Origin of the sequence: Pseudomonas sp. Z4-7, assembly GCF_051131965.1 — a bacterium.
GTDB lineage: Bacteria > Pseudomonadota > Gammaproteobacteria > Pseudomonadales > Pseudomonadaceae > Aquipseudomonas.
In genome coordinates, this window is record NZ_CP071642.1 from 1775912 (window position 1) to 1830508 (window position 54597).

Here is a 54597-nt window from a genome sequence, read left to right on the forward strand (position 1 = left end):
TTGGTCAAGCTGCCAAGCGCCGCGAAAAACCTGATCATCGGCGGCATGAACGACAATACTGTGCTGGGCGGCGTGCGCGCTACCGAAGCCGCCGGGTTCAATGCCAAGAACGTGATCGGTATCGGCATCAACGGCACCGACGCCATCGGCGAGCTGAAGAAACCAAATAGTGGCTTCTTCGGTTCGATGCTGCCAAGCCCGCACATCGAAGGCTACAAGACCGCGGAAATGATGTACGAGTGGATCACCACCGGCAAGGAGCCGCCGAAGTACACCGCCATGGACGAGGTGACGCTGATCACCCGGGAGAACTTCAAGCAGGAACTGGAAAAGATCGGCCTGTGGAATTGACGGCTGGTTGATTCAAAAGCGGCCCTGGTCACAGGCGTGACCGGGCCGCTTGATCTCTGTGAGTTCGAGGTGGTTATGCAAGCGCAAACAGCGACACGGCAACACAACACTGGCGGCAGCTTGCGATTCAACGGGATCGGCAAGACCTTTCCCGGCGTGCAGGCCCTGGCCAATATCAGTTTCGTCGCCCATCCAGGACAGGTTCATGCCTTGATGGGTGAAAACGGCGCGGGCAAGTCCACGTTGCTCAAGATCCTTGGCGGCGCCTATATCCCGAGCAGCGGCGACTTGCAGATCGGTGAACAGACGATGGCGTTCAAAGGTACCGCCGACAGTATCGCCAGCGGTGTGGCGGTGATTCACCAGGAGCTGCACCTGGTGCCGGAAATGACCGTCGCCGAAAACCTGTTCCTTGGCCATTTGCCGGCGCGTTTCGGCCTGGTCAATCGCGGTGTGCTGCGCCAGCAGGCGTTGGCGCTGCTCAAAGGCCTGGCGGACGAAATCGACCCGCAGGAAAAAGTCGGTCGCCTGTCCCTCGGCCAGCGCCAGTTGGTGGAAATCGCCAAGGCCTTGTCCCGTGGCGCCCACGTCATTGCTTTCGACGAACCGACCAGCAGCCTCTCGGCGCGGGAAATCGACCGTTTGATGGCGATCATCGCCCGCCTGCGGGACGAGGGCAAAGTGGTGTTGTACGTCAGCCACCGGATGGAAGAAGTCTTTCGAATCTGTAACGCGGTGACGGTGTTCAAGGACGGTCGTTATGTCCGGACCTTCGAAAACATGAGCGAGTTGACCCATGATCAACTCGTCACCTGCATGGTCGGTCGTGATATCCAGGACATCTATGACTACCGTCCGCGTGAGCGTGGCGATGTGGCGCTGCAGGTGAAGGGGCTGCTGGGGCCGGGCCTGCGCGAGCCGGTGAGTTTCGAGGTGCACAAGGGTGAAATTCTTGGCCTCTTCGGGCTGGTCGGCGCCGGTCGTACCGAGCTGTTTCGTTTGCTCAGTGGCCTGGAGCGCCAGAGCGAGGGCAGTCTCGTGCTGCACGGCAAGGAACTGAAACTGCGTTCGCCACGGGATGCCATCGGCGCTGGCGTGCTGCTCTGCCCGGAGGACCGGAAGAAGGAAGGCATCATTCCGTTGGGCAGTGTCGGCGAGAATATCAACATCAGCGCGCGTCCGTCCCATTCGACCCTCGGCTGCCTGCTGCGCGGCGAATGGGAGCGGGGCAATGCCGACAAGCAGATCAAGTCGCTGAAAGTGAAGACCCCGGCGGCGAGCCAGAAAATCATGTACCTGTCCGGTGGCAACCAGCAGAAGGCGATCCTCGGGCGTTGGCTGTCGATGCCGATGAAGGTCCTGCTGCTGGACGAGCCGACACGGGGCATCGACATCGGTGCCAAGGCCGAGATCTACCAGATCATCCACAACCTGGCGGCCGATGGCATCGCTGTGATCGTGGTGTCCAGCGACCTGATGGAAGTGATGGGTATTTCTGACCGGATCCTGGTGCTGTGCGAAGGGGCCATGCGCGGCGAGCTGCCGCGTGACCAGGCCAACGAATCCAACCTGCTGCAACTGGCGCTGCCGCGCCAACGCGTTGCCGACGCGGCGAACTGAGAGGTAATCATGACCATTCAAAACAATGCACTGCCAACGGCACGCAAGCCCCTCGACCTGCGCCGCTTCCTCGACGACTGGGTCATGCTGCTGGCGGCTATCGGCATCTTTGTGCTCTGCACCCTGATGATCGACAACTTCCTGTCGCCGCTGAACATGCGGGGCCTGGGCCTGGCGATTTCCACCACCGGCATTGCCGCCTGCACCATGCTTTATTGCCTGGCTTCCGGGCACTTCGACCTGTCGGTGGGCTCGGTGATTGCCTGTGCCGGCGTGGTCGCTGCCGTGGTAATGCGCGACACCAACAGCGTGTTCCTCGGTGTCAGCGCTGCGCTGGTGATGGGCCTGATCGTCGGTCTTATCAACGGCATCGTCATTGCAAAACTACGGGTCAACGCGTTGATCACGACGCTGGCGACGATGCAGATCGTTCGCGGCCTGGCGTATATCTTCGCCAACGGTAAAGCGGTCGGCGTGTCCCAGGAATCGTTCTTCGTGTTCGGCAACGGCCAGCTGTTTGGCGTGCCGGTGCCGATCCTGATCACGATTGTCTGCTTCCTGTTCTTCGGCTGGTTGTTGAACTACACCACCTACGGGCGCAACACCATGGCCATCGGCGGCAACCAGGAAGCGGCGTTGCTGGCGGGGGTGAACGTTGATCGCACCAAGATCATCATCTTCGCCGTGCATGGCGTGATTGGCGCGCTGGCGGGTGTGATCCTGGCGTCGCGCATGACCTCGGGCCAACCGATGATCGGCCAGGGCTTCGAGCTGACGGTGATCTCGGCTTGTGTATTGGGCGGGGTTTCGCTGAGTGGCGGGATCGGCATGATTCGCCATGTCATTGCCGGTGTACTGATCCTCGCGATCATCGAGAACGCGATGAACCTGAAGAATATCGACACCTTCTACCAGTACGTCATCCGTGGTTCGATCCTGTTGCTGGCGGTGGTGATCGACCGGTTGAAGCAGCGCTGAAGGTCAGTGGCGACTGATCTTCCGCTATCGCGAGCAAGCTCGCTCCCACAGGGTTTGTGCCCGGCGCAGAAACACAGCGCAACGCAGATCCTATGTGGGAGCGAGCCTGCTCGCGAAGGCATCAGCACATCCAACACTTCCTTAGCTGACCCACCGCTTTCGCGAGCAGGCTCGCTCCCACAGGTTTTTGTGCCCGGCATATAAACAACGGCACGCCGCAGATCCCTGTGGGAGCGGGCTTGCTCGCGAAGGCGTCAGCACATCCAACACTTCCTTGGCGGACCCACCGCTTTCGCGAGCAGGCTCGCTCCCACAGGTTCTCGTGTTCGGCACAGAAATCTCGGATGCCGCAGAACCAGTGTGGGAGCGAGCCTGCTCGCGAAGGCGTTCTTGCAGACGCCAACAATTACCCAGCCTTGCGCAACGCCTCGACCAACTCCTGCTTGCGCATCTTCGAACGTCCTGGGATGTTTTTTGCCCGGGCTTCCTTCATCAGGCTGTCCACCGTCTGAGCCTCATGGGAGGCGTTGCTGGTGCGCGGGTGGCCTTCACGCGACTTGACGGCGCGCCGGGCCGATTCCTTGCGGTCGGATTGCTTGGCCTCGGCGGTTTTTTTCTTGCCGGACCCACCGGAGCGTTCGCCACCCCCGGACTGCTTGTTGACCGTCGCCCAGGCCCGAGCTTCGGCCTTGCCCTCCGGCACGCCTTTTTGCTCATAACTCTCTTCGATGTGCTCGGCCTTGCGCTTTTGCTTGTCGGTGTATTTGTCTTTGCTTCCACGAGGCATGAACTGTTCCTCCTCCGGTGTGTGAGCAGAGTCACCTGCGAGCCAGGCTATTGGTTGGCACCACCTTCCGAACCGGAGCCGCCGGTCGTGGTTTTCGAACCTACGCCGGTGTCGGCGTTATCCGGAGCGGTAGAGTCCGGGGTGTTCATGCCACCCTGGCGACCGGTGTCATTACCCTGGACCCGTGGATCGGTGCCCGTGGCGGGCGGCTGGCCATTGTTCAAGGTGCCGCCGGTGCCGTCGGTATTCAGCTTGGGCAAGCCTTGGGTGGCGGGCGAGTTCGGTGCCTGTACGGGATCGGTCGGGCCGGTCCCTGAAGTCGTGGCCGCGAAAGCCGCCGAGGACAACAAAGTGGCAAATGTGAACGCAGTCAGCCTGGAACTGATCATGGTGTAGCCTCCGTTTTAGGAATGCTTGCCTGATTTTTGGCCGCGCGGGAGCGGGGATGGTGCCTTGAGGGCGACGAACGGTACTGTGAAAGTTGTCTTCAGAAGATATGACGAGCGCCGCGCAGCGGCTTAGTATGGTGCTTTCAATTGGCTACAAGGCCCGTTCATGTCGATCGAGATCCGTCCTGCGCAACCCAGCGATGCGCCGCAAATCCTTGCCTTCATCACTGAGCTTGCCGATTACGAAAAAGCCCGCCACGAAGTCATCGCCAGCGTTACCGATATCGAGCGCAGCCTGTTCAGCGAAGGCGCAACCGCCCATGGGTTGATGTGCCTGCGTGATGGCGTGCCGATCGGTTTCGCGGTGTTTTTCTTCAGTTACTCCACCTGGCTGGGCAGCAATTGCCTGTACCTCGAAGACCTCTATATCACTCCCCAACAACGCGGCGGCGGGGCGGGCAAGACGTTGTTGCGGCATCTGGCGAAGATCGCCTGCGACAACGACTGCGGTCGCTTCGAGTGGAGCGTCCTGGATTGGAACACCCCGGCCATCGAGTTCTACAAATCCCTTGGCGCGCAACCCCAGGAAGAATGGGTGCGCTACCGCATGGATGGCAAGGTACTGCGGGATTTCGCCAACGGCAATTGAGGCTTACGGGTAGGCGCTGGACGCGTACTCGGCAAATCCGGGACGCTGTTCGAGCCGCTTGCAATAAGCGGCCACGGCTGGATAGTCCGGACGCTCCATGGGCGTCTGGCGCCAGCGGTGCGCGGACAGGCCGATAAGCACGTCCGCCAGGGAAAATTTCGCGCCGGCCACATAGGCGCCGGTGTGATTCAACTGCTGCTCGAGCAACCCCATCTTCTCGTTCCAGCCTTTAACCCCGGCAGCGATGAGCTGTGGGTCCTGGAAATCCGGATGTTTGCGCACCAACCCATAAAACGCATCCCCCCACGACGGATTGAGCTCCGTGGCTTGCCAGTCCATCCACTGCTCGACGCGCGCGCGGGCGGCAGGTTCGATGGGCAACAGGTCGTCGCGCCCATGCTTGCCTACCAGATAGCGGCAGATAGTGTTCGACTCCCAGAGCACGCCGTTCTCATCAATGATCACCGGCACCTGGGCGTTGGGGTTGAGGGCCAGGAATGCCGGATCATGGGTCGACGCAAAGCCGATACCCCAATCTTCGCGTTCGTAAGGGATGTCCAGTTCCTGACAGGTCCAGAGTACTTTTCTGACGTTGATCGAAGAGGTACGGCCGAGGATCTTCAGTGAGTGTTCCATTTTTTGTCCCTGATGTTTGGCGTCCGGTCAAAAAACGTAGCAGGGTCTCATGCAGATAGCGATGGTTTTGCGGGACGCTTCTATATCCCAATATATGGGAGTGATATTTATATATTGAGATTTTCCAGCGCTCGGGTTTATAGTCCGCTTCACTCACTGCCAATAAACAAAACAGGTGAAGCGGATGCAGGCGCAATTGATAGCGCTCGATTGGGGTACCACCTCATTACGAGCTTACAAACTTGCCGCTGGAGGCGAGGTGCTCGAACAGCGTTCGCTGTCGTCGGGGATCATGCAGCTGCCGTCCGGGCCGCGCACGGTCGCCGGCCAGGAGTGCAACAACGGTTTCGAACTGGCCTTCGATGAAGCCTGCGGCGACTGGCTCGATGCGCAGCCAGGTTTGCCCGTCATCGCTTGTGGCATGGTCGGCAGCGCCCAGGGCTGGCGTGAAGCGCCTTACTGCGACACGCCGGCAAACGTCGCCAACCTCGGACATTCCCTACAGGTCATCCGCAGTCTTCGCGGAGTCGATGTGCACATTGTGCCGGGAGTGATCCAACGTTCCCGGCTGCCCAATGTCATGCGCGGCGAAGAAACCCAGGTGCTCGGTGCGTTGGCCAGCCTGCCGAACGAAGCGGTGCTGATCGGCCTGCCGGGCAGCCATTCGAAATGGGTGGAAGTGGCCGATGGCTGCATCGTGCATTTCGACACCTTCATGACCGGCGAGATCTTCGCCGTGCTCAGCGATCACAGCATTCTCGGCCGCACCCAGCAACGCGGTGTGGCGTTCGACGGCGCGGCGTTTGATCGTGGCGTGCAGGTAGCGCTGTCGGTAGACGGCCAGATCGGCCCGCTGTCCACGGTATTCAGCGCCCGCAGCCTGGGCTTGACCGGCGAACTCGGTGCCAGCGCCCAGGCCGATTATCTTTCCGGCCTGCTCATCGGCCATGAACTGACCGCCCTGGCCGCCGTGCAGCGGCAGCGACGCAACAGCGTGCATCTGCCAACGGTGGTGCTGATCGGCAACTCTCAACTATGTGCCCGCTATCAACGGGCTCTCGACGCCTGCGGGTTCGCCCGCGTGACCCTGGCCGAACAGGCCACCGAACGCGGGCTGTGGCAACTGGCCGTGGCGGCCGGGCTGCTCGATTCCACCGCATCGCGCTAAACCTCACTGGAGACTTGAAATGCTCACCCAAGCACTGGCGCAAAACGGGCTGATCGCGATCTTGCGCGGCCTACGTCCCGAAGAGGCGGCCGCTATCGGCGAAGTCCTTTATGACGCCGGATTTCGCGTCATCGAAGTACCGCTCAATTCTCCTGAGCCGTACGAAAGTATCCGCATCCTGCGCAGCACGTTGCCCGCCGATTGCCTGATCGGTGCCGGCACCGTGCTCACACCGGAGCAGGTCGAGCAGGTGAAAGCGGCTGGCGGCCAGGTGATCGTCATGCCCCACAGCGATCCAAAGGTGCTGCGCGCGGCGAAAGCGGCGGGCCTGTACCTGTCGCCCGGCGTCGCCACGCCCACCGAAGCCTTCGCCGCGCTGGCCGAGGGTGCTCATGTGTTGAAGATGTTTCCGGCCGAGCAGATGGGCCCGGCAGTGGTGAAGGCCTGGCTTGCGGTATTGCCGACCGGGACCGTGCTGGTGCCGGTGGGCGGGATCACGCCGGACAACATGGCGGTGTTCATCGAGGCTGGCGTCAAGGGTTTCGGCCTCGGTTCCGGGCTGTTCAAGCCGGGCCTGACAGTGGACGAAGTGGCGGTGCGCGCCAAGGCCTACGTGGCCGCATGGAACGCTTTGAGCTGAAGACTTTCCCAGCGCCCCGCGCGCTGCATCCGACAAGAGAGACAAGAAGATGAAAATCACCAAGTTGACCACCTTTATCGTTCCGCCGCGCTGGTGCTTCCTCAAGGTCGAGACCGACGAGGGCGTGACGGGTTGGGGCGAGCCGGTGGTCGAAGGCCGTGCCCACACGGTGGCAGCCGCCGTCGAGGAACTGTCCGACTACCTGATCGGCAAAGACCCACGCAACATCGAGGACATCTGGACCGTGCTCTATCGCGGCGGTTTCTACCGCGGTGGTGCCATTCACATGAGCGCGCTGGCCGGTATCGATCAGGCGTTATGGGACATCAAGGGCAAGGCCTTGGGCGTGTCGGTCAGCGATCTGCTGGGCGGCCAGGTGCGCGACAAGATCCGCGTCTATTCGTGGATCGGCGGCGACCGCCCGGCGGACACCGCCCGAGCGGCGAAAGAAGCCGTTGCACGGGGCTTCACGGCGGTGAAGATGAACGGCACCGAGGAGCTGCAATTTCTCGACACGTTTGAAAAAGTCGACCTGGCCCTGGCCAACGTGGCGGCGGTGCGCGATGCGGTCGGGCCGAACGTCGGCATTGGCGTGGACTTCCATGGCCGCGTGCACAAGCCGATGGCCAAGGTGCTGATGAAGGAGCTCGACCCTTACAAACTGATGTTCATCGAGGAGCCGGTGCTCAGCGAAAACTACGAAGCGCTCAAGGAACTGGCACCGCTGACCAGCACGCCGATCGCCTTGGGCGAACGGTTGTTCTCGCGCTGGGACTTCAAGCGGGTGCTCAGCGAAGGCTACGTGGACATCATCCAGCCGGATGCCTCCCACGCCGGCGGCATCACCGAAACCCGCAAGATCGCCAACATGGCCGAGGCCTATGACGTGGCGCTGGCGTTGCACTGCCCGCTGGGCCCGATCGCGCTGGCGGCGTGCCTGCAGCTGGACGCGGTTTGCTACAACGCGTTCATCCAGGAGCAGAGCCTGGGTATCCATTACAACGAGAGCAACGACTTGCTGGATTACATCAAGGATCCGCAGGTGTTCGACTATGACAAAGGCTTCGTGAAGATCCCCAACGGCCCGGGCTTGGGCATCGAGATCAACGAGGAATACGTCATCGAGCGCGCGGCCATCGGCCACCGCTGGCGCAACCCGATCTGGCGCCATGCCGATGGCAGTTTTGCCGAGTGGTGAATGCCTGGCCGCCCACTTTCCCCGTGGCGAGGGAGCTTGCTCCCGCTCGGCTGCGCAGCAGTCGCACAAGCATCAACTCATAAACCCAGGGGCTGCTACGCAGCCCAGCGGGAGCAAGCTCCCTCGCCACGGTAGTGACGTGACCGCTCAAGAGTTTCACCCTCAATAAACATAAAAAGAGGCACCTCACATGCAAGCGCACACCCTTAGCGCGCAGGCGTCGTTGGTGACGCCCAGCCGCAAGCGTTTTTTCATCATGGTCCTGCTGTTCATCACCGTGGTGATCAATTACCTGGACCGCAGCAACCTCTCGATTGCCGCCCCCGCACTGACCAGCGAACTGGGGATCGATCCGATCCATGTCGGGCTGATTTTCTCGGCGTTCGGCTGGACCTACGCCGCCATGCAGATTCCCGGTGGCTGGCTGGTGGACCGCGTGCCGCCACGCATTCTCTACAGCGTGGCGCTGCTGCTCTGGTCGGTGGCCACGGTGATGCTCGGTTTCGCTGCCAGCTTCATCGCGCTGTTTGTCCTGCGCATGGCCGTCGGCGCCCTGGAAGCGCCGGCTTATCCGATCAACAGCCGCGTGGTCACCACTTGGTTTCCCGAGCGTGAACGGGCCACGGCAATCGGTTTTTATACGTCCGGGCAATTTGTCGGCCTGGCATTCCTGACGCCGGTCCTGGCCTGGCTGCAGCATGCCTTCGGCTGGCACATGGTGTTCGTCGTGACCGGTGCCGTCGGCATTCTCTGGGCGGTGATCTGGTACGCGGTGTATCGCGAGCCGCGGGATTTCAAAGGCGCCAACGCCGCTGAAATCGAACTGATCCGCGAAGGCGGCGGGCTGGTGGATATCCAGGCCGAGACGGCCAAGGCCAAGGCGAAATTCAGCTGGACCGATCTCGGCATCGTCCTGACCCAGCGCAAGCTCTGGGGGATTTACCTGGGCCAGTTCTGCCTCAACTCCACGCTGTGGTTCTTCCTGACGTGGTTTCCGACCTACCTGGTGAAATATCGCGGCATGGATTTCATCAAATCCGGCTTGCTGGCGTCGCTGCCGTTCCTCGCGGCGTTTGTCGGCGTGTTGTGTTCCGGGTTCTTCTCCGACTGGCTGATCCGTCGCGGCGCCACAGTGGGGTTCGCGCGCAAGCTGCCGATTATCGGTGGTCTGCTGATTTCCACGGCAATCATCGGCGCCAATTTCGTCGAGTCGACGCCGCTGGTGATTGCATTCCTGGCCCTGGCCTTTTTCGGCAACGGCCTGGCGTCGATCACCTGGTCGCTGGTATCGACTTTGGCGCCGGCACGGCTGTTGGGATTGACCGGTGGGGTGTTCAATTTCATCGGCAACCTGGCGGCCATCGCCACGCCGATCGTCATTGGTTTTCTCGCCAGCGGCGATTCGTTTGCCCCGGCCATCACCTACATCGCCGTTCTGGCGTTGATTGGCGCGCTGTCCTACATCCTGCTGGTCGGGAAAGTGGAGCGCATCGAGTTGTAGTCCCGAGGGGCGGGCGACCATAATGCCGCCCGTTCCCCCGCTCATTGTGAAAGGCCGGATATGCAGCAAGACGATCCAAAAATCACCAAGGACGCCGCGCCTACAGGCACCCAGACATTGCTGCGTGGGCTGGGCGTGGTCCAGGCGGTCGCCAGCGGCGCCCGTGACTTGAAGGAAATCGCCCGGCTGATCGGTACCACCCGCAGCACCACCCATCGCCTCGCCAGTTGCCTGGTGGACGAGCGTTACCTGCGTGTGGTGCCGCAAGTGGGCTATCTGCTGGGGCCGAAGCTGATCGAGCTGGGTTTCCAGGCGCGGGAAGAACTGCCGTTGGTGAGCCTGGCGGGGCCGTACCTGGACGAGCTGTCGGCGCTCACCGGAGACACCGTCCACCTGGCGATTCGCGAGGGCGACGAGGTCCTGTACCTGTTGAAAAATCCGGGCCGCAACGGACCGGAAATGCGCTCACGGGTGGGCCACCGCATGCCGCTCGCGCGCACCGGGATCGGCAAGGCACTGATGCTCGATGACTCCCAGGAGCAATGGAAAAGGCTGTACGAGATCAGCCTTCCGGCGGGTGGGAAGAATCAGTTTTGGCCCCAGCATCAGGAGCAATCCTGGGAGCAGTTCCAGCAACGAATGGTGGAATACGTAGCAGGCGGCTATGCCTTCGACCTCGAAGACAACGAACCGTCGATTCGTTGCGTGGCGGCACCGATCCGCGACGCCGGCAAGCGTATCGTCGCCGGTATCAGCATCGCCAGCACCGTGCCGTACATGCCGCTGGAAAAGATGGCCGAGCTGATTCCCCTGGTCAAGGGCGTCACCGCGCGGCTGTCGGCGGAGCTGGGCGCCAAGGTCTGACGGCCGTCACGCATGGTGCTGGGGTGTTTTTTTGATGGCGGGTAACAAAAAGGCCCCCATTCGGGAGCCTTGATGTTCAGCGGATCGGCTTACATGTTCGGGTAGGTCGGTCCGCCGGCGCCTTCCGGCGTGACCCAGGTGATGTTCTGTGCAGGGTCCTTGATGTCGCAGGTCTTGCAGTGAACGCAATTCTGGGCGTTGATCTGGAAGCGCTTCTCACCGTCTTCCTTGGTGATCACTTCGTACACGCCGGCCGGGCAGTAGCGCTGGGCCGGTTCGTCATACAGTGGCAGGTTCTTGCCGATCGGGATGCTCGGGTCGGTCAGCTTCAGGTGGCAAGGCTGTTCTTCTTCATGGTTGGTACCGGAGATGAACACCGAACTGAGCTTGTCGAAGCTGATCTTGCCGTCCGGTTTCGGGTAGTCGATCTTCTTGCAATCGGCCGCCAGTTTCAGGCACGCATAGTCCGGCTTGGTATCGCGCAGGTTGAACGGAATCTTGCCGCCGAAGATGTTCTGGTCGAGCCAGTTGAAGCCGCCGCCGACGATCGCGCCGTATTTGTGGATCGCTGCGCCGAAGTTGCGACTGGCGAACAGTTCTTCGTACAGCCAGCTGCTCTTGAAGCCATCGACATAGGCGGTCAGTTCGTCACCGCCTTCGGACTCGGCGAACAGGCGATCAGCCACTGCTTCGGCGGCGAGCATGCCCGACTTCATTGCGGTGTGGCTGCCCTTGATCTTGGCGAAGTTCAACGTACCGAGGTCGCAACCGATCAGCGCGCCGCCCTTGAAGATCATTTTCGGCAACGAATTCAGGCCGCCCTTGGCGATGGCGCGAGCACCGTAACTGACGCGCTTGCCACCTTCCAGATACTGCTTGAGCACCGGGTGATGCTTGAGGCGCTGGAACTCGTCGAACGGCGACAGAAAGGTGTTGCTGTAGGAAAGATCGACGATCAGACCGACCACCACCTGATTGTTTTCCAGGTGATAAAGGAACGAGCCGCCGGTGTTTTCGGTGCCCATGATGTCCAGCGGCCAACCGGCGGTGTGCACCACCAGGCCAGGCTGATGCTTGGCCGGGTCGATTTCCCAGATCTCTTTCAGACCGATGCCGTAGTGCTGGGTGTCGGCCTCGCTGTCCAGGTTGAAGCGCTTGATCAGTTGCTTGCCGATGTGACCACGGCAGCCTTCGGCGAACAGCGTGTACTTGCCACGCAGTTCCATGCCTGGGGTGTAGAGACCTTCCTTCGGGTTGCCTTCACGGTCGACACCCAGGTCGCCGGTGATGATGCCGCGAACCACGCCGTTTTCATCGAACAGCGCTTCCTGGGCGGCGAAGCCAGGGTAGATTTCCACGCCCAGGTTCTCGGCCTGCTGGGCCAGCCAGCGGCACAGGTTGCCCAGGGAAATAATATAGTTGCCTTCGTTGTGCATGGTCTTGGGCACAAAGAAGTCGGGGATTTTGCTCGCCGCCTCGGCGTTTCGCAGGACATAAATGTCATCGCGCACGACCGGCGTGTTCAACGGCGCGCCGAGTTCTTTCCAGTCCGGGAACAGTTCGTTCAGGGCACGCGGTTCGAACACCGCGCCGGAGAGAATGTGCGCGCCGACCTCGGAGCCTTTTTCGACCACGCAGACGCTGATTTCCTTACCGGCTTCGGCGGCCTTCTGTTTCAGTCGGCAAGCGGCAGACAGGCCAGCGGGGCCGGCACCGACGATGACCACGTCGAATTCCATGTATTCGCGTTCCACAGGCTATCTCCTACTCAAGGCTCAACAGTTTTTTCTAATTGGAGGTTTGGCGTTGCATCCGTTATTTCCTTCGCCGAGCGACGAAAGCGACAATGGATGACCCGCGCTTCTCTCTCTGAGCGGCGCATTATATCTACACCACTCTTGGGGTCCAATACAAACGTTCGTTTGAAATTGCCGCAGCCCAGATAAATCACTGACGTACGGCTTATGACCGACCATTTTGCCGTATTGACCGGAATAGGCGTTCCGGTCAAGATACGGGCGGTTTTGCGCTCGCCGTAGGCTGACTGTTGGTTTCAAGAGCACCTCTAAAGACAGGGCGAAGGCAGCACAAAGTGACGAGGTGCGCGGTTCGGACGCGCAGTTTACACGCCGCGATAATGAATGACTCATCGGTCATCACTGACGAATGGTCTTCACTCCCGTGAGCAAGGTCATGTGTGGTTCATGCCGGCGTTTTTAGAGGTGCCCTTGCGCCCATGATCATCAACCGCCAGGTTCGCCCAGGCGACTTTCTTTTCACCGGAGAGTAACGAGGAATCCATGAAGGTTCTTGTAGCTGTCAAACGAGTGGTCGACTATAACGTCAAGGTTCGCGTCAAGGCGGACAACTCCGGCGTCGACCTCGCCAACGTCAAGATGTCGATGAACCCCTTCTGCGAAATCGCCGTGGAAGAAGCCGTACGCCTGAAAGAGAAAGGCGTGGCAACCGAGATCGTTGTCGTCTCCATCGGCCCGACCACCGCTCAGGAGCAACTGCGTACTGCGCTGGCGCTGGGTGCCGATCGCGCCATCCTCGTCGAATCCGCCGAAGAGCTGACTTCCCTGGCCGTTGCCAAACTGTTGAAAGCCGTTGTCGACAAGGAACAGCCTCAGCTGGTGATCCTCGGCAAACAGGCCATCGACAGCGACAACAACCAGACCGGCCAGATGCTTGCTGCGTTGAGCGGCTACGGCCAGGGCACCTTCGCTTCGAAAGTCGAAGTGTCCGGCGACAGCGTTGCCGTGACCCGCGAGATCGATGGCGGCGCGCAGACGGTTTCCCTGAAACTGCCGGCCATTGTCACCACCGACCTGCGTTTGAACGAGCCGCGTTATGCGTCCCTGCCAAACATCATGAAAGCCAAGAAGAAGCCGCTTGAAGTGCTGACTCCGGATGCTTTGGGCGTTTCCACCGCCTCCACCAACAAGACCCTGAAGGTCGAAGCGCCGGCTGCACGCAGCGCGGGCATCAAGGTCAAGTCGGTGGCTGAACTGGTCGAGAAACTGAAAAACGAAGCGAAGGTAATCTGACTATGACTATCTTGGTAATCGCCGAACACGATAACAAGGCGCTGGCTCCGGCCACGCTGAACACCGTTGCTGCCGCGGCCAAAATCGGTGGCGATGTGCACGTGCTGGTGGCCGGGCAGGGCGCAAGTGCCGTTGCCGAAGCTGCTGCTAAAATTGCCGGCGTGGCAAAAGTACTGTCGGCCGACAACGCCGCCTACGCACATCAGCTGCCGGAAAACGTTGCTCCGCTGGTTGCCGAGCTGGGCAAGGGCTACAGCCACATCCTGGCTGCCGCTACCTCCAACGGCAAGAACATCCTGCCGCGCGTGGCTGCCGCACTGGACGTCGACCAGATCTCCGAAATCATCTCGGTGGAAAGCGCCGATACTTTCAAGCGCCCGATCTACGCCGGCAACGCCATCGCCACCGTACAATCGACCGCTGCGATCAAGGTCATCACCGTGCGCGCCACCGGTTTCGACCCGGTTGCCGCCGAAGGTGGCTCGGCTGCCGTTGAAGCGGTAGGCGCTGCTCATGACGCCGGCATCTCCAGCTTCGTCAACGAAGAACTGGCGAAATCCGATCGCCCTGAGCTGACCGCTGCCAAGATCGTCGTTTCCGGCGGTCGCGGCATGCAGAACGGTGACAACTTCAAGCACCTGTACGCCCTGGCCGACAAGCTGGGCGCTGCCGTCGGCGCTTCCCGCGCCGCGGTCGACGCAGGTTTTGTGCCCAACGACATGCAGGTCGGCCAGACCGGCAAGATCGTTGCGCCACAGCTGTACATCGCCGTCGGTATCTCCGGCGCGATCCAGCACCTGGCCGGCATGAAAGACTCCAAGGTGATCGTTGCGATCAACAAGGACGAAGAAGCGCCGATCTTCCAGGTGGCCGATTATGGCCTGGTGGCTGACCTGTTCGAAGCCATCCCCGAGCTGGAGAAGCTGGTCTAATCCGGCGTCTTCACTTATAAAGAGCCCGGCCTTTGGCCGGGTTTTTTATTTCTGCTTCCGGGGAGCGTAGCGCCATGGATCTTCGCCGTTTGGCCGGTTGGTCGTTGTTGTGGACATTGGCTTGCATGCCAGGCCTGTCTGTCGCCGCTGGCAAATGTGAGCGTCTGGTCGCCACTGGCAGCCCCGATGCGCCGCCTTATCTTTGGCAAGACCCCCAGGACCCCAAGCACCTGATCGGCGCTGGCGCCGAACTGCTGGAGCAGGTGGCGCAGGCGCTGGGGATCAAGATCGAGCTGCTCTACGCCGGCAAGCGTGCCCAGGCATTGGACGAGGTGCGCAGCGGGCGCATGGACCTGCTCACCGATGCTCCGCTGACCACGAACGGGCTGGAAAGCCTCGATTACGTGCATCCGGCCTTGCTGGAAAATGATTACCTGGTCTGGACCCGCAAGGATTCGACGTTGCTCATCACCCGGCCCGAGGACCTTCACGGACATCCCGGAGCCTTGTCGGAGAAGGCCCGAATGACCCAGGGATTCAGCGTCTTTGCCGAGCAGAACCTAACCCTGACCCGGACGCCCAACCTGACCCAGGCCTTTCAGAAATTGCTGCTGGGTGAAGTGGAATATGTCTTGGCAGGACGCTACTCGGGCATGGCGATGGCGCAGACATTGGGGATGGCCAACGATCTGCAGGCGGTACCGCAACCGGTGGATAAACCGGGATTGTTCCTCGCGGTTTCCCATAACTCCGCCTGCAACGACCCATGGTTGCGCGGACAGCTGGCGCAAAAGATGACAGAATTGGCCGCGTCCGGCCTGACGGAGGCTGTGTTGCAGCGCAATCTGGAGCGTTGGAGAACACAGTTGCAGCCACCTGTCAGTGCCCCAAAACAGTAGGGAACATTAGTGACTATTCGACCTCTTTTCGCTGCCCTGGCCGTTCTGGCTCTGGCGGGTTGTGCAGCCGATCCGGCGCCGAATGAACAGCTGCGCCTGACTGAACAGGCCATCGAGCAGGCCCATGCGGTGGGCGCCACCGCCGATGACGTGCCTGAACTTAAACTCGCCGAAGAAAAATTCGCCCGCGCCAAGAGCAACATGGCCGACGAATCCTACAAGAAGGCACGCATGCGCGCCGAGCAGGCCGAGCTGGACGCGCGCCTGGCCGAAGCGAAGGTGCTCAGTCTCAAGCGCCAGGAGCAGTTGAACGTGCTCGATACTCGAATCAAGCGCTTGCGCAAACAGTTGAGGGATGATGCCCAATGAAGCCGTCCCATGTATGTGGCAGCCTGGTCCTCGCGGGCCTCGCCAGTTTGTATGGCTGCGCCGGCCAGCGTAGCGAAGCGGCGCTGGAACAGGCCAGCGCCAGCTTCCAGAAGGTCAAGGAAGACGCCAATGTCCTGCGCGCCGCGCCCAAGGATGTCATCCGCGCCGGCGAATCCCTGGCCCGGGCCGATCGCCTGTCCAGCTATTGGGGCAGCGGCGAGGATGTCCAGCATTACGCTTACCTGAGCCAGCGCTACAGCGAGATCGCGCGGGAACACAGCAATCAGTTACTCAACGAAGAGCGCGCGGCGAAGCTTGAGCTGGAACGCCAGCGCCTGCAATTGGCCTTGCGCGAATCCAAGTTGCTGAGCGTCCAGCAGCAAGGCAAGTGGCTGGAAGAACAGATCATGGCGATGGCCACCACCCAGACTGATCGCGGCTTGGTGATGACCCTGGGTGACGTGCTGTTCGACACCGGCGAAGCGGAACTGAAGAACTCGGCCAACCGCGTGGTACTCAAGATCGTGCAGTTCCTGCAGCTCAATCCCAAGCGCGTGGTGCGTATCGAGGGCTATACCGACAGCACCGGCGGCAAGCAGGAGAACCTCAAGCTGTCCCGTGATCGCGCGCAGGCGGTGGCGGACGTGCTGGTGGACCTGGGAATCGATGAAAAACGCATTCAGGTCGAAGGCTACGGCGATCAATACCCGGTGGACGTCAACGCTTCCGAGCGTGGCCGGGCCCAGAACCGTCGTGTGGAAATCGTCTTTTCCGACGAGAAAGGTCAGCTCGGCGCCGCCCGCTGAGGGTTGCGTCACTGGAAAACCCGGCCCCTGCCAAGGCGCCGGGTTTTTTTGCGCCTGGAGACCGTAGAGAAAAGGGTACAGTTTGGGGGTGTCACTGCACTGTGCTGTCAAGTAATCTGGCAACTGTCCCAGTACACTTCTAAACTGTTCCGGTAATATTTCCCACAAGAATAAAATGCCCGTGAAATCGAGTGCTGCGTCATGACCAACCTCCTGCTTTACCAACGTATTGCTCAACAACTGGCTGAAGATATCCGGCGCGGTGTATATCAGCCCGGCGAACGCGTCCCGTCGGTGCGCAAGATGAGTTCGCAGCTCAACGTCAGCCATGCCACTGTGTTGCAGGCCTATGCCAACCTGGAAGACCAAGGGTTGATCCGGGCGCGGCCGCAGTCGGGTTACTACGTGCACCAGACGCCGGCCCTGACCGCGCCGACGCCGGACATCGCCCGGGTCGAGCGCCCCGGCCTGGTGACGCGCAGTAGCATTATCCAGCAGGTGTTAGTCGAGTCGCGCCGTGAAGGGGTCTTCCCGCTGGGCGCGGCGGTGCCGAGCGTCGATTATCTGCCAGTGCGGGCGTTGCACCAGCAGTTGGCCAAGGTCACACGGTTTCACAGTCCGCGGGCCTTCAGCTACATGTTCAGCCCCGGCTTCGAGCCGTTGCGGCGCCAGGTGGCGATTCGCATGCGTGATGCCGGAGTCGTGGTCGACCCCTCCGAAGTAGTGATCACCCATGGCTGCGTCGATGCGTTGCAAATGTCGCTGCGCGTGCTGACCCGGCCGGGGGATTTGATCGCCGCCGAGTCGCCGACCTATTACGGTTTGCTGCAGTTGGCGGATCTGTTGGGACTCAAGGTGATCGAGATCCCCAGCGATCCGGTCACCGGCATGAGCCTTGAAGCCTTGCAGCTGGCGGCCAACCAGTGGTCGATCAAGGCGTTGGTCCTGACCACGCGCCTGAGCAATCCCCTCGGCGGCACGATGCCTGAGGAGCGGCAAAAGCAGCTGCTGCGCCTGGCGTCGGATTTCGACATTCAGATTGTCGAGGACGACATTTACGGCGAACTGATGTTCGAGCAGGGGCGTACCAAGGCACTCAAGGCGTACGACCGCCTGGATCGGGTGATCTACTGCTCGAGTTTTTCCAAGACCTTGTCGCCGGGTGTGCGCATCGGCTGGATGATCGCCGGCAAGTTCCAGCAAGAGATCCAGCGCCTGCAAACGTTCAGTACTCATTCGGCGTGCAGCGTCACGCAGATGGGCATCGCGGCGTACCTGGAAAACGGCGGCTACGACCGGCACCTGCGCTACATTCGCCAGGAGTACCGCAAGAACCTCAGCGCCTTTCAACTGGCTGTGCAGCAGTATTTTCCCGAAGGCACGCAAATGAGCCGTCCTACCGGGGGCTTCATCCTTTGGGTCAGCCTGCCGGGACGGGTCAATACCCAGGAGTTGCACGTGCGGGCGCTGCAGCAGGGCATCAGCATCGCCCCCGGGCTGATCTTCAGTAACACCGAGCAGTTCAACCACTGCATTCGCCTGAACTGCGGCACGCCCTGGAACCGCGAGGCAGAGCGGGCCCTGATGACGCTGGGGCTGTTGGCCACCCAGCTGTGCCAGGAGACCGCGAGCGGGCTCCTTTAAATTCAAGCGCTTGGATGGACATGCTTGTCAGCGCTCGATTAACAGGCGAGCATGGGGCTTGTGTCGTAACTGCCATCGAGTCCAATGAAAGCCATTGTCCCTGCCGTCTGGGTTTTGCTTGGCCTGTTGACTGCCTTCCATTCAGGAGGCGTCGTGGCGGCTGCGGCACAGGAAAAACCCGCGGCCAGCGCTACGAAGAATCCTGGCAAGGCACCCGCAGCGGTGAAAAAAGCCCCCGCGAAGAAAGCCGCGAATACCAGAAAAAAACGTGCGCCTGTCGCCTCCAAAAGCAAATCCGCCCGCGAAATTGCCAAGACCCGACTGCCACCGGCGAAGCTCGACTTGAGCTTGCCCAATGAAATGGTCGAGGAGCTGAAGCCCCCGGGAACGGTGCCGCTGCCCAAGCGTGAGCCGTTGTTGCCGCCCATGTTCGGCGATAAGCCTGGGCCGTTCCAACTCAACGGACGTTTGCTGAGCAACGAAATGCAGCTGCCGTTGCGCAACCAGGAGCGCAACGAAGTGGAAGGCGCAGCGCTGGAGTTCGAATTCAAGCAGTAGGCATTCATTGCGCCTGCAACTTGTCACTGACTGCTCGGTCATCGCGTCATGAACGAAAAAACACCCATCCAGTAATTTGAAACGTTCGTTTTAGCCGTTACTCTCTGTCCTGTTATCAACCATTACCTGCCGCGAGGACGTTTTCGTCATGAAATGCCGCGAGGGCTGTGGCGCCTGCTGCATCGCCCCCTCCATCAGCTCACCCATCCCAGGGATGCCTCAAGGCAAGCCGGCGGGCGAGCGTTGCGTGCAGTTGTCGGTCGACAATCTGTGCCAGATATTCGGCCGGGCCGATCGCCCTGCGGTGTGCTCCGCGTTTGAGGCTGACATCGAGGTCTGTGGCGACAGCAGCGAAGAAGCCATTCGCTTGATCGGTTGGTGGGAGCAAGTCACGGCAGCGTAATGCGTCAAGATCGGAACTTCGAAAACAAGGAAAACAATTATGGGTTCGCTGCATCGTATGGCTGTGTTGTGTGGTTTGACCGTGTTGCTGGCAACGGCTACCGCCCAGGCTGAGGATTGGCAGGTTGCCAAGGAAAAGGAAGGCATCAAGGTTTCACTCAGTGAAGTCAGCGGTTCCAAGTACAAGGCCTACCAAGGCGTGACCGTCATGAAGACCACCATGGCGAAGTTGCGAGCCTTGCAGGAAGACGTATCGGGTGCCTGTGCCTGGATTCATGAATGCAAGAGCCAGAAGCTGCTCAAGCACGAGGGCGGCAAGAGCTGGACCTACACTCAATTCAACACGCCATGGCCGGTCACGCCCCGTGACTCAGTGCTGGAAGTCACTACCGTCGAAGGCGCGGATGGCAGCCTGACCCGCAACCTCAAGGGCGTACCCGCTTACGCACCTGAAGAAAAAGGTTTCGTGCGAGTGGCACAAGTCGAAGGTTTCTGGAAATTCACTCCCAAGGGCGCGGATCAGGTCGAAGTGATTTACCAGGTCCATACCGAGCCGGGGGGCGATGTTCCGTCCTGGCTGGCTAACAAGTTCGTGGTGGATGCGCCGTTCAATACCCTGAAAGCGTTGAAAGAACGCGCCGAAAAATAGTCCTGGTCACTCCGAGAAAAACCGCCCTTGAGGCGGTTTTTTCGTATGTGCCGTCAACGAACTCAGCGGAACGATTGTTTCGCCGCCAATGTCGAGATAGAGGTAAGCCCGGCCATTCCATCGATCAAGGAGACATTGATGCAAAAGTGGGAAATCACCTTCGTTGACGATCACGGCGAAACGATCGCCGAGCAGTTTGATTACGCCCAGGAGCCCACGATGGAACAAGCGGCACAACTGATTCGGGAAAAGCTGGTACCTCTCTCGAAAGAGCTGGACCTCAACGACCTGGAGGGCCGCACCGACGACCCCACGGTCAAGAGCCTGAAAACCCAGAACAGCATTGAAATCATCAGCATTAAACCGGTTCCATGAAATTCATTGTCTGGTCCCGCTTGGCAGTCGCACTGACTTGACGCTACTCTGCAATCGAGATCAGCGAAAGGATCGCGAAGGTCCGGTCTTGTCAGCTACATGCTTGTGTCCCGACGGTCATTTGATGCCGTATCGCTTGTAACCGCTGGTTGCATGCACGGGAAGACGGAAAGTCTATCCATCGGTTCTGAGGAGGACGTTTCATGAGCACAGCCTATCAAGAAGATATCAGCACCAGCGTGTTGCGCCGCATGAAAGAAGGCGGTTTCGATTTCTCCCAATTCCATCCCATCGAGTTCTACGCCATTTTTCCCGACGAGGAACGGGCGCGCAGGGCGGCAGGTCATTTTCGGGGAGAATCGTTGAATGCGCAGATCAGCGCTCGGGAAGATGGTGCCTGGTCACTGGAACTGAGCCGGGTGATGTACGCCACCTATGATGATATTGGCGACTTCGAACTGAACTTCGAGGCGGTGGTGGAGCCACTGGGTGGCATCATTGAAGGGTGGGGCGTCAAGCAGGAGATCCGTCGCCTGCAGGCCTGATACTTACTCTTTGCAGCACAGCAACGGCTGACCTTTGTGTCGGCCGTTTTCATGTAGCGCTCTTGCGGCAATCAAGCATCTACGGCTGCTTGCGTCCCGCCATATGCTTCAAATATCCCACCAGCAGATCAAGCTCCGCATCCGGCAGCACCGCCGCCGAGAACCCCGGCATCTTCCCTTGAGGCCAGCGCCGCAGGCTCTGCGGATCCCGTATGTAACGCTTGAGAAAATCCCCCGAGAAGTACTCGGTTGGATTGAAGGGAATGTTCAGGTCCGGGCCGAACTGGGCATCGCCTGCACCGTTGAGGCGGTGGCAGGCCAGGCAGTTTTTCTGGAACAGCGCAAAACCCTGATTGATCGGATCGTCCTTGGCCAGGCCTGGGGAGGGCAGCAGGGCAGGGAAACGCTCGGCCACCGCGGACAGGCGCTTGATGCTCGCCAGCGCGTAGGGCCACTGTTCGGGGCTGATATGTCCCGCCTGGGGATCGGTCCAGACCAAGTAAAAGGGCCCGGCACTGCGCTTGCCCTCGCCCAGTGAGGGCCAGGGGGCTGCTGGGTCTTCGATCGCCAGCCACGCACGGGCGCCACTCTGGTTGAGCAACGGTGCAGCGGACATTTCGGCGGCAAAGCCATCCAGCGCCACGGCCTGCAAATGGTCATTCGGCTGGACGCCGGTCAACAACGCCGTGAGGGGGACGGCGCGATAGCTCATGGATTTCTTGTAGGAAACATCGTCATTGATCCGGACCGTCCGAGCTTCAGGATGCTTGAGCAGTTCCTCGGTTTGCCAGGTGCGTGCCTGCGTGCCCAGTTCAAGTACGAGTTGCGCGGCAAATAGAGGCGTGCTGAGCAGCAGCGCCCCGATCGCAATGAGAGCTTTCAATGAATCGCCTTCCATGTCGAGAGGGAAGCGCAAAGGGTGGCACAGCCACCCTCGCTTGAACAACGACCCTCGTGCATTTGCTGGCGATGGCACCACGCGCCGGATTCAGCCGATGACCTTGGTAATGTTCGGCAAAATCAACAGCAGCGTAGTGGCAAAGAGGATGAGTCCGGCTTGACGAACTTTCGAGTGTTTGAACATGGCTGACCCGCCTTTTTTGTTATTTCCTGAGGCCAGCCTGCGTAGCTCCGTGGCGGCTGGCGTTGCACTTCCTGTTTGAAACTGGCTGACAAGCGCCTCGGCAAAACCCGACGACTCTCTTGTACAGGGTTTACATTAGGGGCCGCAGCCGCGTTGGCTTAGATCCAATTCATATGAGTTTCAAGCTAATAGCTATTAAACAGGCATGAGGCCTATTGCCAGCTACTTGCCGGCCCTCTTGCTAGACAGCTTGCTCACCTGAAACGGTTAACCCGATAGCACGCTACCGTTCGTCTGAGCGTGGCTGTCAATGCCGTTGAGCGCTGGGGTCATTGAATCCGGCGCCGCTGGGCTTAAGGTTAGAGGTGTTCGCATTTCGTCGATGATGGTTCGAGGATGTCATGACCCAAGCTTTGATTTTCGATGCATTACGCACGCCCCGCGGCAAGGGCAAGGCCGATGGCGCCCTGTACACCGTCAAGCCGGTGAACCTGGTCGCCGGCCTGCTCGACGCGTTGCGTCAGCGCATGGACCTGGACACCCGTCACGTCGATGACATCGTGCTCGGCTGCGTGACTCCGGTAGGCGACCAAGGCGCCGACATTGCCAAGACGGCGGCCCTGGTGGCAGGCTGGGACGTCAGCGTGGCGGGCGTGCAACTCAACCGTTTCTGCGCCTCGGGCCTTGAGGCGGTGAACCTGGCGGCGATGAAAGTGCGCTCCGGCTTCGAGGACCTGGTGGTGGCCGGCGGCGTGGAGTCGATGTCACGGGTACCGATGGGCAGCGATGGAGGCGCGTGGGCGCTGGACCCACAATCGAACCTGCAGGGGCATTTTGTCCCCCAGGGCATTGGCGCGGACCTGATCGCTACCCTGGAAGGTTTCAATCGCGAAGATGTCGATACCTTCGCGCTGCAATCCCAGCGCAAGGCCGCTCGGGCTCGGGACGACGGATCGTTCGCGAAATCACTGGTGGCGGTGCGGGACCAGAATGGCATCGTGCTGCTGGACCACGACGAATTCATCCGTGGCGACTCGACCCTTGAAGGGCTGGGCAAGCTTCGGCCGAGTTTCGAGGCGATGGGCCAGATGGGCTTCGACGCGACGGCGTTGCGTGTCTACAGCCATGTCGAACGAATCAACCATGTGCACACCCCGGGCAACAGCTCGGGCATCGTCGACGGCGCGGCGCTGATGCTTGTCGGCACCGAGGCAAAGGGCCGCGAGTTGGGCCTGGAGCCCCGGGCGCGAATCGTCGCCACTGCGGTCACCAGCACCGAGCCGACCATCATGCTCACTGGCCCGGCCCCGGCCACCCGCAAGGCCTTGGCGAAAGCCGGGTTGCGGGTGGAAGACATCGATCTGTTCGAGGTCAACGAAGCCTTCGCCTCGGTGGTGCTCAAATTCATCAAAGACATGGCCATCGATCCCGCAAAGGTGAATGTCAACGGCGGTTCTATCGCCATGGGGCACCCACTCGGTGCCACCGGGTGCGCAATTCTTGGCACTTTGCTCGATGAGCTGGAGGCGCGTCGCCTGCGTTACGGCCTGGCGACGCTGTGTGTCGGCGGCGGAATGGGCATCGCCACTATCATCGAACGCCTCTGAGCCCTCGACACCAAGGAACACTTTTCATGACCGAAGCCATTCGTTACGAAACCGGCCAGGACCGGATCGTTCTCCTGACCCTGGACATGCCGGGCCAGAGCAGCAATACCATGAACGCGATCTATCGCGAGGCGATGGCCGCCTGCGTGGCGCGTCTGTTGGCCGAAAAAGATTCAATCGCCGGGGTGATCATCACCTCGGCCAAGAAAACCTTTTTTGCCGGTGGCGACTTGAACGAGCTGGTCAGGATCGACCCATCCGAGGCCCAGGCGTTCTATCAGATGGTCCTGGGGCTGAAAGCGCAACTGCGCGCCCTCGAAACCCTCGGTGTACCCGTCGTCGCGGCGATCAATGGTGCGGCCTTGGGCGGCGGTTGGGAAATCTGCCTGGCGTGTCATCATCGCGTAGCGCTGGACCATCCATCGGTGCAGATCGGCTTGCCGGAGGTCACCCTCGGCCTGCTGCCGGGCGGTGGCGGTGTGGTGCGGATGGTGCGGGTGCTGGGTCTGGAAAAGGCTTTGCCGTATCTGCTCGAGGGCAAGCGACTTGGCCCGCAGCAGGCGTTGCAGGCCGGCTTGATCGACGAGCTGGCGGCGGATCGCGACGAGCTGCTGGCCAAGTCCCGAGCCTGGATTCTCGCCCATCCGGATGCGATCCAACCTTGGGATGTGAAGGGCTATCGGCTTCCAGGCGGGACCCCGTCCGACCCGAAGGTCGCCCAGATGCTGGCGATCGCGCCTTCGATCCTGCGCAACAAGACCCAGGGCTGCCTGCCGGCCCCGGAAAAGATTCTCTGCGCTGCAGTAGAGGGCGCGCAGGTGGGGTTTGACGCGGCGCATCTGATCGAGACGCGCTATTTCACCGAGCTCGCCACGGGACAAGTGGCGAAGAACCTGATCGGCACCTTCTGGTTTCAACTCAACGAAATCAAGGCCGGCAAATCCCGCCCACAGGGTGTTGCGCCTTATCTGACAAAAAAAGTCGGCGTGCTCGGTGCGGGCATGATGGGCGCCGGTATCGCCTGCGTCAGCGCCGTGGCCGGCATCGACGTGGTGCTCAAGGACATCGACTTGGCCGCCGCACAGAAGGGCAAGGCACGCTCGGCGGCGTTGCTGGACAAAAAAGTCGCGCGCGGCCAACTCACCGAGGAACAACGCGACGCCACGCTGGCGCGGATTCACCCTACCGACAACGATGCCGAGCTGGCCGGTTGTGACCTGATCATCGAGGCCGTCTTCGAAGACCGTTCCCTGAAAGCCCAAGTGTCGTCAGCAGCCCAGGCGGCAGCGGGGCCTGAGGCGGTGATCGCTTCCAACACCTCGACCCTGCCCATCACCGGCCTGGCCGAGGCGGTGCCGGACGCGAGCAGATTCATCGGACTGCACTTCTTCAGTCCGGTGGAAAAAATGCCGCTGGTGGAAATCATCAAGGGGGCCGGGACCAGTGATGAAACCGTGGCCCGGGCTTTCGATTTTGCCCGGCAGATCGACAAGACGCCCATCGTGGTCAAAGACAGCCGTGGTTTTTTCACTTCGCGGGTGTTTGGCACCTTCATCAACGAAGGCATTGCGATGCTCGGCGAGGGCGTGAGTGCGCCGATGATCGAAACCGAAGCGCGCAAAGCCGGGATGCCGGTCGGGCCCCTGGCTGTTTCGGACGAGGTTTCCCTCGGTTTGATGAGCCATATCCGCGCTCAAACCGCCAAAGACCTGCACGCAGAAGGGAAAGCGCCGACAGAGCATCCTGCATTCGCCGTGATCGACCTGCTGCTTGATGAGTACAAACGACCAGGCAAAGCGGCCGGAGCCGGATTTTATGACTATCCAGCCCAAGGGCAGAAGCATCTCTGGCCGGAGCTCAAGAGCCGTTTCGAGAAAGCCGATGGGCAAATCCCCGCGCAGGATATCCGCGATCGCCTGCTGTTCATCCAGGCCTTGGAAACTGTTCGCTGCGTAGAAGAAGGCGTCGTCACTTCGACGCCGGATGCCAATGTCGGCTCGGTATTCGGCATCGGTTTCGCGGCCTGGACAGGTGGGACGTTGCAGTTCATCAACCAGTACGGTTTGCCGGCATTTATCGCTCGTGCCCAGTACCTGGCCGAGCAATATGGCGAACGTTTCTCACCACCGGCCCTGTTGCTGGAAAAAGCCGCCAGCCGGGCGATGTTCTGACGGGGAGGGGGCTTGCCTTGGAGCGGTGTTTCAAGGCAGGCTCTGGGGTGTGCAATATTCCCATCATCGTGTCAGGTATTTTTTATGTCGTTACGCATCTGCATTCTGGAAACCGATATCCTGCGTCCGGAACTGGTCGAGCAATATCAGGGTTACGGGCAGATGTTCCAGCGCCTGTTTTCGCAACAGCCCATTGCGGCCGAGTTTGTCTTATACAACGTGGTGGAGGGGCAATACCCCAGCGATGGCGAGCAATTCGACGCCTACCTGGTGACCGGCAGCAAGGCCGACTCCTTTGGCAGCGACCCCTGGATCCAGACCCTCAAGACCTATCTGATGGACCGCTACCAGCGTGGCGACAAACTGCTGGGCGTCTGCTTTGGTCATCAGTTGCTGGCCTTGTTGCTGGGCGGCAAGACCGAGCGCGCCAGCCAGGGATGGGGGGTTGGCACCCATCGTTACAAACTCGCGGCAAAGGCGCCCTGGATGAGCCCGGTGATGGAGGAACTGACTTTGTTGATCAGTCATCAGGACCAGGTTACCGAGCTGCCGGAAAATGCCACGGTCATCGCCTCAAGCGATTTCTGCCCATTCGCGGCCTATCACATCAATGATCAGGTCCTGTGCTTCCAGGGCCACCCGGAATTCATCCATGATTATTCCCGGGCCCTGCTGGAAATTCGCCAGCAACACCTCGGCGAGCAGATCTACAGCCAGGGCGTGGCGAGCCTTGAACAGGAGCATCACGGCACGACGGTAGCGGAGTGGATGATGCGTTTCGTCGCCCACAAACCCCAAGCTGAAGCCGCCCAAGGCTGAATGTCCGGGCATCCCACATTTGATCAGCAGATCAAATGTGGGAGCGAGCCTGCTCGCGAAGACGGCCACGCAAATCCCACTAGCAAATCCCCTACAACCATCCCGATCGCTTGAAACTCGCCCACAACGACGTACATCCCACCCCGATAAACCCGAGCACCAGGAAATACCCGTAGTGCCAGGTCAACTCCGGCATGTTTTCGAAGTTCATCCCATAGATCCCGGCCACCGCGGTCGGAAACGCCAGGATCGCCGCCCACGCTGCGAACTTGCGTTGCACCACGCTCTGGCGCGAGGCCTCCAGCAATACGCCGATCTCAATGGTCTGGCTGGCAATGTCCGCCAGTGTCGCCAGGTCTTCCATCTGCCGGGTGACATGAATCTGTACATCGCGGAAATACGGAGTCATGTTCTTGTCGATGAACGGAAAGTCCAGGCGCTGCAGCTCTTCGCTGATTTCCACCATAGGTGCCGCATAACGACGCAGGCGTAGCACGTCGCGGCGCAGACTGTGCAGGTTCTGGATATCGCGCTCGTTCAAGGCGCTGCACAGTACGTTGCGCTCCAGTTCATCGATCTCGGTGTGGATGGCTTCGCCGACGGGCTGGTAGTTCTCGATGACGAAATCGAGGATGGCGTAGAGGACAAAATCCTCCCCATGCTCCAGCAAGATGGGACGCGCCTCGCAGCGCTGCCGGACATGTGCGTAGGACGCCGAGTGGCCGTTGCGAGCGGTGATGATATAGCCCTTGCCGGCGAAGATATGGGTCTCGATGAATTGCAGCTTGCCGTTCTCGCGTACCGGCGAATAGGTGACGATGAACAGCGCATCGCCAAACGTTTCCAGCTTGGGACGGCTATGTTTCTCCATGGCGTCTTCAATTGCCAGCTCATGCAGGTTGAACTGGCGTTGCAGGTTGGTCAGTTCCAGCGCGCTGGGCTCTTCGAGGCCGATCCAGACAAAATGTCCTGGTTTTGCAGCCCAGGCGCTGCCTTCGTCGAGGGTGATATTGGTGACTTTTTTACCGGCGCTGTAAACCGCAGCAGCAACGACTCTACCCATGATGATGGTTCGCTTCTTCTTGGAAATTGGCAGTGGCAGGCAACGTGCAGCTTAGCGCGCCATGGTCTTTGAGAGTCAGCAAAATGCGCCGAGTTCGGTGCAAAAGAAAACCCGCCGTGAAGGCGGGTTTTTGGTTTACGCAACGCGCAGTTGCCGGTCCATCGTCTCGATGCATTCACGCATCTGTTCGCGGCATTGGGCGATGAGGCGGGGCATGTCATCCATGCTCAGGCCAGCGGTAGGAATGGCTGGCAGCGAACGAATGAGAATGTCACCGGCGTGCCAGCGATCCAGGCGCATATGCTTGATATAAGTGCTGACGCACACCGGGATAATCGGCACCCCGGCGGCAATCGCCATCTGGAACGCGCCTTTCTTGAAGGGCAACAGGTCTTCCCCCAAGTTGCGCGTCCCTTCCGGGAACACCCAGATAGACGTGTTTTCATGCTGCAACGTATGGGTGGTGGTCAGCATCGATTTGCGCGCCTTGATTGCATTGCCGCGATCAATCAACACGTTGCCCGCCAGCCAGAACAGTTGGCCGAACAACGGCACCCACTTCAGGCTCTTCTTGCCAATGCACACGGTACGACGCGGCACCACGTTGCCGAACACGAAAAGATCGTAGTTGGACTGATGATTGGCGATGATCACGCAGCCATGAGTCTTGTTGACCAGCGTGTCGACCTCTGCCTTGACCCGCAGGCGCAGAAACCACATCGCAGGCAGCGCGTATAACCTGGCGCATATACGACTGTTGTCAGGATTGAATGGCCGGCACAGACCCAGAACCACCCCCAGCACACCTGCCAGAACAAAATGCAGGCCCATCAAACACATACGCAATGCAAACAACATCAACAGGCCCCATCGGGACAAAAGGTGGCGCAGTGTACGGATGTGCACTGTTTTCGGCAATTGCGCCTGTAGAGGGAGGAGATAGACGATGTTTAAGCGTATGTTTCTAAACGACGCGTAAGAAGCGGGATAGAGCGGTTACCGATTCCTCAGTAACTTACATGGGAAACTTCACCGGTCCTGTGGCGAGGGAGCTTGCTCCCGCTTGAGTGCGAAGCACTCATGAAGATGGGCCTGCTACGCAGTCCAGCGGGAGCAAGCTCCCTCGCCACGGGTACGTTGTTTTTCCAGGTGAGCGATATTGCCTTTAGCCAACGTTCAGCCCGTGTATTCCTGATCCAGCAGAATCGCGCTGTCCAATGCATCCAGCAAGGCCTTGCGAACCTTGAGCTTGGTATTCTTGTGGGCGGTCATGTTGATCTTCTTCAACTGACGCGCTGCCTCCAGTGCCGCAGCTTGCAACTCGTCAGCCGCGACCACCTTGTCGAGGAAACCGGCATCCACGGCGCTCTGCGGATTGAACATCTCGCCGTTGATGACCGAGCGGTGGAACGCAGACTTGCGCAAGCGATCACGGGCCAGCTCGATACCGGCGTGGTGCATGGTCATGCCGATCTGCACCTCGTTCAGCCCGATGGTGAACGGCCCCTCCACACCAATGCGGTAGTCCGCCGACAGCAGCAGGAACGCACCCTTGGCCACCGCATGCCCAGGGCAGGCGACAACGACGGGGAAGGGGTGCGACAGCAGGCGACGAGCCAGAGTCGAGCCAGACGCGACCAGACTGACTGCCTCCTTGGGGCCGGCGGTCATCACCTTCAAATCGTAACCGCCCGACAGAATCCCCGGTTGCCCGGTAATGATTACCACCGCGCGATCAGACACTGCCTGGTCCAGCGCAGCGTTGAATGCGACGATCACATCAGGCGAAATGGCATTGACCTTGCCATTGTTCAAGGTCAGGGTCGCGATACCGTCTTCGAGATGGTAGGCAATCAGGTCGCTCATGACGCTATTCCTTGTAAGAGAAGTGAAGCAGACGTTACCCACCGCCGCAGGCCAGGTAAAGCGCCGTGACTGACTCACCGGTCAGCGCCGCCCCGCCCAAATCTCGCGAGGCGCCCAACAGCCAGCGCTTGCCCTCGTGAAGCCGCCCATAGTCGAAGCTGGAGTTTGGCCGGTTTGCCCTGCCTCGCCGCGTCCGAAATACCCGACCGGCCTTAACCGCATGAAAATTCTGAAAAAAACCTTTGCCATCGGAAAGGCTTTCGACTACATTAGCGCGCCTCGACAGACTGAACAGTTTGCCGAGACACGGTGAAGTGTCCGAGTGGCTTAAGGAGCACGCCTGGAAAGTGTGTATACAGGAAACTGTATCGAGAGTTCGAATCTCTCCTTCACCGCCATATTCTGCAAACACAAACCCCTGATTTTCCTAGAGAAAGTCGGGGGTTTGTGGTTTTTGGTCCTTAAAAAAGGGCGACATGGGAACATCTTGGGAACATTGGCTTTTTCTGCCGCATTTGCCCTTCAGCTCGCGCCACCCGTGTACTTACCCCATTGCCCACTCTGAGCCAGCCCTACCAGTTCGGCCATTTGCTGCCTGGTATAGCCGAGATTGATTTTCAGGCGCGCCAATGGGTCCGCGGAGCGCGGACTGTACTGCTCTATGGTTTTCATTTGGGCTCAAGGTAAGAAGGCCCCGCGTTTGCAGGGCCTGTCAGGTTAGACGAATTTGATTAGCAGCGTAGTGACGGTGGCCACCGTACCGATCAGGCCGGTGGCAACCGCGACTGGATACCAGAACGTTTCGCGAGTCATCTTGCCCGCTCCGGCGTTGAGCTTTTTGGTCTCAGCCATCAATTTGGCAATTTCGACATGGACCTTTTCCAATTCTGCGCCGTTCATACTGAATTCCTGCATGGTGTTCGTCCTTTCGGGGTCACCACGGGTCGCGCTCTGTGCGCTGCCCTGAGATCCATATTGTCCTTTAAGGTACGGCTGCGAGTTTTTTCCTGCCCCGAGTATAGCCATTTGAATTCATCGCGGCTCGCCGATCAGCGTGTACTTGGGTTTCAAGGTATGCCGAGCGCATCGCAATCGGTTTTTCTTGGCGGCGCCAAGCGTGGTCAACAGGTCGCCGAAAACAGTTTTCATCGAGCCAATCAAAAAGGACAACTCAGCCTCCAGAGTGTCTACCGCCAACACGGATGACGGCCAGGACCTCCCATGACTCACCCACGAATCGGCTTCGCCTGCCAATACCGGCACCCTGATCGCGGCCTTGCTGCGAGTGCGTTAAAGACCATCGAAGCGCCATACAACCCCCGCACTACGACGTTACGCTGGATGGATGGCGTCCCTCTCCAGGTCGCCCGCGATAAGCTGCTTGAAGTCGTGACGCACAATCTCGACGCACAGCTGCGCCTCATCGCGTACGTTGCCGAGCTTGGGCCAACGCTGCGCATGCTTCGATTGAGCAGCGATCTGTTGCCGTTCTACAGTCATCCGAAGGTGAGCGCTTTCTATCAGGACCCGGCCATTCAAAACCAGCTGGAAGAACGCTTCGCTGTGATTGGCAACCTCGCGCGTTCGGCGGATATCCGGCTGTCCTTCCACCCTGGCCAGTATTGTGTGTTGGGCTCGGATAAACCGGGCGTGGTGGAGAACAGCATCGCCGAGTTCGAGTACCACGCCGACATGATCCGGATGATGGGTTACGGTCGGCGCTTCCAGGACTTCAAATGCAACGTGCACATCGCCGGGCGCCTGGGGGGCGAGGGGATCCGTTCGATCTGGCCGCGGTTGTCGGAGGTGGCGCGCAATTGCATGACCTTCGAAAACGAGGAGAAGACCTACGGCGTCGATGATTGCCTGCAACTGGCTGACCTTGCCCCCGTCGTGCTGGATATCCACCACTGTTGGATCAACGAGAACGATTACATCGCACCGGACTCCCTGCGAGTCGATCGCATCATCGAAAGTTGGCGTGGGGTTCGGCCCACCATGCATTACTCGCAGCCGCCGGAGCGATTGCAAGAATTGGGTTTCGATGCAGGCAAAAAGCTTGAGATGGATGCGTTATTGAAGGTGGTGTCCAAACGTGACTTGTACGGCCACAGTGATCAGATGTGGAATCGCTGGACCAACGAATACGCGCTCAAGTTTCTGGACCGTTTCGACATCATGTTGGAGGCGAAAGACAAGAATCTGGCTGCGCAGGCATATTATGAAGATGTCGCTCGGCCTTATCTTCATCCCTCCGCATAGATCAAACGACCTGCGAACAGCATCAGGCAACCCCACAGCAGTATCGAGCAAAAGCTTCAAGGCGCATGCCGTTAAGGTTCTCAGAAAGAACTTTTATCAACTGCATTGCCGTGAGGTAAACATCATGACTACATGGAAAAGTTTGGCCTGGCGTGCCCAGGTTGTTGTTTTGGCGTTAATGCTTTCCACGAACACCTCCTGGGCTTCGGAAAACACTCAAGAAGCCAATACGAATCTGGTCCGCCAGGCATTCGCGAACTGGCAGCAGGGCAAAGGCACGGTCTTCGACCTGCTGGCGCCCGATGCGGTCTGGACAGTCGCCGGATCGAGCCCGGTTTCCGGCGTGTATGACGGCAAGACCGAGCTGATCGAACAGGCCGTGCGGCCGATCAGCGCCCGACTGGCGACGCCAATTTCCCCCACGTTGCAGAGCATCATCGCCCAGGACGACATTGTCGTTGTCCTGTGGAACGGCACTGCGACAGCCCTCGATCAAAAACCCTACAACAATACCTACTTGTGGCAACTGACCTTCAAGGATGGCCGGATCATTCAGGCAATGGCCTTCCTCGACACCTACGCGTTAAATGACCTCATGCGCCGGGTAACGCCTGCGCAGTAGAGGGCAGCTGACATAACAACGGCGCAAGTTGACCTATGTGTGCGCCACTCCTGGCACATCCATATTGATCTTGCGCCATGCCGCCTCGGAAAAGCTGTAGACCGAAAAGGCAATCAGCCCCAGGGCCATCACCATCAACACCAGGCCTCCGGCCGGCAGATTCTGCAACGCATCGAGGGCATCTTTCATGCCGGGCGGGTCCACGGCTTTATAGGCCGAGCCACTGATGATCAGCAGCACGGCGATCTCGATAAACACTACCCCGCGGGCGATCAGGCCGAAGCGCGACACCGGCCGCACATAACGCATCACTTCTTCGTCAGCCTCGAAATATTTTTCGAACGAGGCCTTCCAGCCTTTGATGATGTGGGCAATGCCGACGCCCAGTGGCACCAGCGCGACGAGGTAAACCAACAGGTTCGAATGGTCCCAGGACAGGACGCGCGCCAGCAGGTCCTGGGTTTGCCCACCGCCGGAATTCCCGGAGCTTTTCAAGCCGCTGATCAGCAGGCCCAAGGCAAAGAATGCCAGCGCGCCATTGACCAGGCCGCTCGCCAGCAACCCGGCGCGAATCACCAAGCCCTTGAACTGCGTGCCGTGATGATCAACGTCGCGCGTGGCTTGCAAAATGCGCCAGCCGGCGAAGGCAAGCAGGCCCGCCACCACTAGCCCGACCAAGGCATGGCCGAAGGGCTGGCTCAGCAACATCTCCAGGCTTTTGTGGCTGTCTTTCGGTTTGGTGGAGTCTTGGGCCGCGAGCAAGGCAAGAATGCCGACGATGAGATAGATAGCGCCACGAGCGGCATAACCGCCTCGGGCAAGTAGCACCAGGCTCTGGTGTGGGGACATGGGATCTATTCCGCGACAGTGATACAAAAACAGACCCATGGCGTCGGAAGGGGTTCGATTGAAGATGGGGCCTGACCCATTGGCCTGATGGTTGCGTCGAGGTTCAGCGCACGGCTGGGATTGCTGACGTTTTCCGTCATCATTAAGCTTTCACATTTGCCAACAAACAAAAGTTGTTAAAAAACACAACCAGAGTACCATCGGCCCAAAGACAAGGACGCCCATGGATATACTCACGCCATCCCGCTTTGACGACGCTGCGATTCTGTACCCGAACGACAGGGCTGGGCTTGAGCGCTGCCTGCGCATTTTGAGGATGGCGCGCCCCAAGGAATTCGCAGACCTGCAAAAGCTTTTCGGTACGCACGGTGTCGACTTGTTCAAGCCAAGAGCCGCAATGAATTGGGTTGTGATTGATGTAGGCGGCAATAATCTCAGGGTGATAGGCGGCGTTAACTACGCGCGGCAGAAGTTCTACGTCAAACACGTCTACACGCATGCCGATTACCACGTCGCCAACGTCTGGTATGCAAGAAACAAAGGGACAAAACGATGAGCGCAGCCCGGAACGACTTTCAAACGGTGATCGCAACGCTTGGCGAGCTTTACGCGATACTGGATCGCCTGCGGGGTGAGTTTGTGCACGGCATCAAGACCCCGGCCGACTACGAGCGCGCGACCGATTTGCTCGATGAGCTCACCGATGGGCGTGGGCTGAGCAAGACCGAGGAAAGGATTCTCGCTGAGCTTGAAGAGGAAATCCTGGCGTACCAGCGCGATTCCGACCAGTTCCGCGAATCGAACGCCGCTTTTGAGGCGACCTGCACCCCGGTGCAACTGATCAAGGACCTTATGGAGACGCTTGGGCTCACCGGTTCAGACCTTCCTGAAATCGGTGACAAAACCGCGGTGTCCAAGGTGCTCAATGGAGATCGCCCCATCAGTCACAAGATGGCATATGCGCTAGCTGAGCGTTTTGCGATGGAACCGAGCGCTTTCTTGTCGGCTGGTCCTGCAAAGGCTGCTCATCTCGGAACTGTTGATCTTCCTGTCAGGAAACCCTCAATGTATTACCGCTTTCACAGCGACTCTCCAACTGCACAGCCAGTGAAAGAGGCCGATGCCGCTGAATACAAAGTAGTGACTTCGAAGGGCCGGAGAAAGGCAGTAAAGGAGCCGGATAGGCGATAGCAATAACCTGTTGATCAAGGGACACGGGCCACTGTCGATCCACGCGAAGCCAGAATGATACGCACCGCCATGATCACCCCGACAAGCACGGCAGCAAGCCCCGACATCTCCAGTAGCGTCGGCAGCCGGCCATGAAACCATAAGCCAAGCAGTGTCGCGAACAGCGACTCCAGGGCGATCAATTGCCCGGAAAGCACCATGGGCAGGCGCCGGGACGCGGCGTTCCAGGCCCAGGCACCGACGACGGATGACATCAGCGCAATAACGAAACTCCAGAGGTACAAGTGTCCTGCAACGGAAAGGCTGAAACCCACGCGCGGCAGTGCGAGCAGGTCGAACGCTTGTATCGCCGGTAACAGGCACACGGTGCCGATTCCCGCACCCGCCATCATGAGGCCTGTCCATACGCCCGAGGCGTTGGGCGATAGCTTCAGCAAGGCGCGTTGATTCAACCAACTGAACGCGAGCCACAAGATCACGGCACCGATAGAAAACAGCAAACCCATCAGCCAGGATCCCTGGTTTGCAACGGGTTGATGGACAGCGCCGAGATTGGACAGCAGCAGGCCCACGGTTAGAAAAACCAATGGGATCGCCAGTTTGCGCCACTGAAGGGTTTTGGTCGTGGCGTTGCCCAGCAGTGCCAGCAAGACCGGCACCATGCCAATAAAGGCCGGGGTCAGCACCGGCCCACCAAAAATGATACCGGCGGCGATGCATGCGCTGTAGCCGAGATAGCCGATCACACCCAGGCCTGCGGCCAGGAGCATCTGATCGAGGCGCAGGAGCCGAAGTCGGGCCCGGTAGAGCAGCACGACACCCAGGCCCAGCGCTCCGGCGATCAGGAATCTTACGATCATCAAATCATAGATTGTGTAGGCCCCGGTGACGTAGGGCGCAATGAAGTTCAGCGCCCAGCTCAGCGTCGCGACTACCGCGAGGGCCAATCCGACGATGAGGTTCGAGTGCGTCTTCACTATCCGACAGGTTCTCCGAGCATCAGCCCCCCGAAGGCGACGGATAATTTTCAGAATGTTAGCTTTCCAAGCGCCATAACGTTATAGACGGAATTCAACGACGCGCATTGAGCCTCTTTGAATAGTCCCGTCCGTTATCCATTGCCAGGATCAATCCATGCCGCTGAACTTCCAAAAAATGCACGCCAATGGCGACGATTTTGTCATCGTCGATTCGCGAAACTCGCCCAGTCCGGTGACCAGTGCGATAGCCCGGCGGATGGGGGATCGGAACCGTGGCGTGGGCTTCAATCAACTCGCGGTGCTGCTCGATTGTGACGATGCCGATGCGCGGGTGATGTTCTGGAACGCAGATGGCTCCGCGCTGGATGTTTGTGGCAGCGCGACGCGCGGGGCGGCGGACCTGCTCATGCGCGAAGCCAATGTTGCTTCGGTAGCGCTACGCACCAACCGCGGTCTGTTGATCTGCGAGCGTACGCCAAACGGCGACATTTGCGTCGACATGGGCGTGCCACTTTGCGGCTGGTCGGACATTCCCCTGTCGCAGGACCTGGACTCCACCGTTTTGCCCCTTGCCGGTAGTCCAGCCGCGTGCAGCATGGGCAACCCGCATTGCACATATTTTGTCGACGATCTAGCGGACGTTGATATCGCCACTATCGGACCAGCCATCGAAACCCACCCGCTATTTCCACTCAAGACCAATGTTCATTTCGTCCAGGTCGTTGATCGCACGCATATCCGATTGCGCATCTGGGAGCGCGGGGCGGGCATTGCGCTAGGTTCAGGTTCTTGCTCGTGCGGCGCGGTTGTCAACGGAATCCGTCGTGGACTGCTGGACAGTACCGTCGCAGTTGAATGTGATGGCGGAAACGTGACAGTGCAATGGGACGGCATGGGTTCGGTCTTTCTGATCGGCCCGGTGGAGGCAAGTTTCTCAGGGACAATGAGTCAAGCTTGAGTAGGCAGGTGCTTGAGCCCTGAGCCGATTTCTGTGGCAGCGAGCCTGCTCGCGAAGGCGGCAGCAACTTCCGTACATAATCTTACAGGTACACGCTTCGTGGCGAGGGAGCTTGCTCCCGCTCGGCGGCGTAGCCGTCGTAGACCGGTGGATGCAGTTCGTCTGGAAGAACGTTTGGGGCGGCTTTGCCGCCCAGCGGGAGCAAGCTCCCTCGCCACCAGGACCATGGAGATTTGCATCATGTTTCCATGATCCTGAGCCCCGGCCAGCGAGCCTTATAACTTCTCGCTTTCTCAACGAACAAATCCGGCTGGGGGCGCTTGCTGCGTTTGATGATTCCAGACAGCCTGGAACAGGCAGCCAGCGGTAAGCATGCATTGATCCAGGCCGAGCGAAGGCAGGCGCGCGGTGATTTGCGCGTTGATGGGGTTGGTCATTGCTATCCTGACCAGGCTTTCGACCGTCAGCGTCATAGTTATCCCTTTGGAAAATCGATCCAGGCTGGCGCCTGACCTTACCGCAACTGCAAGTTTCAAACAGGAACACCCATGAATTTCTTCAAGAAGCTCTTCGGTTCATCAAAAGCCCCTGAAACCCAGGATGCGCAGCCAACGCCGCAGGTCCACGAGCTCGGCGACCTGACCGAGGCTGAAGCAGCCAATCTGGCCATCCGGGAAGCCGGTGAAGCGTGCCTGGATCGTCATTGGCGGGCTGTCGGCACCGTCGAGCGGGATGTTCTTGCCTATATGATCAGTCCAACCTTTTCCGGTGGCCCTTACTGGCCCTCCACCCGCCAGGCCTACCGCGTGGTTCGCCGTGGGGACACGATCATCCTAGCCACGGAAGGCCTGTCGGATCCGTTCGATGATACGGAAGGAATGGGCAACGGTTTCGAAATGGAGTTGTTCGTCGAAACTGCGGATATACCCGAGCACGCCTATGGCCCCATGGGTGAGGTCGATCCTTTCAAGCGCAGTTGGGCATTCGAGCTCGTGGAGCATGTTGCCAGGACGGTCGCCGACGCTGGCGGCATCACGCACCAGCTTGATCAGTACGGGGCGCTGTCCCTGGAGATTCCCGGGTTCAGTCAATCGCACCCTATGAGTGAGCAACTGCCCAAGCTCTTCGTAACGGATGATGATTCCACTGGGGTCCTGCTGGGAGGCCCGGAGCCGGATTTCTCTACCCGAGTGGAGGATATGCCCTTGTCACCCGTCAGATTGGTGCCGGTAGTGTTGATCACCGCGGCGGAATTGGAGTACGTGCGTTCCGGTGGGCGAGCGGCGCGGGAGGATCTGGTGAGCCGTTTGCAGGAGGCGGGCGTCGGACATATGAGCAGCCTGCATCGGGCGAGTGTGGTGTGAGTCGGATGGACGCGGACCAAAAGCTTGAAGTTTCGTATTGACATATCTAAAAATCTCGATATCCTCGGCGTCATGGAATTGATCGAAATATTCAAAGCGCTCTCGAACCCTACACGCCTTCAGATCCTGAAAGGTCTGAAGGATCCCGCAAAGAACTTCCCTCCGCAGGATGAAGGTGACGTTCATACGGTGGGAGTCTGCGTCAGCAGTATTCAAGAAGGTATCGGACTGTCGCAGTCGACGGTGTCCGGTTATCTTGCGACGCTGCAACGAGTGGGGTTGGTCGAAGTCAGGCGCATCGGTCAGTGGACTTACTACAAGCGCAATGAAGCAGCCATCAGCGCGCTTGCGGAGATCATAGGGACAGAACTGTAATTTTTTTGCCGCAATATATCGAGATATCTCGATATCCCTTTTTATCGATACGAGGATTTTGCAATGAAAGCGATGATACTCAAGTCATTTGGCGGGTCGGGTTCGTTCGAGCTTCGCGATGTGCCCAAGCCAGTGCCGCAGACAGGACAAGTCCTGGTCCGGGTACATGCAACCTCCATCAATCCGTTGGATTACCAGGTTCGACGCGGCGACTATCCCGACCTGGTGCAACTGCCGGCCATTACCGGCCACGATGTATCGGGCGTTGTCGAAGAAGTTGGGCCAGGGGTGACAAACTTCGCTCCGGGCGATGAAGTCTGGTACACCCCGCAAATATTCGACGGGCCAGGAAGTTATGCCGAGTACCACGTCGCTGCCGAGAGCATCGTCGGGAAGAAGCCAGCCTCGCTGAGCCATCTTGAGGCGGCGAGCCTGACCCTGGTTGGCGGGACGGTATGGGAAGCATTGATCGTGCGTGCGGCGCTCAGAGTGGGAGAGAGCATTCTGATACACGGCGGCGCGGGAGGCGTCGGCCATGTGGCGATCCAGTTGGCAAAAGCCATGGGAGCACAGGTATTCACCACCGTGCGCGAGGCAAACGCCGAGTTCGCACACAGCATGGGCGCCGATGTGATCATCGACTACGAAAAACAGGATTATGTTGAAGCCGTCATGCGAGAAACGGCTGGCCGCGGTGTGGATGTCGTGTTCGACACCATCGGCGGCAACACATTGTCACGCAGCCCTGACGTGCTGGCACAACTTGGCCGCGTCGTCACGATCGTCGACATTTCACAGCCACAGAATGTCGTTCAGGCCTGGGGCAAGAACGCGAGTTATCACTTCGTTTTCACCAGACAGAACCGCGGCAAACTCGATGAGTTGAGCGCATTGGTAGCGCGGGGTCTGCTGCGGCCACATCTCGGTGCCGTCTATTCGCTGGCCGACATCGGGCTCGCCCATGCCCGGCTGGAAAGTCCAAACAATGGCATTCGAGGAAAAATCGCGATCGCAGTCGAGCCGTCGCTCATTGCGTAATGCGCTTTTTCGACCGCTTGAATCATTTTCGAGGTACGCCATGATTTACGAGATCGCTCTGCTCCCGGTTCACAAAGAACGCATTGAAATGTTCAGACGAGCATTTGCCGAGGTCGCCCCTTTGCTCACCCGAGCAAAGGGCTACGGCGGCCATTTGCTGGCGCAAGGGATTGAAACCCCCGAGCAATTCAACCTGATCGTGCGATGGCAATCGCTTGAGCATCACACACCGGGTTTCGAAGAGAGTGAAGACCACCGGTTGTTCATGCTGGGCTTGGAGGAATACTTTTCTGAAGAGCCGAGGGTCTACCACATCGAGGGGGCGGCTTTTTTTGTCGGTGAAGGTGCTGATCCAGGCGGCGCCGTCAGCCGGGGAGTCTAAGCCGATCCTCATTTTCCCGAATGTCCGGTCCCTTCAGCCCGACCCATCCGACAATCCAATCGCGCATTCTCACGTGACGCGGGATAATACGGCTCAGCTTGGGGTCACAAGCGTTTCCCCCCTCGTTGGGATTGGCGGTTGAGCAAGGATCGAAGGCAATGACAGATTGGCTCCAGAGCTATGGAGAAATGGCTGAACGGGTCCGCCGCCATGACTGGGACAGCACGCCACTCGGGCCGCCCGCGCAATGGCCCGATGTGCTGAAGACAACCGTGGCGCTGAGCCTGGCTTCGCATTTCCCTCAGGCCATCGTCTGGGGACCGGACTTGATCACGTTGTACAACGATGCGTTCATGCCCATTCTCGGCAGCAAACCCGAGGCGCTGGGGCGGCCGTTCAATGAGGTCTGGCGGGAGGCCTGGAGCGAGATCGGCCCTATCGTGGGGGCGGCTTTTGATGGGCAGGCGACGTTTATCGAGAACTTTCCCCTGGTGATCGAGCGCGGTGGTGGTCCTGAACAGGCCTATTTCACCTTCTGCTACAGCCCTATTCGCGACCAGTTCGGCAAAGTGGTGGGCATGCTCGACACGGTCACCGAGACCACTGCGACCGTATTCATGACCCAGCGCCTGGCGGTGCTCGATGCAATCGGCAGCGCCGTGGCGAATGCCACCGATCCACAGGCGATCATGGCGGCCACCGCCCGGATCCTGGCGGCGCACCTCAACCTGTCCAACTGCGCATACGCAGACATGGACGAAGACGAGGACGGCTTTACGATTCGCGGCGATTGGGCCCGGGCCGGGTCGCCGAGTATCGTCGGGCACTACCGACTGGCGGATTTCGGTCGGCTGGCGGTCGCCAACCTGGGCGCCGGCAAGCCGCTGGTGATCAATGACAACCTCGCGGAGCTGGCACCGGAGGAGGCGGCAGCGTTCCAGTCGATCGGTATTGCGGCGACTATTTGTGTTCCGTTGATCAAGAATGGACGGTTGACCGCCCTGATGGCCATCCACGATAAAACGCCCCGGATCTGGTCGTCCAACGATCTGGCGCTGCTGCTGGAAGTCACCGAGCGATCCTGGGCGCACATCGAACGTGCTCGGGCGGACGCGGCCGTGCGTGAAGGCCTTGCCGCCCTGGCCGAACTGAACGCAACGCTGGAGCAACGGGTCGAGGAGCGCACTACACGATTGAGGCAGACCGAAGCGGCGCTGCACCAGTCGCAGAAACTCGAAGCCATCGGCCAGCTCACCGGCGGCGTGGCCCACGATTTCAACAATCTCCTGACGATCATCCGCTCCTCTGTCGATTTCCTGCGCATGCCTAACCTGTCCGACGAGCGCCGCCAACGCTACATGACCGCCGTTTCCGAGACGGTGGAACGTGCTTCGAAGCTGACCAGCCAATTGCTGGCGTTTGCCCGGCGCCAGCCGTTGACGCCGGAAATCATCGACGTGCGCAAGCAGGTACAGAGCCTCGGCGACATGCTGGAGACCGTGACCGGGGCGCGAATTCACGTCAAGGTCAAATTGTGCGAGCAGCCCTGTTACATCCGCGCCGACCTGAGCCAGTTCGAAACGGCGTTGATCAACATGGCCCTGAACGCCCGGGACGCGATGAACGGCCAGGGAACGCTGTGGCTACGGCTCAATTGCGGTGCAGGCATGCCGCCGATCCGCGGCCATTCCGGGGCAGGGCAGGCGTTTGCCGCGATTGCCCTGGAAGACACCGGTACGGGTATTGCGCCGGAGGCACTTGAACACATCTTCGAACCGTTCTTCACCACCAAGGAGGTGGGCAAGGGAACGGGGTTGGGATTGTCCCAAGTGTTCGGTTTCGCAAAACAGTCCGGTGGCAATGTCGATGTCTCGACCGTGGTCGGAAAGGGCAGCGTATTTACCTTATATCTTCCGGAGGTGGAGCCCGAGGAGCAGCATGAACCCGAGGGAGAGGAAAACTCTCTGCTGGTGCTGGAAAAAGGCCGGCGCCGGGTATTGGTCGTGGAGGACAATCTGGAGGTGGGGCGCTTTGCCAGCCAGATCCTGCAAGACCTCGGATACGAAACGGCCTGGGCGACCAATGCCGAACAGGCGCTGGAAATGGTCGGCCCGGATGCGATGGCGTTCGACGCGATATTTTCCGACGTGGTCATGCCGGGCATCAGTGGCATTGCCCTTGCCAGGCAACTGCGCCAGCGCCGCCAGGATCTGCCGGTGGTGCTGACCTCCGGCTACAGCGAGGAGCTGGCCCACAGCGGGCATGAAGGTTTCGCGTTTTTGTCCAAGCCTTACTCGGCCGATCAGGTTTCCCGGGTTTTAAACCAGACGCTGTTGGGCTCGGACTGAGTTGTTTCGGTTTTGAAACAACGCTTACCCGTTCGTCGGCGAGGCGGTCCCTTGAATCATTGGTCTGTTGATGACCGGCTAGTCTCAATTCGAAGGTCGGTATTTCCAGGCAATTGGTTATTGCCGGTATCGGCTCGATGAAAGGGGAAAAATGCGATGGGAGCACCGTACAGCGAGGAGAACGGAGCCGCGTATCCGATCAATGAAGGGTTGCAGTGTGGGCAATCGGCCTATCGGTCGGATTTTGGTGACGAGCCAATCAAGTCAATCCGGACCAGGGTGGCCAAGGTGCCGCGGGGCGAGAAGGCCAAGTTCTTGCCCAGGGTCCCGCTCAGCAAATAACCGCCGTGGCCAGGGAGCATGTTCGCGCTCGGGCGCGATGGGATTGCGGTGCAATCCAGCGGGAGCAAGCCCCCTCGCCACTGGGAATTCCAGCGTTTGTATAAATATTTTTTTATCTTTTTTCGACTGACGTTTTCTTTCACGTTTCTTTCACAAGCAGGCGCGTAGTCTGAGCTCATCCGTTAGAAAGCAGTACCTGCCCGTTTCCCCAGCGGGCTTTTTTTTGCCTGTCATAAAACTACCCCTGCGTTTGTTGTCGAACCGTCATGGCTGACACGGTTTGGCGTACACTCGCGCCAGCGCGCACCGGCCATCTCTCCCCGATGCGGCATTCTTGAGGTTTTTATCATGCGTTTGACTTTGTCCACCTTGGTGCTTGGGCTTGTGTTCGCTCAGGGCGCGATGGCCGCTGGCGACGGTACCGCTGCGGTTGGCGGTGGCTTGGGCGGTGTTCTGGGGAACGTGGTCGGCCAGCAGATGGGCGGCAGCACAGGCGCGGCGATTGGCGCCGGTGTCGGCGGTGCAGCCGGCAGTGCTGTCGGGGCTCGCAAGGGCAGCCGTACGGAAGCGGCCATCGGTGGTGGCCTGGGATCGGCCGGTGGTTCGATTGTTGGCAATCGCCTGGGCGGGTCCACGGGCTCGACCATCGGCGCGGGCGTCGGTGGGGCGGCAGGCGGCGCGTTGGGCAGCAACCTGTCCAACGATAACGACGGACATTCCAAGAGCAAGAAGCACAAGCACAAGAGAAAGCATCGCTGAGCGAATGCATGCATGAAAAAACCCGGCCCTGTGCCGGGTTTTTTCATATTGGCTATTTCCCGGAACGTTTACCTCGCCATCGCCTCGAATTGATACACCCACTTGCATTGTGAGGTATGCCATGACCCCGGAAACCGAAGGCAAGGAAGAAAAAGGCCCCTCGGGCGTCCCGTTCATCAATGATCCAGGCGTCAACGACCCGGGCAACGAAGATCCCGGTTCCCTGATGGACGACGCCCAGGTGCCCTTGATCGAGGATGAAGAGACCGAAGTTGAGGATGAATCCTACGATTGAGCCTTCCAGCCCAAACTGCACGACCAGGAGATTGTTATGACTGCCGACTCGCCTGTTCCCGACGACGATGAAACCCCGGAATATCCGTTGCCTTCGCCAACCGACTCATTGAGCCGCGATCAGCGTCCACCTGATGACGATGCTGGAGTAGAGCAGGTGCCAAGCGAAGATGAAGACGTCGAGGCGGCGCCGGACGATCCCGATATTGCCGGTGATGATGCTTCCGGCAAGCCAAGCTGAAGAGCAGTTCCGTCCGTCCGGTTGTCGGCACCATCGGTCAATGATGGTTGCCACACATCAGGTAGCTATCTGAAAAGGAGACTTACCATGATGAAGCCAAACATGACCGCGCTGGCGTTGGCCGGGATTCTGTCGGCCAGCTCGTTGGCGGCTTTCGCCCAATCCGACAGCGCGCCCGTGGACAAGGGAGGCATGCCGCCCTCTACCCAGATGGACGCCGGCTCCACCACCGAGAAAGCCGGTAACGCTCTGCCACCCGGTTCCGTGGGAGGAGGCAATGGCGGCGACGCCAGCGGCAGCAGCACCAGCCCGGGAACCGGGAGTGGCTCCACCAGCGGTGGCAGCACGATGGGCGGCGGTTCTTCCGGCTCAAGTAGTGGAACCGGTAGCAGCAGCAGTAGCGGTGGCAGCTCCAGCGGCGGCGGATCGGGCTCCGGCTCAGGCGGCTCCGGCGGCTAATACATGACCCTCTGCTGATCATCCAGTCTGTTCGTGGCGAGGGAGCTTGCTCCCGCTGGGCGCCAAGCGTCCCTTAAACGTAGTCAACTGCCGCCCGGCCAAGGCGCGGCCGATCCCTCGCCACCTCTTGAAAATTTCCCATTGCCTGCGCCAAGCACGGCTCGTTATTCTGCTGAATCCTTTAAGGCGAACACGCTGCGCTGGCCGCACCTGAGCCATCCCTGGAATGTTGTGTTGATAACGGATCAGATGCGATGAATGCACCGCTGAAAAAGTTTGGACCGATCAAGGCTGTGATTTTCGATATGGATGGCCTGCTGCTGGACACCGAGGGTATCTACACCGAGGTCACCTCCATTATCGCCGAGCGCTACGGGCGCACGTTTGACTGGAGCGTCAAGCAGAACATCATCGGGCGCGGCGCCGGGGACTTGGCGCGCTACGTGGTGCAGGCGCTGGAGCTGCCGATTACCCCGGAGGAATTTCTGGTGATTCGTGAACCGCTCATGCGTGAACGTTTCCCCCACGCCCTGGCGATGCCCGGCGCGGAGGAATTGGTGCGGCATCTCAAAGCCCATGACGTGCCGATTGCGGTGGGAACCAGTTCGTCGCGTCAGTCGTTCGAACTGAAAACCACCCTGCACCGGGATTGGTTCGCGCTGTTCGACTTCATTGTTACCGCCGATGACCCCGAAGTGGGAGCGGCGAAACCGGCGCCGGATATCTTCCTCACCGCTGCCCGTCGCCTGGGTGTCGCGCCCGCGGATTGCCTGGTCTTCGAGGACTCCCCGTTTGGTGTGACGGCGGCGAAGGCGGCAGGCATGACGGCTATTGCGATTCCCGACTCGGCCATGGCCGACGAAAAGTACAGCCATGCCGACGCCATTATCCGTTCGCTCAAGCTGTTCCAGCCAAGCCTGTGCGGTTTGCCGGAACTGGAGTGGGCCTGAAAAAGGGCTGCTGCGCCCGAAAGCGTCGAAGCAGCCCAGCGGGAGCAGGCTCCCGCGCGACGTGGGTCAGGCGCCGAAACCACCGTCGATTGTCAGGCTGGCCCCGGTGATATAGGCCGCTTCCGGACCCGCGAGGTAGGCGACGAAGCTGGCGATTTCTTCCACCGTGCCATAACGGCCTACCGCCATGAGCTCCATCAGGCTGGAGGCGAAATCGCTATCCGCCGGGTTCATGTCAGTGTCCACCGGGCCGGGCTGAACATTGTTGACGGTGATGCCGCGTGGGCCCAGGTCGCGAGCCAGGCCTTTGGTCAGGCCCACCAGCGCGGATTTGCTCATGGCGTAGGTGGCGCCGCCAGCGAAGGGCATGCGGTCGGCATTGGTGCTGCCGATATTGATGACTCGGCCCCCTTCGCTCATATGCCGTGCGGCTGCCTGGGTGGCGACAAATACGCTGCGCACGTTGATGGCGAGAGTCTGGTCAAAATCTTCCAGCTTGAATTCATCCAGCGGCGCCAACGCCAGGATGCCCGCGTTGTTGACCAGGATGTCCAATCGGCCAAAGGCGTCGACGGTGGCGGCGACGGCATTGCGGATGGCGTCGGCATCGGCGCTGTCGGCCTTGATTGCCAGGGCCTTGCCGCCGGCGGCGGTGATGCTGTCCTGCAGTTCTTCAGACTTGGCGCCAGAGCTGACGTAGGTGAAGGCCACGGCCGCGCCTTCTGCGGCAAGGCGTTTGACAATGGCGGCGCCGATGCCGCGGGAACCGCCTTGGACCAAGGCGACTTTGCCACTCAATGTTTGCGTGCTCATGCGGGTGTTCTCCAAAGGTGCCGGGGCGAGATGCCGCGGTTGATGGGGTGAGTATCAAGACTAGGCCATCGGCTGTGTAGACCGTCATTGATATAGTCTGTGTAAACCAAAAGTTTAGAGTGGGCGTCATGGAGAGTTTCAGCAGTATCGAATGTTTTGTCCGCAGCGCCGAGGTCGGCAGCTTCGCCGAGGCCGCACGCCGCTTGAGCCTGACCCCGGCGGCGGTAGGCAAAAGCGTCGCCAAGCTTGAAGCGCGCCTGGGCGTTCGGCTGTTCCAGCGCAGCACTCGACGCCTGGCCTTGACCGAGGCCGGCCAACTGTTCCTGCGGGAAGTGGGCAGCAGTTTTAATACCATCCAGAACGCCGTCGCCAACTTGGCCAGCGCCGGCGGGCAGCCAGCCGGCACGCTGAAGGTGAGCATGGGCACGGCGTTCGGCCGGTTGTATATCGTGCCGTTGCTGGGGGAGTTTTTGCGCCGATACCCGGCAATCAACCCGGACTGGCATTTCGATAACCGTCAGGTGGACCTGATCGGCCAGGGTTTCGATGCCGCCATCGGCGGCGGCTTCGAGCTGCCCCAGGGCGTCGTGGCGCGCAAATTGACGGTGGCCCATCGGGTGCTGGTTGCGTCCGGACAGTACCTGCAAAACCATGCCGCCGTCGTCGAGCCGCAGGATCTGGGGCAACATCAGGGAATCCTGATCCGCTCACCGCAGACAGGGCGTATCCGTTCCTGGCAACTGACCAGCCGCAACCGCGAACACAGCCCGCTGACACTCAAGGCGCAAATGACCATGAGTGACTCGGAAGCCGCCTGCATCACCGCAGCCCAAGGGCTGGGCATTGCCCTGGTAAGCATGCCGTTTGCCGTGCCGTTCCTGGACAGTGGCGCACTGCAACGGGTGCTGCCGGACTGGTACGTCGACGATGGCAACATCTCGATCTACTACGCCGAGCACAAACTGCTGCCGGGCAAGACCCGGGCGTTCGTGGATTTCATCATCGAGCAGTTTGCCGAGCAGGGGCTGGCGCAGCGGTTCAGTGCTGTTTGAGCCTGGCTGGGAGTCGAGTCGCCCTCATTCGCGAGCAGGCTCGCTCCCACACTGGTTCTGGGGTGACCGCACCTCTGTGCCCCGCAAAAAACTGTGGGAGCGAGCCTGCTCGCGAAAGGGGCAACGCAGTCTAAAGCTGCAAATTCACCGCTCAAACCGCCCCGGCCAGCCAATGATGGTCTTCGGTCGCGGCGTCGCATAAGTGCGCACTTTCGACGTGGACAACCCCAGCCGCACCAGCGACTCGGCAATCGTCACCGCCGCCGTCACGCCATCGACCACAGGCACTCCGGTGCGTTGACGAATCTGCTCATCCAGCCCGGCCATGCCGCCGCAGCCCAGACAGATCACTTCGGCCTTGTCCTGGCTGACGGCGAGTTCCGCCTGGTGGACGATGGCTTCAACCGCCCGCTGCGGGTCTTGCTCAAGTTCCAGCACCGCCAGGCCACTGGCCCGGACTGAGGCGCAGCGGTCGAACAGGCCGGAAAGCTTGAGCCGGTCCTCGATCAGCGGCACCGTGCGGTCCAGGGTGGTGACGACCGAGTAGGCATGACCAAGAAACATGGCCGTGCTGGCGCCGGCGTCGGTGATGTCCACCACTGGCACGTTGAGTAGTTCCTGCAGTCCTTCCCGACCGTGTTCGCCGTAGCCGGCCTGGATCACCGCGTCGAACGGCTGGTCGTAGGACATCACCCGGTCCATCACGGCGATGGCGGCCAGGTAGCTTTCAAAATTGCCTTCGATCGAGTCTGCCCCGAAATGCGGCGTCAGCCCGATGATCTCGGTTCCCGGCGCGGCAACGGCCTGGGCCTGGCGCGCGATGGACTGAGTGATGGACTCGGTGGTGTTGACGTTGACGATGAGAATTCGCATGAGTGGTCCTTTTTTCAGCGTAACGGTAAACGGCCCGAATCCCCGGGCCTTTCGAACAATCAATGGCTGACGTTATCCACGGCAATGGACTCACCGCTGACGTCCTCGTAATACCCCTCGCGCTTGGCAATGATCAGGTACAGCAGCCCTGCAATCGAAGCGCCAATCAACCAGGAGAACGGAGAAATACTGTCGAAGCCGGGCACCAGCGCCAGGACAATCGCGATCAGCGCCGCTGGAATGAACGCCGCTACCGCCCGCAGGTTGACCCCGTTGCTGTAGAAATACGCACCGTTTGGGTCCTCGCTGTAGAGTTGCGGCACGTTGACGCGGCCTTTTCGCAGCAACCAGTAGTCGACCATGATCACGCCGTACAGCGGCCCGAGCAGGGCGCCGAGACCGGAGAGGAAATACACGATCACCAGCGGGCTGTTGTAGAGGTTCCACGGCAGGATCAGCACGGCAATGGCGGCGCTGATCAGTCCGGCACGACGGAAGTTCAGGTATCTGGGCGCCAGGTTGCTGAGGACGAAGGCCGGGGCGACAAAGTTGGCCATGATATTCACCGCCACGGTGACGATCAGGAACGCCAGGCAACCGAGCACCAGGAAAAAGGTGTTGGGAATCGAGGCGATGACCTGGGTCGGGCTCTCGATGACCTGGCCATTGATCTGGAACTGCGCACCGCACAACAGGATGGTGATGGCGGCAAATACCAGAATATTCACCGGCAGGCCCCAGAAATTTCCGACGACGATTGTCCGCCGGCACGGCGAAGAGCGAGCGAAATCGCAGAAGTTGAGGATCAACGTGCCATAGATCGCCAGCCACAGCGCACCACCGGCGAATATGTTGCGCCACATCTCACCGCCGGCCAGCGGCTCGCGGATCGACCAGGCAATCGTCGCACCGGCCTGGAAGTACATCCAACCGGCCAACGCCGCGACGGTCACCAGGATGACCGGGCCGGCGAAGCCTTCATAGCGCCGCACGGTTTCCATGCCATAGGCCAGGATCATCAGTTGCACGAACCAGATGGCGACGAAGCATACCCAGCCCAGGCTCGACAGCCCGAGGATCGAGTTCTGATCATAATCGGCAAAGCCCGGATGAATCGCCACCAGCAGCACCCGAAACACCACGGACGCCAGGTAAGTCTGGATACCAAACCAGGCAATTGCGATGACGGCCCTGATCAGTGCGGGAATCTGCGCACCGTGTATGCCAAAACTGATCCGGCTGATGACCGGAAACGGCACGCCGGTCTTCTGCCCCATATAGCCGGACAGATTCATGAAGCCGTACACCAGCGCCGCGCCGATCCCCAGCGACAGTAGAATCTGCCAACCGCCCAGTCCCAAGGCATACAGGCCGATGGCGAATGAATAATTGGCAATGTTATGCACGTCGTTGGTCCACAGCGCGAAAATGCTGTAGCGGCCCCAGCGTCGCCCTTCGGCTTTGGTGGGCGCGAGGTCCTTGTTGTGTAGCCTTGGACTCAAGGTGAGAGGGGCTGCGGGTTGTTCATCCAGGGCAGCGGTTGGGGAGGGCAGATCCAGCGCGATGTTATTGGAAAGACTTGTACGCATTCCGGCAGGCTCCTGACTCTCAGGCCACGATGACTGTGCTTGAGCGCGAGGCTCGGCAGATCTTCGTCGCGGCGGTGAGCATCATTGGTTACGGGGCATCTGCAGCCTGTACGGGATAGGGCGCTTCAGGCTTGCGGATCGAAAAGTGTGTGTATGTTTTTGTATTGTTGTATACAAAACACTTGTCGAGTTAAGCCAGATATATGCCACTTGCGAGTCTAGCTTTGGCGTCGTTAATTTCGTTTCGTTATGTTTGACGGGTAAATTACTGAAATACTGGAAGTTAAAACTGACCGTTCGAACAGGTATTTATTTTAGGGGGCGAGCGCCAACGGGAAGGAAAGCAGGCAGCGCGCAAGGGTGCCTGTAACTTTTAGGGGCATTAAAACCAGAGGTGCACACAAAAATGCCACCTGAGGTGACATTTTTGTGTACATAGCTGCGGCGGGATCAGACGGTCTTGGATTTGGCGATGATATTGCCAGCGTGCAGCCCGCATTCTTTTTGCGTGGCTTCTTCCCACCACCAGCGGCCTTCGCGCTCGTGCTGGTTCGGCAGGACAGGGCGGGTGCAGGGCTCACAGCCGATGCTGATGAAACCGCGCTCATGCAGGCTGTTATAAGGCAACTCCAGCATGCGGATATAACCCCAGACTTCCTCGCTGGTCATCTGCGACAACGGGTTGAATTTGTACAGCGTGCGCTCCGGCGTGGAGAACGCCGTGTCGATTTCCAGCACGGCCACCTGGCTGCGGGTGCCCGGGCTCTGGTCGCGGCGCTGACCGGTAGCCCAAGCGCGGACATCGGTCAGTTTGCGGCGCAGCGGCTCGATCTTGCGGATGCCACAGCATTCACCGTGACCGTCCTTGTAGAAGCTGAACAGGCCTTTTTCCTTCACGAAAGGGTCCAGTTTCGTATGGTCGGGCGAGATCAGTTCGATATCGATCTTGTAATGCTCGCGCACTTGTTCGATGAAACGATAGGTTTCCGGGTGCAGGCGACCGGTGTCGAGGCTGAACACCTTGACGTTCTTGTTCAGCTTCCAGGCCATGTCCACCAGCACGACGTCTTCAGCGCCACTGAAGGATATCCACAGGTCGTCACCGAATTCGGCGAAGGCCAGCTTGAGGATGTCCTGCGGGGACTTGTTGGCATAGGTCGTGGCGAGTTCCACGACATCAAACGATGGGCTCATCAGGGCGGTTTCCTACAGGTCGGTGGCGCTGGGCGCTCTATATGGGCTGATGGTAACAAAAGCTGCCGGGGCTGGCGCGCTCCTGTGCGTTGCGCGGGCTTCGGCGAATGGCTAGAGTCGGCAGTCCTTTTGTTCGCTCAACCGATAAACATCAAAAATGGGAGTGTCTCGTGGAAATTGCCTGTCTCGACCTGGAAGGTGTGCTGGTCCCGGAGATCTGGATCGCCTTCGCTGAAAAAACCGGGATTGACTCCCTCAGGGCAACCACTCGGGACATTCCCGACTACGACGTGCTGATGAAGCAACGGTTGCGCATCCTGGATGAGCATGGCCTGAAGCTCTCCGACATTCAGGAAGTCATCGCTACGCTCAAGCCGCTGGACGGCGCCATCGAGTTCGTCGACTGGCTGCGCGAGCGCTTCCAGGTGGTGATTCTTTCCGACACGTTCTACGAATTTTCCCAGCCGCTGATGCGTCAGTTGGGCTTCCCGACGCTGCTCTGCCATCGTCTGGTTACCGACGACAGCGGACGGGTGACCGGCTATCAATTGCGTCAGAAAGATCCGAAGCGCCAGTCGGTCCTGGCCTTCAAGAGTTTGTACTACCGGGTGATTGCCGCCGGGGATTCCTACAATGACACGACGATGCTGGGCGAAGCCGATGCCGGGATTCTGTTCCACGCGCCGGAAAACGTGATTCGTGAATTCCCGCAGTTTCCGGCGGTGCATACGTTTGCCGAGTTGAAGCAGGAGTTCATCAAGGCCTCGAACCGCCCCCTGAGCCTGTAAACCCAACCCTAAATGTGGGAGCGAGCCTGCTCGCGAAAGCGGTATGTCAGTCGCCATCAATGTTGGCTGAACCAGCGCTTTCGCGAGCAGGCTCGCTCCCACAAGGTCCTGTGTCAGGTCTTGGACCTTGTTCAGAGGTTCTGCAAGGTTTCCAGCAAGACCCTCACCTTGGTCATCGACTCCTGATATTCCGCCTGCCAATCCGAATCCGCGACGATCCCGCCGCCACCCCAGCAACATACCTGCCCGTCCTTGACCAGCAAGCTGCGGATGGCGATGGAGCTGTCCATCTCCCCGCGAACATCGAGGTACAGCAATGAGCCGCAATACAGACCGCGTCGGGTCGGTTCGAGCTCGTCGATGATCTGCATGGCACGGATCTTCGGCGCGCCGGTGATCGAGCCGCCGGGAAAGCTGTCGGCGATCAGGTCCAGGGCGTCCTTGTCGTCCGCCAGTTCGCCAGTCACGCTGCTGACCAGGTGATGGACGTTCGGGTAGCTTTCCAGGCTGAACAATTCCGGCACCCGCACCGAGCCGATGCGGCAGGTGCGGCCCAAGTCGTTGCGCAGCAAGTCGACGATCATCAGGTTCTCGGCACGGTCCTTGGGGCTGGCCAGCAGCTCGGCGGCGTGGGCCGCGTCGTCTTCGGGCGTCGTGCCGCGAGGGCGGGTGCCCTTGATCGGACGGGTTTCGACGTGACCTTCACTGACCTGGACGAAGCGTTCGGGCGACAGGCTCAGCACCGCACCGCCCTCCGGCAGGCTCTGGAAGCCGGAAAACGGCGTCGGGCAAGCCGCCCGCAGCGCCTGGTAAGCGGCCCACGCATCGCCCTGGCACGGCGCGCGAAAGCGTTGGGCAAAGTTGACCTGATAACAGTCGCCGGCCTGGATATACGCCTGGATACGCTCGAATGCCTGTCGATAGGCTTCAGCGTCGAGATCGGGCGCCATCGGGCCGTCCAGACTGAACGAGGAGAGAGGCACCGAGGTTAGCTGACTGAACAGCTCGATCAAGCGTTGGCGTTGGTTTTCGCCGCAATGGGGATGGAAGACCAATTGGCTTGTGCGAGTCTGGTGATCGGTGACCAGTGCCCAGTCGTACACGCCAAAACGCGCGTCCGGCAGTTGCAGATCGTCCTTGGCGCAGGACGGCAGGGCTTCGAGGCGTCGGCCGAAGTCGTAACTCAAATAACCGATCAGGCCACCGGCGAAGGGCAATTGCACGGTGGCTGGTAATTCGGCGTGGCCCAGTTGCGTCAGCTGTATCCGAAGACGTTGCAGGAAATCGCTGCCACTCTCTTCCGGCAATACCGCCAGTTGCTTCAGCGGCCAGGCGCTGAGCAAGTCATAACGCCGCGCTCGGCGCTCGGCCGGCCACTGTCGAGCAGCACGCTGCCGGGGGCATGACGGATCGCCGCGAAATACTCGGCGGGGTTGGCGCGGTAGGGCAGAGGGTGTACGAAGCAGGTTGGCATGGGCGGGGCGGGTCGGCCGTTCAGGCGGGGTGGCGATTGTAATCCCCTGTAGGATTTGCTCCTAGGGGGATGTCGGTATTGAACATCTGAAGGCGCATGGAACCCGTGGCGAGGGAGCTTGCTCCCGCTGGGTTGCGCAGCAGCCCCTTGTTCAGATGAACGCGATCAACCTGATGCACCGAGGTGCCGGGCTTTGGGGCTGCTTCGCAACCCAGCGGGAGCAAGCTCCCTCGCCACAGGGTTCAACTTTTGACCCTCGACTTTCTTCCCCCTTCAAACCTCAGCCTCACCCCTCAACCGGCGGAATATGCCCGAACAATTCCTGGGCAAACGCCACCCGCTCTTCCACGGTTTCGGTGACGCCCCTGGCCTTGAGCTCTTCCAGGCGTGCTTCCACGGCGTGGGTGCGCAGGGTCAGGCCGCAGTCGTTGGCAATCTGGATGTTCAGCCCTGGGCGGGCGTTCAGTTCCAGGATCAACGGGCCTTTTTCCTGGTCCAGCACCATGTCGACGCCGATGTAGCCCAGCCCGCACAGTTCATAACAACCGGCGGCCAGTTTCATGAAGCCGTCCCAGTAGGGCAGCTGCACGCCATCCACCGCGTTGGTGGTGTCGGGGTGCTTGGTGATGATGTTGTTCAGCCAGGTACCGCGCAAGGTCAGGCCGGTGGCGAGGTCGACGCCGACGCCGATGGCGCCCTGGTGCAGGTTGGCCTTGCCGCCGGACTGGCGGGTCGGCAAGCGCAGCATGGCCATCACCGGATAGCCCATCAGCACGATGATGCGGATATCCGGTACGCCTTCGTAGCTGATGCTCTTGAAGATCTGGTCCGGCGTCACGCGGTACTCGATCAACGCCCGGTCACGGTGCCCGCCGAGGGAGTACAGGCCGGTGAGGATGCTGGAGATGTGATGCTCGATTTCCTCGTGGCTGATGATCTTCCCGGACACGGTTCGATAGCGGCCCTCGAAGCGGTCGGCAATAACGATGATGCCGTCACCGCCGGCGCCCTGGGCCGGCTTGATGACGAAGTCGGTGCGTCCGCCGATGATCCCGTCGAGCTTGTCGATTTCCTTCTCGGTGGAGATCACCCCGTACAGCTCCGGCACGTGAATGCCGGCCGCGATAGCCCGTTCCTTGGTGATGATCTTGTCATCGACGATCGGGTAAAGGCTGCGCTTGTTGTACTTGAGCACGTAGTCGGCATTACGCCGGTTGATGCCCATGATGCCCCGGGCTTCCAGGGCTTTCCAGGTCTTCCAGAGGCCGAACATCAGGAATCAGCCTTGACGAAAGCCTTGAACCGCACCAGCTCGGTCAGGCGGTAGCCGCGATAACGACCCATGGCCAGCATGAAACCCACCAGGATCAGCAGGATCGCCGGGAACGTGAACACGAAGTACACCAGCTCCGGGACGCTCATGATCAGGTGCGCCAGGGATGCGGCGAACAGCGTACCGATGGCGACTTTCATCGCATGGCCGGCGCCGCGCTCTTCCCAGGTGATGGACAGGCGTTCGATGGTCATGGTCAGGATCACCATCGGGAACAATGCCACCGACAGGCCACGCTCCAGGCCCAGCTTATGGCTGAACAGGCTGATGGCGGCGATCAGCACCACCACGAACGTCAGCACCACCGAAAGCCTCGGCAGCATTTGCAGCTTGAGATGCTCCAGGTAGGAACGCAGCGACAGGCCCAGGGTAGTGATCACCGTGAACAGGATGATGCCGAAGCCCAGTTGGGTTTCGCGGAAGGCCAGGGCGATCAGCACCGGGGTG

General features: G+C 60.0%; 57 protein-coding genes, 1 tRNA gene and 2 pseudogenes (2 of these 60 only partly in view). 41 read left to right on the forward strand and 19 right to left on the reverse strand.

Annotation, left to right across the window (positions count from 1 at the left end):
* The 3 genes from J3P91_RS08010 to araH all read left to right on the forward strand — a co-directional run.
* Window positions 1–351, forward strand: the 3' end of a protein-coding gene (locus tag J3P91_RS08010) for a substrate-binding domain-containing protein (RefSeq protein WP_434569343.1). It extends 654 nt beyond the left edge of the window; only the last 351 of its 1005 coding nucleotides appear in the window; its start codon lies off the left edge, out of view; it ends in the stop codon at window positions 349–351.
* A gap of 75 nt (window positions 352–426) precedes the next feature.
* On the forward strand, window positions 427–1971 hold the full coding sequence (araG, locus tag J3P91_RS08015) for an L-arabinose ABC transporter ATP-binding protein AraG (protein ID WP_434569342.1): 1545 nt from the start codon (window positions 427–429) through the stop codon (window positions 1969–1971).
* 9 nt (window positions 1972–1980) lie between these two features.
* Entirely contained in the window at window positions 1981–2949 is a 969-nt protein-coding gene (gene araH / locus J3P91_RS08020; RefSeq protein ID WP_305496039.1) for an L-arabinose ABC transporter permease AraH, read from the forward strand.
* A 406-nt stretch (window positions 2950–3355) separates the two neighbouring features.
* Here araH and J3P91_RS08025 read toward each other — a convergent pair whose 3' ends face one another.
* A complete protein-coding gene (locus J3P91_RS08025) occupies window positions 3356–3736 on the reverse strand; it encodes a Rho termination factor N-terminal domain-containing protein (RefSeq protein ID WP_434603273.1) in 381 nt (126 codons plus the stop codon).
* A 47-nt stretch (window positions 3737–3783) separates the two neighbouring features.
* Window positions 3784–4125, reverse strand: a complete 342-nt coding sequence (locus J3P91_RS08030; protein ID WP_434603275.1) for a hypothetical protein — start codon at window positions 4123–4125, stop codon at window positions 3784–3786.
* A gap of 166 nt (window positions 4126–4291) precedes the next feature.
* Between J3P91_RS08030 and J3P91_RS08035 the strand changes: the two genes are divergently transcribed.
* Complete coding sequence (locus tag J3P91_RS08035; RefSeq protein ID WP_434603277.1) at window positions 4292–4774, forward strand: GNAT family N-acetyltransferase; 483 nt, start codon at window positions 4292–4294, stop codon at window positions 4772–4774.
* 3 nt (window positions 4775–4777) lie between these two features.
* On the opposite strand, the gene J3P91_RS08040 is transcribed toward J3P91_RS08035, so the two are convergent.
* A complete protein-coding gene (locus J3P91_RS08040) occupies window positions 4778–5410 on the reverse strand; it encodes a glutathione S-transferase family protein (RefSeq protein WP_434603278.1) in 633 nt (210 codons plus the stop codon).
* A 184-nt stretch (window positions 5411–5594) separates the two neighbouring features.
* On the opposite strand from J3P91_RS08040, the gene J3P91_RS08045 reads away from it, so the two are divergent.
* The 5 genes from J3P91_RS08045 (at window position 5595) to J3P91_RS08065 (ending at window position 10781) form a co-directional block, all read left to right on the forward strand.
* Window positions 5595–6578 (forward strand): 2-dehydro-3-deoxygalactonokinase, encoded by a 984-nt coding sequence (locus J3P91_RS08045; protein WP_434603280.1) that lies wholly within the window; start codon window positions 5595–5597, stop codon window positions 6576–6578.
* Between the two features lie 19 nt (window positions 6579–6597).
* Window positions 6598–7218 (forward strand): 2-dehydro-3-deoxy-6-phosphogalactonate aldolase, encoded by a 621-nt coding sequence (locus J3P91_RS08050; RefSeq protein ID WP_434603282.1) that lies wholly within the window; start codon window positions 6598–6600, stop codon window positions 7216–7218.
* Between the two features lie 49 nt (window positions 7219–7267).
* Window positions 7268–8416, forward strand: a complete 1149-nt coding sequence (dgoD, locus tag J3P91_RS08055; protein ID WP_003179439.1) for a galactonate dehydratase — start codon at window positions 7268–7270, stop codon at window positions 8414–8416.
* Window positions 8417–8606: 190 nt separating this feature from the next.
* Window positions 8607–9917: an MFS transporter gene (locus J3P91_RS08060; protein WP_305496032.1), complete on the forward strand. Its 1311-nt coding sequence runs from the start codon at window positions 8607–8609 to the stop codon at window positions 9915–9917.
* 60 nt (window positions 9918–9977) lie between these two features.
* Window positions 9978–10781 carry an IclR family transcriptional regulator gene (locus J3P91_RS08065; RefSeq protein WP_013693986.1) on the forward strand — a complete coding sequence of 268 codons (804 nt, stop codon included), beginning with the start codon at window positions 9978–9980 and terminating at the stop codon, window positions 10779–10781.
* An 89-nt stretch (window positions 10782–10870) separates the two neighbouring features.
* Here J3P91_RS08065 and J3P91_RS08070 read toward each other — a convergent pair whose 3' ends face one another.
* Window positions 10871–12535, reverse strand: a complete 1665-nt coding sequence (locus tag J3P91_RS08070; protein ID WP_434603284.1) for an electron transfer flavoprotein-ubiquinone oxidoreductase — start codon at window positions 12533–12535, stop codon at window positions 10871–10873.
* Between the two features lie 546 nt (window positions 12536–13081).
* Here J3P91_RS08070 and J3P91_RS08075 point away from each other — a divergent pair.
* The 11 genes from J3P91_RS08075 to J3P91_RS08125 all read left to right on the forward strand — a co-directional run bounded on the left by J3P91_RS08075 (window position 13082) and on the right by J3P91_RS08125 (window position 21010).
* Window positions 13082–13831: an electron transfer flavoprotein subunit beta/FixA family protein gene (locus tag J3P91_RS08075; protein ID WP_024776877.1), complete on the forward strand. Its 750-nt coding sequence runs from the start codon at window positions 13082–13084 to the stop codon at window positions 13829–13831.
* A 2-nt stretch (window positions 13832–13833) separates the two neighbouring features.
* Window positions 13834–14763: an electron transfer flavoprotein subunit alpha/FixB family protein gene (locus tag J3P91_RS08080; RefSeq protein ID WP_053123770.1), complete on the forward strand. Its 930-nt coding sequence runs from the start codon at window positions 13834–13836 to the stop codon at window positions 14761–14763.
* A 74-nt stretch (window positions 14764–14837) separates the two neighbouring features.
* On the forward strand, window positions 14838–15662 hold the full coding sequence (locus J3P91_RS08085) for a substrate-binding periplasmic protein (RefSeq protein ID WP_434569334.1): 825 nt from the start codon (window positions 14838–14840) through the stop codon (window positions 15660–15662).
* A gap of 9 nt (window positions 15663–15671) precedes the next feature.
* Window positions 15672–16031, forward strand: coding sequence for a DUF4398 domain-containing protein (locus tag J3P91_RS08090; protein ID WP_434603286.1), 360 nt, complete (start codon window positions 15672–15674; stop codon window positions 16029–16031).
* Window positions 16028–16837: an OmpA family protein gene (locus J3P91_RS08095; RefSeq protein ID WP_434569332.1), complete on the forward strand. Its 810-nt coding sequence runs from the start codon at window positions 16028–16030 to the stop codon at window positions 16835–16837. The genes J3P91_RS08090 and J3P91_RS08095 overlap by 4 nt, the downstream gene beginning before the upstream one ends.
* Window positions 16838–17038: 201 nt before the next feature.
* Entirely contained in the window at window positions 17039–18481 is a 1443-nt protein-coding gene (locus J3P91_RS08100; RefSeq protein WP_305496026.1) for a PLP-dependent aminotransferase family protein, read from the forward strand.
* 84 nt (window positions 18482–18565) lie between these two features.
* A complete protein-coding gene (locus J3P91_RS08105) occupies window positions 18566–19039 on the forward strand; it encodes a translation initiation factor 2 (protein ID WP_434569331.1) in 474 nt (157 codons plus the stop codon).
* Window positions 19040–19187: 148 nt separating this feature from the next.
* Window positions 19188–19442 carry a YkgJ family cysteine cluster protein gene (locus J3P91_RS08110; RefSeq protein ID WP_434603288.1) on the forward strand — a complete coding sequence of 85 codons (255 nt, stop codon included), beginning with the start codon at window positions 19188–19190 and terminating at the stop codon, window positions 19440–19442.
* A 39-nt stretch (window positions 19443–19481) separates the two neighbouring features.
* On the forward strand, window positions 19482–20090 hold the full coding sequence (locus J3P91_RS08115; protein ID WP_434603290.1) for an START domain-containing protein: 609 nt from the start codon (window positions 19482–19484) through the stop codon (window positions 20088–20090).
* A 138-nt stretch (window positions 20091–20228) separates the two neighbouring features.
* Window positions 20229–20465, forward strand: coding sequence for a hypothetical protein (locus tag J3P91_RS08120; RefSeq protein WP_434603291.1), 237 nt, complete (start codon window positions 20229–20231; stop codon window positions 20463–20465).
* Window positions 20466–20668: 203 nt separating this feature from the next.
* Window positions 20669–21010 (forward strand): ribonuclease E inhibitor RraB, encoded by a 342-nt coding sequence (locus J3P91_RS08125; protein WP_030137746.1) that lies wholly within the window; start codon window positions 20669–20671, stop codon window positions 21008–21010.
* Window positions 21011–21089: 79 nt separating this feature from the next.
* Here the strand turns inward: J3P91_RS08125 and J3P91_RS08130 are convergent, their stop codons facing one another.
* A complete protein-coding gene (locus tag J3P91_RS08130) occupies window positions 21090–21908 on the reverse strand; it encodes a c-type cytochrome (RefSeq protein ID WP_434605032.1) in 819 nt (272 codons plus the stop codon).
* Window positions 21909–22495: 587 nt separating this feature from the next.
* On the opposite strand from J3P91_RS08130, the gene J3P91_RS08135 reads away from it, so the two are divergent.
* The 3 genes from J3P91_RS08135 to J3P91_RS08145 all read left to right on the forward strand — a co-directional run bounded on the left by J3P91_RS08135 (window position 22496) and on the right by J3P91_RS08145 (window position 26691).
* Window positions 22496–23701, forward strand: a complete 1206-nt coding sequence (locus tag J3P91_RS08135; protein ID WP_434603293.1) for an acetyl-CoA C-acetyltransferase — start codon at window positions 22496–22498, stop codon at window positions 23699–23701.
* Window positions 23702–23727: 26 nt separating this feature from the next.
* Window positions 23728–25872, forward strand: coding sequence for a 3-hydroxyacyl-CoA dehydrogenase NAD-binding domain-containing protein (locus J3P91_RS08140; protein ID WP_434603295.1), 2145 nt, complete (start codon window positions 23728–23730; stop codon window positions 25870–25872).
* An 84-nt stretch (window positions 25873–25956) separates the two neighbouring features.
* Window positions 25957–26691, forward strand: coding sequence for an amidotransferase (locus J3P91_RS08145; protein ID WP_434603297.1), 735 nt, complete (start codon window positions 25957–25959; stop codon window positions 26689–26691).
* Window positions 26692–26782: 91 nt separating this feature from the next.
* Here the strand turns inward: J3P91_RS08145 and J3P91_RS08150 are convergent, their stop codons facing one another.
* The 3 genes from J3P91_RS08150 to J3P91_RS08160 form a co-directional block, all read right to left on the reverse strand.
* On the reverse strand, window positions 26783–27754 hold the full coding sequence (locus tag J3P91_RS08150; RefSeq protein WP_434603299.1) for a magnesium and cobalt transport protein CorA: 972 nt from the start codon (window positions 27752–27754) through the stop codon (window positions 26783–26785).
* Between the two features lie 135 nt (window positions 27755–27889).
* On the reverse strand, window positions 27890–28612 hold the full coding sequence (locus J3P91_RS08155; protein WP_434603300.1) for a lysophospholipid acyltransferase family protein: 723 nt from the start codon (window positions 28610–28612) through the stop codon (window positions 27890–27892).
* A gap of 318 nt (window positions 28613–28930) precedes the next feature.
* Window positions 28931–29620, reverse strand: coding sequence for a crotonase/enoyl-CoA hydratase family protein (locus J3P91_RS08160; protein ID WP_434603302.1), 690 nt, complete (start codon window positions 29618–29620; stop codon window positions 28931–28933).
* A 308-nt stretch (window positions 29621–29928) separates the two neighbouring features.
* Here J3P91_RS08160 and J3P91_RS08165 point away from each other — a divergent pair.
* Window positions 29929–30018, forward strand: a tRNA-Ser gene (locus tag J3P91_RS08165).
* A gap of 319 nt (window positions 30019–30337) precedes the next feature.
* Here J3P91_RS08165 and J3P91_RS08170 read toward each other — a convergent pair.
* Window positions 30338–30520 carry a hypothetical protein gene (locus J3P91_RS08170; RefSeq protein ID WP_434605034.1) on the reverse strand — a complete coding sequence of 61 codons (183 nt, stop codon included), beginning with the start codon at window positions 30518–30520 and terminating at the stop codon, window positions 30338–30340.
* A gap of 321 nt (window positions 30521–30841) precedes the next feature.
* On the opposite strand from J3P91_RS08170, the gene uvsE reads away from it, so the two are divergent.
* Window positions 30842–31882 carry a UV DNA damage repair endonuclease UvsE gene (gene uvsE, locus J3P91_RS08175; RefSeq protein WP_434603304.1) on the forward strand — a complete coding sequence of 347 codons (1041 nt, stop codon included), beginning with the start codon at window positions 30842–30844 and terminating at the stop codon, window positions 31880–31882.
* Between the two features lie 124 nt (window positions 31883–32006).
* Window positions 32007–32504, forward strand: coding sequence for a nuclear transport factor 2 family protein (locus J3P91_RS08180; protein WP_434603306.1), 498 nt, complete (start codon window positions 32007–32009; stop codon window positions 32502–32504).
* Between the two features lie 33 nt (window positions 32505–32537).
* Here the strand turns inward: J3P91_RS08180 and J3P91_RS08185 are convergent, their stop codons facing one another.
* Window positions 32538–33353: a DUF1206 domain-containing protein gene (locus J3P91_RS08185; RefSeq protein ID WP_434603308.1), complete on the reverse strand. Its 816-nt coding sequence runs from the start codon at window positions 33351–33353 to the stop codon at window positions 32538–32540.
* Between the two features lie 223 nt (window positions 33354–33576).
* Between J3P91_RS08185 and J3P91_RS08190 the strand changes: the two genes are divergently transcribed.
* Both J3P91_RS08190 and J3P91_RS08195 read left to right on the forward strand, forming a co-directional pair.
* Window positions 33577–33909, forward strand: a complete 333-nt coding sequence (locus tag J3P91_RS08190) for a type II toxin-antitoxin system HigB family toxin (protein WP_434603310.1) — start codon at window positions 33577–33579, stop codon at window positions 33907–33909.
* On the forward strand, window positions 33906–34544 hold the full coding sequence (locus tag J3P91_RS08195) for a helix-turn-helix domain-containing protein (protein ID WP_434603312.1): 639 nt from the start codon (window positions 33906–33908) through the stop codon (window positions 34542–34544). The genes J3P91_RS08190 and J3P91_RS08195 overlap by 4 nt, the downstream gene beginning before the upstream one ends.
* A 14-nt stretch (window positions 34545–34558) precedes the next feature.
* On the opposite strand, the gene J3P91_RS08200 is transcribed toward J3P91_RS08195, so the two are convergent.
* Complete coding sequence (locus J3P91_RS08200; RefSeq protein WP_434605035.1) at window positions 34559–35524, reverse strand: DMT family transporter; 966 nt, start codon at window positions 35522–35524, stop codon at window positions 34559–34561.
* Between the two features lie 154 nt (window positions 35525–35678).
* On the opposite strand from J3P91_RS08200, the gene dapF reads away from it, so the two are divergent.
* The gene (dapF, locus tag J3P91_RS08205) at window positions 35679–36482 is read left to right on the forward strand and encodes a diaminopimelate epimerase (protein WP_434603314.1); all 804 of its coding nucleotides are present in this window, start codon (window positions 35679–35681) and stop codon (window positions 36480–36482) included.
* 326 nt (window positions 36483–36808) lie between these two features.
* Here dapF and J3P91_RS08210 read toward each other — a convergent pair.
* Window positions 36809–36955, reverse strand: a pseudogene (locus J3P91_RS08210) (nucleotidyltransferase family protein); the annotation flags it as partial.
* Window positions 36956–37030: 75 nt separating this feature from the next.
* Between J3P91_RS08210 and J3P91_RS08215 the strand changes: the two are divergent.
* The 10 genes from J3P91_RS08215 to J3P91_RS08260 all read left to right on the forward strand — a co-directional run bounded on the left by J3P91_RS08215 (window position 37031) and on the right by J3P91_RS08260 (window position 45034).
* Complete coding sequence (locus J3P91_RS08215) at window positions 37031–37846, forward strand: suppressor of fused domain protein (protein WP_434603316.1); 816 nt, start codon at window positions 37031–37033, stop codon at window positions 37844–37846.
* A 72-nt stretch (window positions 37847–37918) separates the two neighbouring features.
* A complete protein-coding gene (locus J3P91_RS08220) occupies window positions 37919–38221 on the forward strand; it encodes an ArsR/SmtB family transcription factor (RefSeq protein WP_305501316.1) in 303 nt (100 codons plus the stop codon).
* Window positions 38222–38284: 63 nt separating this feature from the next.
* Entirely contained in the window at window positions 38285–39259 is a 975-nt protein-coding gene (locus J3P91_RS08225) for a zinc-dependent alcohol dehydrogenase family protein (RefSeq protein ID WP_434603318.1), read from the forward strand.
* Window positions 39260–39299: 40 nt separating this feature from the next.
* Complete coding sequence (locus J3P91_RS08230) at window positions 39300–39641, forward strand: antibiotic biosynthesis monooxygenase family protein (RefSeq protein WP_434603320.1); 342 nt, start codon at window positions 39300–39302, stop codon at window positions 39639–39641.
* A gap of 158 nt (window positions 39642–39799) precedes the next feature.
* The gene (locus J3P91_RS08235; RefSeq protein WP_434603322.1) at window positions 39800–41989 is read left to right on the forward strand and encodes a response regulator; all 2190 of its coding nucleotides are present in this window, start codon (window positions 39800–39802) and stop codon (window positions 41987–41989) included.
* Between the two features lie 690 nt (window positions 41990–42679).
* Window positions 42680–43090 carry a glycine zipper domain-containing protein gene (locus tag J3P91_RS08240; protein WP_434603324.1) on the forward strand — a complete coding sequence of 137 codons (411 nt, stop codon included), beginning with the start codon at window positions 42680–42682 and terminating at the stop codon, window positions 43088–43090.
* 121 nt (window positions 43091–43211) lie between these two features.
* Window positions 43212–43385, forward strand: coding sequence for a hypothetical protein (locus J3P91_RS08245; RefSeq protein ID WP_305495999.1), 174 nt, complete (start codon window positions 43212–43214; stop codon window positions 43383–43385).
* A 36-nt stretch (window positions 43386–43421) separates the two neighbouring features.
* The gene (locus J3P91_RS08250; protein ID WP_305495998.1) at window positions 43422–43625 is read left to right on the forward strand and encodes a hypothetical protein; all 204 of its coding nucleotides are present in this window, start codon (window positions 43422–43424) and stop codon (window positions 43623–43625) included.
* 87 nt (window positions 43626–43712) lie between these two features.
* Entirely contained in the window at window positions 43713–44084 is a 372-nt protein-coding gene (locus J3P91_RS08255) for a hypothetical protein (protein ID WP_434569308.1), read from the forward strand.
* A 254-nt stretch (window positions 44085–44338) separates the two neighbouring features.
* A complete protein-coding gene (locus tag J3P91_RS08260; RefSeq protein ID WP_305495996.1) occupies window positions 44339–45034 on the forward strand; it encodes an HAD-IA family hydrolase in 696 nt (231 codons plus the stop codon).
* A 66-nt stretch (window positions 45035–45100) separates the two neighbouring features.
* Here the strand turns inward: J3P91_RS08260 and J3P91_RS08265 are convergent, their stop codons facing one another.
* Window positions 45101–45847: a 3-oxoacyl-ACP reductase family protein gene (locus J3P91_RS08265; protein WP_434569306.1), complete on the reverse strand. Its 747-nt coding sequence runs from the start codon at window positions 45845–45847 to the stop codon at window positions 45101–45103.
* Window positions 45848–45975: 128 nt separating this feature from the next.
* On the opposite strand from J3P91_RS08265, the gene J3P91_RS08270 reads away from it, so the two are divergent.
* On the forward strand, window positions 45976–46899 hold the full coding sequence (locus tag J3P91_RS08270; protein WP_434603326.1) for a LysR family transcriptional regulator: 924 nt from the start codon (window positions 45976–45978) through the stop codon (window positions 46897–46899).
* Window positions 46900–47043: 144 nt separating this feature from the next.
* Here the strand turns inward: J3P91_RS08270 and J3P91_RS08275 are convergent, their stop codons facing one another.
* The 3 genes from J3P91_RS08275 to J3P91_RS08285 form a co-directional block, all read right to left on the reverse strand.
* Entirely contained in the window at window positions 47044–47772 is a 729-nt protein-coding gene (locus J3P91_RS08275) for an aspartate/glutamate racemase family protein (RefSeq protein ID WP_434603328.1), read from the reverse strand.
* Between the two features lie 59 nt (window positions 47773–47831).
* Window positions 47832–49361 carry an NCS1 family nucleobase:cation symporter-1 gene (locus J3P91_RS08280; protein ID WP_434603330.1) on the reverse strand — a complete coding sequence of 510 codons (1530 nt, stop codon included), beginning with the start codon at window positions 49359–49361 and terminating at the stop codon, window positions 47832–47834.
* Between the two features lie 450 nt (window positions 49362–49811).
* Window positions 49812–50555: a phosphoadenylyl-sulfate reductase gene (locus tag J3P91_RS08285; protein ID WP_434569302.1), complete on the reverse strand. Its 744-nt coding sequence runs from the start codon at window positions 50553–50555 to the stop codon at window positions 49812–49814.
* Window positions 50556–50725: 170 nt separating this feature from the next.
* Between J3P91_RS08285 and thrH the strand changes: the two genes are divergently transcribed.
* Window positions 50726–51343, forward strand: a complete 618-nt coding sequence (thrH, locus tag J3P91_RS08290; RefSeq protein ID WP_434603332.1) for a bifunctional phosphoserine phosphatase/homoserine phosphotransferase ThrH — start codon at window positions 50726–50728, stop codon at window positions 51341–51343.
* 131 nt (window positions 51344–51474) lie between these two features.
* Here the strand turns inward: thrH and pabB are convergent.
* The 3 genes and pseudogenes from pabB to J3P91_RS08305 form a co-directional block, all read right to left on the reverse strand.
* A pseudogene (pabB, locus tag J3P91_RS08295) lies at window positions 51475–52817 on the reverse strand (aminodeoxychorismate synthase component I).
* A 286-nt stretch (window positions 52818–53103) separates the two neighbouring features.
* Window positions 53104–54090: an alpha-L-glutamate ligase-like protein gene (locus J3P91_RS08300; RefSeq protein ID WP_305495988.1), complete on the reverse strand. Its 987-nt coding sequence runs from the start codon at window positions 54088–54090 to the stop codon at window positions 53104–53106.
* Window positions 54090–54597: the end of an inactive transglutaminase family protein gene (locus J3P91_RS08305; protein WP_039593717.1), read on the reverse strand. Its footprint extends 1025 nt past the window's final position; the window shows 508 of its 1533 coding nt (coding positions 1026–1533); the start codon falls outside the window, past its right edge; it ends in the stop codon at window positions 54090–54092. Before J3P91_RS08305 ends, J3P91_RS08300 begins: the two co-directional genes overlap by 1 nt.

What these genes read in the sequence shown, in the direction of transcription:
- araG (WP_434569342.1), top strand. Translation starts at nt 427, where the DNA reads ATGCAAGCGCAAACAGCGACACGGCAACACAACACTGGCGGCAGCTTG.
- araH (WP_305496039.1), top strand. Translation starts at nt 1,981, where the DNA reads ATGACCATTCAAAACAATGCACTGCCAACGGCACGCAAGCCCCTCGAC.
- J3P91_RS08025 (WP_434603273.1), bottom strand. Translation starts at nt 3,736, where the DNA reads ATGCCTCGTGGAAGCAAAGACAAATACACCGACAAGCAAAAGCGCAAG.
- J3P91_RS08030 (WP_434603275.1), bottom strand. Translation starts at nt 4,125, where the DNA reads ATGATCAGTTCCAGGCTGACTGCGTTCACATTTGCCACTTTGTTGTCC.
- J3P91_RS08035 (WP_434603277.1), top strand. Translation starts at nt 4,292, where the DNA reads ATGTCGATCGAGATCCGTCCTGCGCAACCCAGCGATGCGCCGCAAATC.
- J3P91_RS08040 (WP_434603278.1), bottom strand. Translation starts at nt 5,410, where the DNA reads ATGGAACACTCACTGAAGATCCTCGGCCGTACCTCTTCGATCAACGTC.
- J3P91_RS08045 (WP_434603280.1), top strand. Translation starts at nt 5,595, where the DNA reads ATGCAGGCGCAATTGATAGCGCTCGATTGGGGTACCACCTCATTACGA.
- J3P91_RS08050 (WP_434603282.1), top strand. Translation starts at nt 6,598, where the DNA reads ATGCTCACCCAAGCACTGGCGCAAAACGGGCTGATCGCGATCTTGCGC.
- dgoD (WP_003179439.1), top strand. Translation starts at nt 7,268, where the DNA reads ATGAAAATCACCAAGTTGACCACCTTTATCGTTCCGCCGCGCTGGTGC.
- J3P91_RS08060 (WP_305496032.1), top strand. Translation starts at nt 8,607, where the DNA reads ATGCAAGCGCACACCCTTAGCGCGCAGGCGTCGTTGGTGACGCCCAGC.
- J3P91_RS08065 (WP_013693986.1), top strand. Translation starts at nt 9,978, where the DNA reads ATGCAGCAAGACGATCCAAAAATCACCAAGGACGCCGCGCCTACAGGC.
- J3P91_RS08075 (WP_024776877.1), top strand. Translation starts at nt 13,082, where the DNA reads ATGAAGGTTCTTGTAGCTGTCAAACGAGTGGTCGACTATAACGTCAAG.
- J3P91_RS08080 (WP_053123770.1), top strand. Translation starts at nt 13,834, where the DNA reads ATGACTATCTTGGTAATCGCCGAACACGATAACAAGGCGCTGGCTCCG.
- J3P91_RS08085 (WP_434569334.1), top strand. Translation starts at nt 14,838, where the DNA reads ATGGATCTTCGCCGTTTGGCCGGTTGGTCGTTGTTGTGGACATTGGCT.
- J3P91_RS08095 (WP_434569332.1), top strand. Translation starts at nt 16,028, where the DNA reads ATGAAGCCGTCCCATGTATGTGGCAGCCTGGTCCTCGCGGGCCTCGCC.
- J3P91_RS08100 (WP_305496026.1), top strand. Translation starts at nt 17,039, where the DNA reads ATGACCAACCTCCTGCTTTACCAACGTATTGCTCAACAACTGGCTGAA.
- J3P91_RS08105 (WP_434569331.1), top strand. Translation starts at nt 18,566, where the DNA reads ATGAAAGCCATTGTCCCTGCCGTCTGGGTTTTGCTTGGCCTGTTGACT.
- J3P91_RS08110 (WP_434603288.1), top strand. Translation starts at nt 19,188, where the DNA reads ATGAAATGCCGCGAGGGCTGTGGCGCCTGCTGCATCGCCCCCTCCATC.
- J3P91_RS08115 (WP_434603290.1), top strand. Translation starts at nt 19,482, where the DNA reads ATGGGTTCGCTGCATCGTATGGCTGTGTTGTGTGGTTTGACCGTGTTG.
- J3P91_RS08120 (WP_434603291.1), top strand. Translation starts at nt 20,229, where the DNA reads ATGCAAAAGTGGGAAATCACCTTCGTTGACGATCACGGCGAAACGATC.
- J3P91_RS08125 (WP_030137746.1), top strand. Translation starts at nt 20,669, where the DNA reads ATGAGCACAGCCTATCAAGAAGATATCAGCACCAGCGTGTTGCGCCGC.
- J3P91_RS08130 (WP_434605032.1), bottom strand. Translation starts at nt 21,908, where the DNA reads ATGGAAGGCGATTCATTGAAAGCTCTCATTGCGATCGGGGCGCTGCTG.
- J3P91_RS08135 (WP_434603293.1), top strand. Translation starts at nt 22,496, where the DNA reads ATGACCCAAGCTTTGATTTTCGATGCATTACGCACGCCCCGCGGCAAG.
- J3P91_RS08140 (WP_434603295.1), top strand. Translation starts at nt 23,728, where the DNA reads ATGACCGAAGCCATTCGTTACGAAACCGGCCAGGACCGGATCGTTCTC.
- J3P91_RS08145 (WP_434603297.1), top strand. Translation starts at nt 25,957, where the DNA reads ATGTCGTTACGCATCTGCATTCTGGAAACCGATATCCTGCGTCCGGAA.
- J3P91_RS08150 (WP_434603299.1), bottom strand. Translation starts at nt 27,754, where the DNA reads ATGGGTAGAGTCGTTGCTGCTGCGGTTTACAGCGCCGGTAAAAAAGTC.
- J3P91_RS08155 (WP_434603300.1), bottom strand. Translation starts at nt 28,612, where the DNA reads ATGTTGTTTGCATTGCGTATGTGTTTGATGGGCCTGCATTTTGTTCTG.
- J3P91_RS08160 (WP_434603302.1), bottom strand. Translation starts at nt 29,620, where the DNA reads ATGAGCGACCTGATTGCCTACCATCTCGAAGACGGTATCGCGACCCTG.
- J3P91_RS08170 (WP_434605034.1), bottom strand. Translation starts at nt 30,520, where the DNA reads ATGAACGGCGCAGAATTGGAAAAGGTCCATGTCGAAATTGCCAAATTG.
- uvsE (WP_434603304.1), top strand. Translation starts at nt 30,842, where the DNA reads ATGACTCACCCACGAATCGGCTTCGCCTGCCAATACCGGCACCCTGAT.
- J3P91_RS08180 (WP_434603306.1), top strand. Translation starts at nt 32,007, where the DNA reads ATGACTACATGGAAAAGTTTGGCCTGGCGTGCCCAGGTTGTTGTTTTG.
- J3P91_RS08185 (WP_434603308.1), bottom strand. Translation starts at nt 33,353, where the DNA reads ATGTCCCCACACCAGAGCCTGGTGCTACTTGCCCGAGGCGGTTATGCC.
- J3P91_RS08190 (WP_434603310.1), top strand. Translation starts at nt 33,577, where the DNA reads ATGGATATACTCACGCCATCCCGCTTTGACGACGCTGCGATTCTGTAC.
- J3P91_RS08195 (WP_434603312.1), top strand. Translation starts at nt 33,906, where the DNA reads ATGAGCGCAGCCCGGAACGACTTTCAAACGGTGATCGCAACGCTTGGC.
- dapF (WP_434603314.1), top strand. Translation starts at nt 35,679, where the DNA reads ATGCCGCTGAACTTCCAAAAAATGCACGCCAATGGCGACGATTTTGTC.
- J3P91_RS08215 (WP_434603316.1), top strand. Translation starts at nt 37,031, where the DNA reads ATGAATTTCTTCAAGAAGCTCTTCGGTTCATCAAAAGCCCCTGAAACC.
- J3P91_RS08220 (WP_305501316.1), top strand. Translation starts at nt 37,919, where the DNA reads ATGGAATTGATCGAAATATTCAAAGCGCTCTCGAACCCTACACGCCTT.
- J3P91_RS08225 (WP_434603318.1), top strand. Translation starts at nt 38,285, where the DNA reads ATGAAAGCGATGATACTCAAGTCATTTGGCGGGTCGGGTTCGTTCGAG.
- J3P91_RS08230 (WP_434603320.1), top strand. Translation starts at nt 39,300, where the DNA reads ATGATTTACGAGATCGCTCTGCTCCCGGTTCACAAAGAACGCATTGAA.
- J3P91_RS08235 (WP_434603322.1), top strand. Translation starts at nt 39,800, where the DNA reads ATGACAGATTGGCTCCAGAGCTATGGAGAAATGGCTGAACGGGTCCGC.
- J3P91_RS08240 (WP_434603324.1), top strand. Translation starts at nt 42,680, where the DNA reads ATGCGTTTGACTTTGTCCACCTTGGTGCTTGGGCTTGTGTTCGCTCAG.
- J3P91_RS08245 (WP_305495999.1), top strand. Translation starts at nt 43,212, where the DNA reads ATGACCCCGGAAACCGAAGGCAAGGAAGAAAAAGGCCCCTCGGGCGTC.
- J3P91_RS08250 (WP_305495998.1), top strand. Translation starts at nt 43,422, where the DNA reads ATGACTGCCGACTCGCCTGTTCCCGACGACGATGAAACCCCGGAATAT.
- J3P91_RS08255 (WP_434569308.1), top strand. Translation starts at nt 43,713, where the DNA reads ATGATGAAGCCAAACATGACCGCGCTGGCGTTGGCCGGGATTCTGTCG.
- J3P91_RS08260 (WP_305495996.1), top strand. Translation starts at nt 44,339, where the DNA reads ATGAATGCACCGCTGAAAAAGTTTGGACCGATCAAGGCTGTGATTTTC.
- J3P91_RS08265 (WP_434569306.1), bottom strand. Translation starts at nt 45,847, where the DNA reads ATGAGCACGCAAACATTGAGTGGCAAAGTCGCCTTGGTCCAAGGCGGT.
- J3P91_RS08270 (WP_434603326.1), top strand. Translation starts at nt 45,976, where the DNA reads ATGGAGAGTTTCAGCAGTATCGAATGTTTTGTCCGCAGCGCCGAGGTC.
- J3P91_RS08275 (WP_434603328.1), bottom strand. Translation starts at nt 47,772, where the DNA reads ATGCGAATTCTCATCGTCAACGTCAACACCACCGAGTCCATCACTCAG.
- J3P91_RS08280 (WP_434603330.1), bottom strand. Translation starts at nt 49,361, where the DNA reads ATGCGTACAAGTCTTTCCAATAACATCGCGCTGGATCTGCCCTCCCCA.
- J3P91_RS08285 (WP_434569302.1), bottom strand. Translation starts at nt 50,555, where the DNA reads ATGAGCCCATCGTTTGATGTCGTGGAACTCGCCACGACCTATGCCAAC.
- J3P91_RS08300 (WP_305495988.1), bottom strand. Translation starts at nt 54,090, where the DNA reads ATGTTCGGCCTCTGGAAGACCTGGAAAGCCCTGGAAGCCCGGGGCATC.